General features: G+C 59.5%; 54 protein-coding genes, 5 pseudogenes and 1 riboswitch (1 of these 60 running past the window's edge). Of the genes and pseudogenes, 21 read left to right on the forward strand and 38 right to left on the reverse strand.

Annotated elements, in window-relative coordinates:
- Positions 1 to 89: 89 nt before the first annotated feature.
- Positions 90 to 1,031 (forward strand): CAF17-like 4Fe-4S cluster assembly/insertion protein YgfZ, encoded by a 942-nt coding sequence (ygfZ, locus tag ACYZT3_RS22130; RefSeq protein ID WP_462030765.1) that lies wholly within the window; start codon positions 90 to 92, stop codon positions 1,029 to 1,031.
- A gap of 34 nt (positions 1,032 to 1,065) precedes the next feature.
- Complete coding sequence (locus ACYZT3_RS22135) at positions 1,066 to 1,887, forward strand: HDOD domain-containing protein (RefSeq protein WP_462030766.1); 822 nt, start codon at positions 1,066 to 1,068, stop codon at positions 1,885 to 1,887.
- Positions 1,888 to 1,929: 42 nt separating this feature from the next.
- On the opposite strand, the gene ACYZT3_RS22140 is transcribed toward ACYZT3_RS22135, so the two are convergent.
- Both ACYZT3_RS22140 and ACYZT3_RS22145 read right to left on the reverse strand, forming a co-directional pair.
- Entirely contained in the window at positions 1,930 to 3,318 is a 1,389-nt protein-coding gene (locus ACYZT3_RS22140) for a sensor histidine kinase (protein ID WP_462030767.1), read from the reverse strand.
- On the reverse strand, positions 3,311 to 3,982 hold the full coding sequence (locus tag ACYZT3_RS22145; protein ID WP_449642541.1) for a response regulator: 672 nt from the start codon (positions 3,980 to 3,982) through the stop codon (positions 3,311 to 3,313). Before ACYZT3_RS22145 ends, ACYZT3_RS22140 begins: the two co-directional genes overlap by 8 nt.
- A 221-nt stretch (positions 3,983 to 4,203) precedes the next feature.
- Here ACYZT3_RS22145 and ACYZT3_RS22150 point away from each other — a divergent pair, with 221 nt between their 5' ends.
- From ACYZT3_RS22150 to ACYZT3_RS22170, 5 genes are all read left to right on the forward strand, one after another.
- The gene (locus ACYZT3_RS22150) at positions 4,204 to 5,496 is read left to right on the forward strand and encodes an OprD family porin (RefSeq protein WP_462030768.1); all 1,293 of its coding nucleotides are present in this window, start codon (positions 4,204 to 4,206) and stop codon (positions 5,494 to 5,496) included.
- 84 nt (positions 5,497 to 5,580) lie between these two features.
- The gene (locus ACYZT3_RS22155; protein ID WP_462030769.1) at positions 5,581 to 6,558 is read left to right on the forward strand and encodes a Bug family tripartite tricarboxylate transporter substrate binding protein; all 978 of its coding nucleotides are present in this window, start codon (positions 5,581 to 5,583) and stop codon (positions 6,556 to 6,558) included.
- Between the two features lie 59 nt (positions 6,559 to 6,617).
- A complete protein-coding gene (locus ACYZT3_RS22160; protein WP_462030770.1) occupies positions 6,618 to 7,076 on the forward strand; it encodes a tripartite tricarboxylate transporter TctB family protein in 459 nt (152 codons plus the stop codon).
- Position 7,077: 1 nt separating this feature from the next.
- Positions 7,078 to 8,592 (forward strand): tripartite tricarboxylate transporter permease, encoded by a 1,515-nt coding sequence (locus tag ACYZT3_RS22165; protein WP_462030771.1) that lies wholly within the window; start codon positions 7,078 to 7,080, stop codon positions 8,590 to 8,592.
- Positions 8,585 to 9,625, forward strand: coding sequence for an AbrB family transcriptional regulator (locus tag ACYZT3_RS22170; RefSeq protein ID WP_462030772.1), 1,041 nt, complete (start codon positions 8,585 to 8,587; stop codon positions 9,623 to 9,625). The genes ACYZT3_RS22165 and ACYZT3_RS22170 overlap by 8 nt, the downstream gene beginning before the upstream one ends.
- Before the next feature lie 115 nt (positions 9,626 to 9,740).
- Here the strand turns inward: ACYZT3_RS22170 and ung are convergent, their stop codons facing one another.
- A complete protein-coding gene (gene ung / locus ACYZT3_RS22175; protein ID WP_462030773.1) occupies positions 9,741 to 10,436 on the reverse strand; it encodes a uracil-DNA glycosylase in 696 nt (231 codons plus the stop codon).
- Between the two features lie 132 nt (positions 10,437 to 10,568).
- Here ung and ACYZT3_RS22180 point away from each other — a divergent pair, with 132 nt between their 5' ends.
- Positions 10,569 to 11,672 carry an enoyl-CoA hydratase/isomerase family protein gene (locus tag ACYZT3_RS22180; RefSeq protein ID WP_462030774.1) on the forward strand — a complete coding sequence of 368 codons (1,104 nt, stop codon included), beginning with the start codon at positions 10,569 to 10,571 and terminating at the stop codon, positions 11,670 to 11,672.
- 60 nt (positions 11,673 to 11,732) lie between these two features.
- Here the strand turns inward: ACYZT3_RS22180 and ACYZT3_RS22185 are convergent, their stop codons facing one another.
- Positions 11,733 to 12,182 (reverse strand): hypothetical protein, encoded by a 450-nt coding sequence (locus tag ACYZT3_RS22185; protein WP_282377233.1) that lies wholly within the window; start codon positions 12,180 to 12,182, stop codon positions 11,733 to 11,735.
- 388 nt (positions 12,183 to 12,570) lie between these two features.
- A riboswitch (guanidine-I (ykkC/yxkD leader) is annotated at positions 12,571 to 12,670 on the forward strand.
- A gap of 135 nt (positions 12,671 to 12,805) precedes the next feature.
- Here ACYZT3_RS22185 and ACYZT3_RS22190 point away from each other — a divergent pair.
- Positions 12,806 to 13,387 (forward strand): annotated as a pseudogene (locus tag ACYZT3_RS22190) (amidase family protein); the annotation flags it as partial.
- Here the strand turns inward: ACYZT3_RS22190 and ACYZT3_RS22195 are convergent.
- The 5 genes and pseudogenes from ACYZT3_RS22195 to ACYZT3_RS22215 all read right to left on the reverse strand — a co-directional run.
- Positions 13,375 to 13,527 (reverse strand): annotated as a pseudogene (locus ACYZT3_RS22195) (IS256 family transposase); the annotation flags it as partial. The pseudogenes ACYZT3_RS22190 and ACYZT3_RS22195 sit on opposite strands and share 13 nt — an antisense overlap.
- A gap of 39 nt (positions 13,528 to 13,566) precedes the next feature.
- Complete coding sequence (locus ACYZT3_RS22200; protein ID WP_462030775.1) at positions 13,567 to 14,814, reverse strand: RNA polymerase sigma factor; 1,248 nt, start codon at positions 14,812 to 14,814, stop codon at positions 13,567 to 13,569.
- Complete coding sequence (locus tag ACYZT3_RS22205) at positions 14,814 to 15,197, reverse strand: SRPBCC domain-containing protein (protein WP_462030776.1); 384 nt, start codon at positions 15,195 to 15,197, stop codon at positions 14,814 to 14,816. The genes ACYZT3_RS22200 and ACYZT3_RS22205 overlap by 1 nt, the downstream gene beginning before the upstream one ends.
- Before the next feature lie 27 nt (positions 15,198 to 15,224).
- A complete protein-coding gene (locus tag ACYZT3_RS22210) occupies positions 15,225 to 15,569 on the reverse strand; it encodes a YciI family protein (protein ID WP_282377237.1) in 345 nt (114 codons plus the stop codon).
- Between the two features lie 112 nt (positions 15,570 to 15,681).
- Positions 15,682 to 16,107: a YybH family protein gene (locus ACYZT3_RS22215; protein WP_462030777.1), complete on the reverse strand. Its 426-nt coding sequence runs from the start codon at positions 16,105 to 16,107 to the stop codon at positions 15,682 to 15,684.
- Positions 16,108 to 16,248: 141 nt separating this feature from the next.
- Here ACYZT3_RS22215 and ACYZT3_RS22220 point away from each other — a divergent pair, with 141 nt between their 5' ends.
- Entirely contained in the window at positions 16,249 to 16,734 is a 486-nt protein-coding gene (locus ACYZT3_RS22220; protein WP_462030778.1) for a GNAT family N-acetyltransferase, read from the forward strand.
- 92 nt (positions 16,735 to 16,826) lie between these two features.
- Here ACYZT3_RS22220 and ACYZT3_RS22225 read toward each other — a convergent pair whose 3' ends face one another.
- The 9 genes and pseudogenes from ACYZT3_RS22225 to ACYZT3_RS22265 all read right to left on the reverse strand — a co-directional run.
- On the reverse strand, positions 16,827 to 17,324 hold the full coding sequence (locus ACYZT3_RS22225) for a GNAT family N-acetyltransferase (protein WP_282377241.1): 498 nt from the start codon (positions 17,322 to 17,324) through the stop codon (positions 16,827 to 16,829).
- A 407-nt stretch (positions 17,325 to 17,731) separates the two neighbouring features.
- On the reverse strand, positions 17,732 to 18,424 hold the full coding sequence (locus ACYZT3_RS22230; protein WP_282377242.1) for a response regulator: 693 nt from the start codon (positions 18,422 to 18,424) through the stop codon (positions 17,732 to 17,734).
- Entirely contained in the window at positions 18,421 to 21,114 is a 2,694-nt protein-coding gene (locus ACYZT3_RS22235) for a DUF4118 domain-containing protein (RefSeq protein WP_462030779.1), read from the reverse strand. Before ACYZT3_RS22235 ends, ACYZT3_RS22230 begins: the two co-directional genes overlap by 4 nt.
- A 54-nt stretch (positions 21,115 to 21,168) precedes the next feature.
- Positions 21,169 to 23,238, reverse strand: a complete 2,070-nt coding sequence (gene kdpB, locus ACYZT3_RS22240; RefSeq protein ID WP_282377244.1) for a potassium-transporting ATPase subunit KdpB — start codon at positions 23,236 to 23,238, stop codon at positions 21,169 to 21,171.
- A gap of 11 nt (positions 23,239 to 23,249) precedes the next feature.
- Entirely contained in the window at positions 23,250 to 23,930 is a 681-nt protein-coding gene (kdpC, locus tag ACYZT3_RS22245; protein WP_462030780.1) for a K(+)-transporting ATPase subunit C, read from the reverse strand.
- 10 nt (positions 23,931 to 23,940) lie between these two features.
- Positions 23,941 to 25,647, reverse strand: a complete 1,707-nt coding sequence (gene kdpA / locus ACYZT3_RS22250; protein WP_282377246.1) for a potassium-transporting ATPase subunit KdpA — start codon at positions 25,645 to 25,647, stop codon at positions 23,941 to 23,943.
- Between the two features lie 167 nt (positions 25,648 to 25,814).
- Positions 25,815 to 25,913: a K(+)-transporting ATPase subunit F gene (gene kdpF, locus ACYZT3_RS22255; protein ID WP_282377247.1), complete on the reverse strand. Its 99-nt coding sequence runs from the start codon at positions 25,911 to 25,913 to the stop codon at positions 25,815 to 25,817.
- 260 nt (positions 25,914 to 26,173) lie between these two features.
- Positions 26,174 to 26,662 (reverse strand): GyrI-like domain-containing protein, encoded by a 489-nt coding sequence (locus ACYZT3_RS22260; RefSeq protein WP_282377248.1) that lies wholly within the window; start codon positions 26,660 to 26,662, stop codon positions 26,174 to 26,176.
- Between the two features lie 67 nt (positions 26,663 to 26,729).
- Positions 26,730 to 26,861 (reverse strand): annotated as a pseudogene (locus ACYZT3_RS22265) (LysE family translocator); the annotation flags it as partial.
- 128 nt (positions 26,862 to 26,989) lie between these two features.
- Between ACYZT3_RS22265 and alaC the strand changes: the two are divergent.
- The gene (gene alaC / locus ACYZT3_RS22270) at positions 26,990 to 28,207 is read left to right on the forward strand and encodes an alanine transaminase (protein WP_462030781.1); all 1,218 of its coding nucleotides are present in this window, start codon (positions 26,990 to 26,992) and stop codon (positions 28,205 to 28,207) included.
- A 165-nt stretch (positions 28,208 to 28,372) separates the two neighbouring features.
- Here alaC and ACYZT3_RS22275 read toward each other — a convergent pair whose 3' ends face one another.
- Together ACYZT3_RS22275 and ACYZT3_RS22280 are read right to left on the reverse strand one after the other, a co-directional pair.
- Positions 28,373 to 29,725: a GntP family permease gene (locus tag ACYZT3_RS22275; RefSeq protein ID WP_282377250.1), complete on the reverse strand. Its 1,353-nt coding sequence runs from the start codon at positions 29,723 to 29,725 to the stop codon at positions 28,373 to 28,375.
- 82 nt (positions 29,726 to 29,807) lie between these two features.
- Positions 29,808 to 30,341 carry a gluconokinase gene (locus ACYZT3_RS22280; RefSeq protein WP_282377251.1) on the reverse strand — a complete coding sequence of 178 codons (534 nt, stop codon included), beginning with the start codon at positions 30,339 to 30,341 and terminating at the stop codon, positions 29,808 to 29,810.
- Between the two features lie 214 nt (positions 30,342 to 30,555).
- Here ACYZT3_RS22280 and gntR point away from each other — a divergent pair, with 214 nt between their 5' ends.
- Positions 30,556 to 31,587: an HTH-type transcriptional regulator GntR gene (gntR, locus tag ACYZT3_RS22285; protein ID WP_462030782.1), complete on the forward strand. Its 1,032-nt coding sequence runs from the start codon at positions 30,556 to 30,558 to the stop codon at positions 31,585 to 31,587.
- Between the two features lie 50 nt (positions 31,588 to 31,637).
- On the opposite strand, the gene ACYZT3_RS22290 is transcribed toward gntR, so the two are convergent.
- Positions 31,638 to 32,510: a LysR family transcriptional regulator gene (locus tag ACYZT3_RS22290; protein WP_462030783.1), complete on the reverse strand. Its 873-nt coding sequence runs from the start codon at positions 32,508 to 32,510 to the stop codon at positions 31,638 to 31,640.
- Positions 32,511 to 32,631: 121 nt separating this feature from the next.
- Here ACYZT3_RS22290 and ACYZT3_RS22295 point away from each other — a divergent pair, with 121 nt between their 5' ends.
- Together ACYZT3_RS22295 and ACYZT3_RS22300 are read left to right on the forward strand one after the other, a co-directional pair.
- Positions 32,632 to 33,063 (forward strand): PACE efflux transporter, encoded by a 432-nt coding sequence (locus ACYZT3_RS22295; protein ID WP_282377255.1) that lies wholly within the window; start codon positions 32,632 to 32,634, stop codon positions 33,061 to 33,063.
- Positions 33,064 to 33,119: 56 nt separating this feature from the next.
- Complete coding sequence (locus ACYZT3_RS22300) at positions 33,120 to 33,752, forward strand: glutathione S-transferase family protein (protein ID WP_462030784.1); 633 nt, start codon at positions 33,120 to 33,122, stop codon at positions 33,750 to 33,752.
- Between the two features lie 125 nt (positions 33,753 to 33,877).
- On the opposite strand, the gene ACYZT3_RS22305 is transcribed toward ACYZT3_RS22300, so the two are convergent.
- The 3 genes and pseudogenes from ACYZT3_RS22305 to ACYZT3_RS22315 all read right to left on the reverse strand — a co-directional run.
- Entirely contained in the window at positions 33,878 to 34,417 is a 540-nt protein-coding gene (locus ACYZT3_RS22305; protein WP_462032410.1) for a methyl-accepting chemotaxis protein, read from the reverse strand.
- A 3-nt stretch (positions 34,418 to 34,420) separates the two neighbouring features.
- A pseudogene (locus tag ACYZT3_RS22310) lies at positions 34,421 to 35,197 on the reverse strand (PAS domain-containing protein); the annotation flags it as partial.
- Between the two features lie 417 nt (positions 35,198 to 35,614).
- A pseudogene (locus ACYZT3_RS22315) lies at positions 35,615 to 35,752 on the reverse strand (LysR family transcriptional regulator); the annotation flags it as partial.
- A gap of 372 nt (positions 35,753 to 36,124) precedes the next feature.
- Here ACYZT3_RS22315 and ACYZT3_RS22320 point away from each other — a divergent pair.
- Positions 36,125 to 36,541, forward strand: coding sequence for a GNAT family N-acetyltransferase (locus ACYZT3_RS22320; RefSeq protein ID WP_462030785.1), 417 nt, complete (start codon positions 36,125 to 36,127; stop codon positions 36,539 to 36,541).
- 13 nt (positions 36,542 to 36,554) lie between these two features.
- On the opposite strand, the gene def is transcribed toward ACYZT3_RS22320, so the two are convergent.
- The 3 genes from def to ACYZT3_RS22335 all read right to left on the reverse strand — a co-directional run bounded on the left by def (position 36,555) and on the right by ACYZT3_RS22335 (position 38,403).
- On the reverse strand, positions 36,555 to 37,094 hold the full coding sequence (gene def, locus ACYZT3_RS22325) for a peptide deformylase (RefSeq protein WP_462030786.1): 540 nt from the start codon (positions 37,092 to 37,094) through the stop codon (positions 36,555 to 36,557).
- Positions 37,091 to 38,047, reverse strand: coding sequence for a YihY/virulence factor BrkB family protein (locus tag ACYZT3_RS22330; RefSeq protein ID WP_282377260.1), 957 nt, complete (start codon positions 38,045 to 38,047; stop codon positions 37,091 to 37,093). Before ACYZT3_RS22330 ends, def begins: the two co-directional genes overlap by 4 nt.
- Positions 38,048 to 38,211: 164 nt before the next feature.
- Positions 38,212 to 38,403: a CsbD family protein gene (locus tag ACYZT3_RS22335; protein ID WP_282377261.1), complete on the reverse strand. Its 192-nt coding sequence runs from the start codon at positions 38,401 to 38,403 to the stop codon at positions 38,212 to 38,214.
- A 200-nt stretch (positions 38,404 to 38,603) separates the two neighbouring features.
- On the opposite strand from ACYZT3_RS22335, the gene ACYZT3_RS22340 reads away from it, so the two are divergent.
- Positions 38,604 to 38,981: a hypothetical protein gene (locus tag ACYZT3_RS22340; RefSeq protein WP_282377262.1), complete on the forward strand. Its 378-nt coding sequence runs from the start codon at positions 38,604 to 38,606 to the stop codon at positions 38,979 to 38,981.
- A 75-nt stretch (positions 38,982 to 39,056) separates the two neighbouring features.
- Here ACYZT3_RS22340 and fadD1 read toward each other — a convergent pair whose 3' ends face one another.
- Positions 39,057 to 40,757: a long-chain-fatty-acid--CoA ligase FadD1 gene (fadD1, locus tag ACYZT3_RS22345; protein WP_282377263.1), complete on the reverse strand. Its 1,701-nt coding sequence runs from the start codon at positions 40,755 to 40,757 to the stop codon at positions 39,057 to 39,059.
- Between the two features lie 374 nt (positions 40,758 to 41,131).
- The gene (gene fadD2 / locus ACYZT3_RS22350) at positions 41,132 to 42,820 is read right to left on the reverse strand and encodes a long-chain-fatty-acid--CoA ligase FadD2 (protein WP_462030787.1); all 1,689 of its coding nucleotides are present in this window, start codon (positions 42,818 to 42,820) and stop codon (positions 41,132 to 41,134) included.
- Between the two features lie 258 nt (positions 42,821 to 43,078).
- Here fadD2 and ACYZT3_RS22355 point away from each other — a divergent pair, with 258 nt between their 5' ends.
- Together ACYZT3_RS22355 and ACYZT3_RS22360 are read left to right on the forward strand one after the other, a co-directional pair.
- Positions 43,079 to 44,023 (forward strand): lysophospholipase, encoded by a 945-nt coding sequence (locus ACYZT3_RS22355; RefSeq protein ID WP_462030788.1) that lies wholly within the window; start codon positions 43,079 to 43,081, stop codon positions 44,021 to 44,023.
- Between the two features lie 39 nt (positions 44,024 to 44,062).
- Positions 44,063 to 44,533 (forward strand): MaoC family dehydratase, encoded by a 471-nt coding sequence (locus tag ACYZT3_RS22360; protein WP_282377266.1) that lies wholly within the window; start codon positions 44,063 to 44,065, stop codon positions 44,531 to 44,533.
- Positions 44,534 to 44,653: 120 nt separating this feature from the next.
- On the opposite strand, the gene ACYZT3_RS22365 is transcribed toward ACYZT3_RS22360, so the two are convergent.
- The 4 genes from ACYZT3_RS22365 to ACYZT3_RS22380 form a co-directional block, all read right to left on the reverse strand.
- Positions 44,654 to 45,517 (reverse strand): efflux RND transporter periplasmic adaptor subunit, encoded by an 864-nt coding sequence (locus ACYZT3_RS22365; RefSeq protein WP_462030789.1) that lies wholly within the window; start codon positions 45,515 to 45,517, stop codon positions 44,654 to 44,656.
- A gap of 10 nt (positions 45,518 to 45,527) precedes the next feature.
- The gene (locus tag ACYZT3_RS22370) at positions 45,528 to 45,734 is read right to left on the reverse strand and encodes a DUF1656 domain-containing protein (protein ID WP_008151119.1); all 207 of its coding nucleotides are present in this window, start codon (positions 45,732 to 45,734) and stop codon (positions 45,528 to 45,530) included.
- Positions 45,721 to 47,709 (reverse strand): FUSC family protein, encoded by a 1,989-nt coding sequence (locus tag ACYZT3_RS22375; RefSeq protein ID WP_462030790.1) that lies wholly within the window; start codon positions 47,707 to 47,709, stop codon positions 45,721 to 45,723. The genes ACYZT3_RS22370 and ACYZT3_RS22375 overlap by 14 nt, the downstream gene beginning before the upstream one ends.
- A 157-nt stretch (positions 47,710 to 47,866) precedes the next feature.
- Positions 47,867 to 48,334, reverse strand: coding sequence for a ferritin-like domain-containing protein (locus ACYZT3_RS22380; RefSeq protein ID WP_282377269.1), 468 nt, complete (start codon positions 48,332 to 48,334; stop codon positions 47,867 to 47,869).
- A gap of 203 nt (positions 48,335 to 48,537) precedes the next feature.
- Here ACYZT3_RS22380 and ACYZT3_RS22385 point away from each other — a divergent pair, with 203 nt between their 5' ends.
- On the forward strand, positions 48,538 to 48,774 hold the full coding sequence (locus tag ACYZT3_RS22385; protein WP_128870220.1) for a DUF3820 family protein: 237 nt from the start codon (positions 48,538 to 48,540) through the stop codon (positions 48,772 to 48,774).
- A gap of 40 nt (positions 48,775 to 48,814) precedes the next feature.
- On the forward strand, positions 48,815 to 49,996 hold the full coding sequence (locus ACYZT3_RS22390; protein ID WP_462030791.1) for an aminotransferase class V-fold PLP-dependent enzyme: 1,182 nt from the start codon (positions 48,815 to 48,817) through the stop codon (positions 49,994 to 49,996).
- Between the two features lie 2 nt (positions 49,997 to 49,998).
- On the opposite strand, the gene ACYZT3_RS22395 is transcribed toward ACYZT3_RS22390, so the two are convergent.
- The 4 genes from ACYZT3_RS22395 to zwf all read right to left on the reverse strand — a co-directional run bounded on the left by ACYZT3_RS22395 (position 49,999) and on the right by zwf (position 53,758).
- A complete protein-coding gene (locus ACYZT3_RS22395) occupies positions 49,999 to 50,724 on the reverse strand; it encodes an intradiol ring-cleavage dioxygenase (protein ID WP_462030792.1) in 726 nt (241 codons plus the stop codon).
- A gap of 181 nt (positions 50,725 to 50,905) precedes the next feature.
- On the reverse strand, positions 50,906 to 51,571 hold the full coding sequence (locus ACYZT3_RS22400; RefSeq protein WP_462030793.1) for a bifunctional 4-hydroxy-2-oxoglutarate aldolase/2-dehydro-3-deoxy-phosphogluconate aldolase: 666 nt from the start codon (positions 51,569 to 51,571) through the stop codon (positions 50,906 to 50,908).
- 17 nt (positions 51,572 to 51,588) lie between these two features.
- Positions 51,589 to 52,302: a 6-phosphogluconolactonase gene (pgl, locus tag ACYZT3_RS22405; protein WP_282377273.1), complete on the reverse strand. Its 714-nt coding sequence runs from the start codon at positions 52,300 to 52,302 to the stop codon at positions 51,589 to 51,591.
- A complete protein-coding gene (gene zwf, locus ACYZT3_RS22410) occupies positions 52,289 to 53,758 on the reverse strand; it encodes a glucose-6-phosphate dehydrogenase (protein WP_150657230.1) in 1,470 nt (489 codons plus the stop codon). Before zwf ends, pgl begins: the two co-directional genes overlap by 14 nt.
- A gap of 244 nt (positions 53,759 to 54,002) precedes the next feature.
- Between zwf and ACYZT3_RS22415 the strand changes: the two genes are divergently transcribed.
- Positions 54,003 to 54,863, forward strand: a complete 861-nt coding sequence (locus ACYZT3_RS22415; RefSeq protein ID WP_177318169.1) for a MurR/RpiR family transcriptional regulator — start codon at positions 54,003 to 54,005, stop codon at positions 54,861 to 54,863.
- A 112-nt stretch (positions 54,864 to 54,975) separates the two neighbouring features.
- On the opposite strand, the gene ACYZT3_RS22420 is transcribed toward ACYZT3_RS22415, so the two are convergent.
- Positions 54,976 to 55,006 carry the 3' end of a D-hexose-6-phosphate mutarotase gene (locus ACYZT3_RS22420; RefSeq protein WP_282377275.1) on the reverse strand. Its footprint extends 824 nt past the window's final position, so 31 of the gene's 855 nt are visible here — the last part of the coding sequence; its start codon lies off the right edge, out of view; the stop codon is at positions 54,976 to 54,978.

Here is a 55,006-nt window from a genome sequence, read left to right on the forward strand (position 1 = left end):
TGGTCGGGCACCAACGATCCTTTGTGAACTACCCATTTCGAGAGCGCCCCCTTATGATGTCCCCCAGACTCTTTACCCTGCGATGACCCATGGCCGATTCTGCTTTTTTCTGCACCCTGTCTCATGAAGGCGTTCTCGCAGTACGCGGCGCGGATGCCAGCAAATTCCTGCAAGGCCAATTGACCTGCAACCTCGATTACCTGAGCGAAACCCAGGCCAGCCTGGGCGCTCGCTGCACGCAGAAAGGCCGGATGCAGTCGAGCTTCCGCATCCTGCTGGAAGGTGACGGCGTTCTGATGGCCATGGCCACCGAGTTGCTGGAACCGCAACTGGCGGACCTGAAAAAGTACGCGGTGTTCTCCAAATCCAAACTGACCGACGAAAGCGCTGCCTGGGTCCGCCTCGGCGTCGATCATGGTGAGGCTGCACTGATCAGCCTGGGACTTGAGCTGCCGGCAGAAACCGACAGCGTCGTGCGCAATGAAGGTCTGATCGCCATTCGCGTCTCGCCGGATCGTGCCGAACTCTGGGTCGCCGCCAATCAGGCCGACCTCATCAAGGGCACGCTGTCCGCCCTGTTGGCTGAAGGCGATCTGAATCAATGGCTGCTGGGCCAGATCCGCGCAGGGATCGGTCAGGTCATGCCGAGCACTCGCGAGTTGTTCATCCCGCAGATGCTCAATCTGCAAGCCGTCGGCGGCGTGAGTTTCAAAAAGGGTTGCTACACCGGTCAGGAAATCGTCGCGCGCATGCAGTACCTGGGCAAGCTCAAGCGCCGCTTGTATCGCCTGAACCTGAATGCCATCGAGTTACCTGAACCGGGCACACCACTGTTCTCCCCAACCCACGGCAGTTCTATTGGTGAAGTGGTGCTGGCCGCCCGCGCCGAGAAAAACATTGAACTCCTGGCCGTGCTGCAAGCCGAAGCAGCAGAAGGTGGCGATATCCATCTGGGCGCGCTCGATGGCTCAGCCCTGCACCTGCTCGACCTGCCGTACACACTGGATCGCGATCGCGAAATCCAGCGTTAACAGCAGCACTTGTCGCAACACCTAGAGAAACGAAATGAGCGAGCTGGCGGAAAAGGTCCAACAGGATTTGGTTGAGGCCATCGATAACGATGACCTGGTTCTGCCAACGTTACCGGAAGTGGCCCTGCAGATTCGCAAGGCCGCAGAAGACCCGGAAATCAGTGTCAGCACTTTGAGCAAAGTGATCGGCCGCGACACCGCACTGTCGGCGCGCCTGATCAAAGTGGTCAATAGCCCGTTATTGCGCGCGACTCAGGAAGTCACCGATCTGCACACGGCGATCACTCGACTGGGTGTCAATTACAGCAGCAACCTGGCCATCGGTCTGGTCATGGAGCAGATTTTCAATGCCCGCTCCGAGGTGGTGGAACAGAAAATGCGCGAAGTCTGGCGCAAAAGCCTGGAAATCGCCGGAGTCAGCTACGCCCTGTGCCGCCGCTACACCCAACTAAAACCCGATCAGGCAGCCCTTGGCGGACTGGTGCATCAAATCGGTGTGCTGCCGATCCTGACCTACGCCGAAGATCACTATGAACTGCTGTCTGACGCGGTCAGCCTCAACCATGTGATCGACCAGATTCATCCGTGGATCGGCGACAAATTGCTCAGGGTCTGGGAGTTTCCGGAAATGCTGGTACAGGTGCCGGGGCTTTATCTGGACTTCAAGCGAGAGTCGGAGCGGGTCGATTATGTCGATCTGGTGCAAGTGGCCAGCCTGTATTGCCACAAGGACACCGACCATCCCCTCGCCCGTATCGACGCTTTCAGCGTGCCGGCGTTCAAGAAGCTGGGGATTGATCCGGAAAACGAGGCGATGTGCCGCGATCTGGAAGAGTCGCGGTCGATGTTTTACTGATCGTTGTGGCGAGGGGCTTGCCCCTCGCCACAGGTTTTTTGATCATTCTCCAACAATAAAACTCACCCGCACCTTCAGCCCCGCCTGCTCGCCATCGTGCAGGCTGATCTGCGCCAGGTGTGCGCGGCAGATCTCGCCGACAATCGCCAGCCCCAAACCCGAACCCGCCACCTGCTGGTTGCGCCGGTAAAAGCGCTCGAACACCCGATCGCGCTCTTCAAGAGGAATCCCCGGGCCGTCGTCCTCGACCTCCAACACGGCCGGTGCCGTGACCCGAAGAATGACATTGCCACCCGGCGGTGTATGGGCCAGCGCGTTATCCACCAGATTGCTCAATAGTTCGTTCAACAGCGTCGGCTCGCCGCGCAACCAGACGGGTTCGTCCGCTTCCAGCGCCAGCGCCACACCGCGTGCGTGGGCCAGCGGTGCCATGGCCATGCCGAGTTCGCGAGCCAGCTGACTGAGGTCAAGCAACTGCGCGCCGCCCTCGGCGATGGCCCGGGCGCCATTTTCGACCCGTGCCAGTGAAAGCAATTGATTGGCAAGGTGGGTCAAGCGGTCCGTGCCTTGGGCGGCGGATTCCAGCGTACTGCGCCAGGTTTGGGGTTCGCTCGAACGCAGACCCAGTTCAAGTCGCGCCTTGAGCGCCGCCAGGGGCGTGCGCAATTCATGGGCGGCGTCGGCGATGAACTGCGCCTGACGCTCGAACTGCTCACGCAGGCGCTCGGTAAAGTGATTGAGCGCGCGCACCAGCGGCCACAATTCGTGCTGCACCTCCACCAGCGGCAACGGCCGCAGATCGTCCGACTGCCGCTCCTCCACCGCCGTGCGCAAGCGCTCCAGCGGACGCAGCGCGGCGCTGACCGCAAACCAAACCATCAACAACGCGCCGACCGACAGCATGCCCAGACGCAACAGCGTGTCCGCTGCCAGACTGCGAGCCATGCTGACCCGCGCTTCATCGGTCTCGGCAACACGGATTTCCGCCATGCCGTTCATGTTCGGCTCGCTCACAGGTTTAAGCAGGCTCACTACGCGTACGTTCTGTCCCTGATATTGGGCGTTATAGAAGCGCGCCAGTGCCGGATAGTCATCGGTGCGCGGCGTCCCTGGCGGCGGCGGCGGAAGGTTTTCGTAACCGGAGATCAGTTTCTGATTGATGTCGTTGACCAGGTAAAAAATTCGACCAGCGCTGTCGTACGCGAAGGTATCGAGGGCCACATACGGCACGTCAGCGCTCAGCGTGCCGTCGCGCTGGGAGACACCCGCGGCGATAGTCCGCGCCGACGCCAGCAAGGTCCGGTCATAGGCGGTGTCGGCGGCTTCGCGACCGTTCCAGTACGCGCTCAAACCACTGGCCAGCATCAACACCACCAGCAACAGCGCCAGATTCCACAGCAACCGCCAGCGCAGGCTGCTGGGCTTATGCATCACGGCTTTCCAGCAAGTAACCGAGACCGCGGAAGGTCACGATGACGACCGGTTGACCGTCCAGCTTTTTGCGCAGGCGATGGACATAGATCTCGATGGCGTCGGGGCTGGCCTCTTCGTCCAGGCCGAACACTTGCGCAGCCAGTTGCTCCTTGCTCATCACCCGACCGGGACGGGCGATCAGGGCTTCGAGTACGGCCTGTTCGCGAGAGGTCAGGGTCAGCAGTTCTTCGCCGAGGGTGAAGCGCCGAGTGTCCAGGTCATAGACCAGCACGCCGCAGCGCTGCTGGCGTTCACCGCCGAGCACACTGCGGCGCAGCAAGGCTTTGACCCGGGCTTCGAGTTCGGTCAGTTCGAAAGGTTTGGCCAGGTAATCGTCAGCGCCGAGGTTCAGGCCGTGGACCCGATCCTTGACGTCGCTGCGGGCGGTCAACATCAACACCGGCAGGTTCTTGCCCCGCGCCCGCAGGCGCGCCAGCACTTCGAAACCATCCATGCGCGGCAGGCCGACGTCGAGGATCGCCATGGCGTATTCCTCGCTGCTCAAGGCCAGGTCGGCCGCCACACCGTCATGCAGCACATCCACGGTCAGCCCGGTGCTCTTGAGCGCCTGGGCGACACTTTCGGCGAGCTGCAGATGGTCTTCGACGAGCAGAACACGCATGGATCTTTACCTCATTCAGGGATGGTCGACGCCATTCTTTGGCGCGGAGTTTACAGCCGCATCTGCCGCTGTGAAGCGCAAAAACGCTGAATATCAGCTGAAAGGTTAGCGAAAGGTTAGCCCGTTAGAGTCAGGCCACGGACAGTTTCGACTGCCGTCGCGATACGAAAAACGCCACGAAGCGTTTTCGCCAACAAGAACAATAAACGGAGTACCACACGATGCTGTCCATGCAGCTTCAGGCTCGCCCGCCTGCTCGTTTCCCCCGCCTCAGCCAGACCGCCCTCGCCAGTGCCGCCGCCTTCGCCGGCTTTTCGCCGTTGAGCCAGGCTGCCTTCTTCGAAGACAGTACGGCAACGCTTGAAACCCGCAACATGTACTTCAACCGCGACTTTCGCAGCGGCACCAGCGCCCAACAATCCAAGCGTGACGAATGGGCCCAGGGCTTCATGCTCAATCTGCAATCGGGTTATACCGACGGCACCGTGGGGTTTGGTGTCGATGCGCTGGGCATGCTCGGAGTTAAACTCGATTCGAGTCCCGACCGTACCGGCACCGGCCTGTTGCCAACCCACGATGATGGCCGCGCGGCCGATGAGTACTCCAAACTCGGCCTGACCGGCAAAGTGAAGATTTCGGCGACGGAACTTAAAATCGGCAGCCTGATTCCGGAGCTGCCAATCCTCAAGCCCAACGACGGACGCATCCTGCCGCAGACCTTTGAAGGCGGCCTGCTGACCTCCAAAGAGATCAAGAACCTGACCTTCACCGGCGGCCGTCTGGAGAAAGCCAAGGACCGCGACAGCACCGACTTCGAGGACATTGCCCTCAACAACAAGAACAGCCGTTTTGCCGGCACCGCCGCTGGCAAGCACTTCGATTTTGGCGGCATGGACTACAAGTTCACCGACAAAATCACCGGCAGCTACCACTTCGCGCAACTCGATGAAGTCTATAACCAACACTTCCTCGGCGTCGTCGCCTCGCAGCCGTTCGGCCCTGGCACTTTCGGCACCGACCTGCGACTGGCCATCAGTGATGACCAAGGCGCGGCCCGTGGCGGCAAGATCGACAACAAATCCCTGAGCGGTCTGGTGAGCTACGCCTTGAGCGGGCATAAGTTCAGCGCCGGTTATCAGCACATGTCCGGTGACAGCGCGTTCCCCTATGTTGATGGCGCCGACCCGTACCTGGTCAACTTCGTACAGATCAACGACTTTGCCGCAGCCGAAGAACGTTCCTGGCAAGCGCGCTACGACTATGACTTCGCCAAACTCGGCCTCCCCGGCCTGAGTTTCATGAGCCGTTACCTGAGCGGCGACAACATCAAGCTCAAGAACGGTGACGAAGGTAAAGAGTGGGAACGCAACACCGAGATCAAATATGTCGTACAAAGCGGCGCGCTCAAGGACGTCGCCGTACGCCTGCGTAATGCCACCTACCGTTCAAACTACTCCGCTCGCGATGCCGATGAAGTGCGTCTGCTGGTGAGCTATAGCGTTGCACTTTGGTAATTGATTGAACCGCCGAAGGCTAAAAGATCGCAGCCTTCGGCAGCTCCTACACATCCATACAATAAAAAATCTGTGGAGAACCCAATGAATTTGTCACTGCGTAAAATTGCTCTCACCGCCAGCGCCCTGCTGTTCGCCGGCCAGTTGTTGGCCGAGCCGAAGCGCCCGGAATGCATCGCCCCGGCCTCGCCAGGCGGCGGTTTCGACCTGACCTGCAAACTGGCGCAAACCGCGCTGGTCAACGAGAAGCTGCTGACCAAACCGATGCGCGTGACCTACATGCCCGGCGGTGTCGGCGCAGTGGCGTACAACGCGGTGGTCGCTCAGCGTCCTGCCGACGCCGGTACGCTGGTGGCGTGGTCCAGTGGTTCGCTACTGAATCTGGCCCAAGGCAAGTTCGGTCGTTTCGATGAAAACGCCGTGCGCTGGCTGGCGGCGGTTGGAACAAGCTATGGCGCCATCGCGGTGAAAAGCGATTCGCCTTACAAGACGCTGGACGATCTGGTTCAGGCGTTGAAGAAAGATCCGAGCAAAGTGGTGATCGGCTCCGGCGGCACCGTCGGCAGCCAGGACTGGATGCAAACCGCCCTGATCGCCAAGGCTGCCGGGATCAATCCGCGCGACCTGCGTTACGTCGCCCTCGAAGGCGGCGGTGAAATCGCCACTGCCCTGCTCGGCGGCCACATCCAGGTGGGCAGCACCGACATCTCCGACTCCATGCCGCACATCCAGAGCGGGGACATGCGCTTGCTGGCGGTGTTCTCCGAGAAGCGTCTGGACGAGCCGGAAATGAAAGATATTCCGACCGCTAAAGAGCAAGGCTACGACATCGTCTGGCCAGTGGTTCGCGGCTTCTACCTCGGGCCAAAAGTCAGCGACGAAGACTACGCCTGGTGGAAAGACGCCTTCGACAAACTGCTGGCATCCGACGATTTCGCCAAGCTGCGCGATCAACGTGAGCTCTTCCCGTTCGCCATGACCGGCCCGGAGCTGGACACCTACGTGAAGAAGCAGGTTGCGGACTACAAAGTGCTGGCCAAAGAGTTCGGCCTGATTCAGTGATCGCCTCTGTCTAGCGGCTGTGGCCCCCGTTCTGCGGGGCCGCGGCACAGGAGTTTCCCATGTTCTTACAACGCATTTTTGCTTCGGTGCTGTTGCTGGCCTGTGTTGGCCTGGCACTGATGGCGTGGCCGTATCAAGCGTCTTTTTCCTACGAACCGGTGGGGCCGCGAGCCTTCCCGCTGTTGATGCTCGGCCTGATGGGCCTTGGCCTGCTGTACATGGTGTTTCGCCCGACGCCGATTGTGCACAGTGACGATGACCCGAAACTTGACCGTGAAACCCTGACCAAAATCGGCATCTGCGTCGTGCTGTTGCTGGTGTTCGCCGGGACCTTCGAACCCCTTGGTTTCATTGTCGCCAGCATTCTGATTGGAATTCCTATGGCACGCCTGTATGGCGGCCGCTGGCTGCCCAGCGTGGTGATCATCAGCCTGATGGCGATCGGTCTTTATCTGCTGTTCGACAAGGTGATGGACGTGCCACTGCCGCTGGGCGTGCTCGACGTTCTGGAGAACTGATATGGATACTCTTGGCTATTTGGGTCAGGGCTTCGGCATCGCGCTGAGCCCGTACAATTTGGTGACCGCGCTGTGCGGCACCCTGATCGGCACCGTCGTCGGGCTGTTGCCAGGCCTGGGCCCGATCAACGGCGTGGCGTTGCTGATTCCGATCGCGTTCGCCCTCGGTCTGCCACCGGAGTCGGCGCTGATCCTGCTGGCGGCGGTGTACCTGGGTTGTGAATACGGCGGCCGGATCAGCTCGATCCTGCTGAACATTCCGGGCGAAGCCTCCACCGTCATGACCACCCTCGACGGTTACCCAATGGCCCGCAAAGGTCTGGCCGGTGTAGCGTTGTCGCTGTCGGCGTGGAGTTCGTTCATCGGTGCGTTCATCGCTACGTGCGGCATGGTGCTGTTCGCCCCGCTGCTGGCGAAATGGGCGATTGCCTTTGGACCGGCGGAGTATTTCGTGCTGATGGTGTTCGCGATTGTCTGCCTGGGCGGCATGGCCGGTGATCGACCATTGAAGACGTTTATTGCCGCGCTGATCGGCCTGTTTCTGTCGACCGTCGGGATCGATGCCAACAGCGGCGTGTACCGTTTCACCGGGGACAACATCCATTTGACTGACGGCATTCAGTTCGTTGTGCTGGTGCTGGGCTTGTTCTCCATCAGTGAAATCCTTCTGTTGCTGGAAAAAACCCATCGCGGCCAGGAAGCGGTGAAAGCGACCGGCCGGATGATGTTCAACTTCAAGGAAGCGTCATCAGTGTTCGTGGTGAACATCCGTTGCGGTCTGCTCGGTTTCATCATGGGCGTTCTGCCGGGTGCCGGCGCAACGCTGGCCAGTGCCGTGGCCTACATGACCGAAAAACGTATCGCCGGCGCCAAGGGCACGTTCGGACAAGGCGACATGCGCGGCCTCGCGGCTCCGGAAACCGCCATCGGTGGCGCAGCCTGCGGTGCCCTGGTGCCGATGCTGACCCTCGGTGTTCCGGGCTCCGGCACCACGGCGGTGATGATCGGCGCTCTGTCGCTGTACAACATCACCCCGGGTCCGCTGCTGTTCCAACAGCAACCCGACATCGTCTGGGGCCTGATCGCTTCGTTGTTCGTCGCCAACATCATGCTGGTGATCCTCAACATCCCGATGATCCGCATCTTCACCCGCATCCTTGCCGTGCCGAACTGGGCGCTGGTGCCCGTGATTGCGATCATCACCGGGATCGGCGTCTACGCGGTGCATGCCACCACCTTCGACTTGTTCCTGATGATCGGCATCGGCATCTTCGGTTACATCCTGCGCAAGCTGGACTTCCCGTTGTCGCCGGTCCTGTTGGGCTTCATTCTCGGCGGCCTGATGGAGCAGAACCTGCGTCGCGCCCTGTCGATTTCCAATGGTGCGCTGGAAATCCTCTGGTCGAGCCCGATCACCTTTGGTGTCTGGGTGCTGACCGCAATCATGCTGCTGATGCCGATCCTGCGAATCTGGCGCAAACGTTCGGTAGCCCGACGCGCTATCGCCGATGTCTGATCGAACACCCTTCAAAGCCTGGTGGGGAACCCCGCTGGTCGGTCTGCTGGGCGGTTACCTCGCCAGTCAGATCGGCTGGCCACTGCCGTGGATGGTCGGCTCGTTGCTGGCGATCATCCTGGTGCGCTGCCTGACACCCTGGCAATTGGCGGAAATCCCTGGCGGCCGCAAGTGCGGCCAGTGGATTGTCGGTATCGGCATCGGCCTGCACTTCACCCCGGTGGTGATGGAGCAGGTCCTGAGCCACTTCGGTCTGATCTTCTTCGGTGCGTTGGTCACCAGCCTGTCGGCCGTGGTCGGGGTCTGGTTGATGCGGCGTACCGGTGAAGATCGCGCTACGGCGTTCTTTTCCAGCATGCCGGGCGGTTCCGGGGAGATGGTCAACCTCGGCGCGCGTAACGGCGCGGTGCTCAGCCGTGTTGCGGCGGGGCAAAGTCTGCGGGTGTTGGTGGTGGTGCTGTGTGTGCCGGCGGCGTTCAAGTATTTGCTGGGCGGCGATGCACCGATTTTTCATCCGTCCACCGTCAACGGGTGGTGGCTCGCTCTTCTCTTCCCGGCGGGGGCCTTGGCGGCGTGGCTCTGGGAACGTCTTCGTCAACCCAATCCGTGGCTGTTCGGGCCGTTGTTGGTGAGTGCGGCGGTGAGCATTGGTTGGGACCTGCACATCGGTTTGCCCAACGGCGGCAGCCAGATCGGCCAATGGCTGATTGGCAGCGGGTTGGGGTGTCACTTCAATCGGCAGTTTTTCCGTCGCGCCCCGTCGTTCATGGGCCGGACCTTGATCGGCACGGTGCTGACCATGTTGATCGCCACGCTGGCGGCATTGGGGTTGAGTGCGCTGACCCACCTGGATCTGCGTTCGCTGACCTTGGGCATGATGCCCGGCGGGATTGCGGAGATGAGCCTGACGGCGGAGACCCTGCAATTGTCGGTGCCGCTGGTGACGGCGATGCAGGTGATGCGGCTGTTGTTTGTGCTGTTTCTGGCAGAGCCGTTGTTCAAGTATTGGAATAGGCAGCCCGACTCCCCCTAACCTGATCGTTCCCACGCTCCGCGTGGGAATGCCTCAACGGACGCTCCGCGTTCGGCTCTGGATGGGACGCAGAGCGTCCCGGGCTGCATTCCCACGCAGAGCGGGGGAACGATCATTACGCCACTGGCGGCAACCGCCATTCGATCGGCGTCTCGCCATTCTGCTCAAGATACTTATTGGTTCGGCTGAAGTGCCCGCAGCCGAGGAAGCCGCGATAAGCGGACAACGGTGATGGATGCACTGAGGTCAGCACCAGGTGCTTGGTGGCGTCGATCAGTTTCTGCTTGCTCTGGGCATGCGCGCCCCACAGCAAAAACACCAGATGTGGTTGGTGTTCGCTAACCACTTCGATAATCCGATCGGTAAAGTGCTGCCAGCCTTTACCCGCATGGGCGTTGGCGTTGGCACGTTCCACGGTCATGGTGGTGTTGATCATCAGCACGCCCTGGTCGGCCCAGCTTTGCAGGCAGCCGTGGCCCGGGATGTCGATGTTCAGGTCGCGTTTCAACTCTTTATAGATGTTCACCAATGACGGCGGCGCCGGTACGCCCGGTTGCACCGAGAAGCACAAGCCGTGGGCCTGTCCCGGACCGTGATACGGGTCCTGGCCGAGAATGACGACTTTGACCTTATCCAGCGGCGTCGAATTGAGCGCATTGAAAATCATCGGTCCTGGCGGGTAGATTTCCTTGCCTGCCGCGCGCTCCTCTTGCAGGAAGTTGCGCAACTCTGCCATGTAGGGCTGGTCGAATTCGGCACGCAGTGCCTCCTTCCAGCTCGGTTCGAGTTTGATACGGTCGTCAGCAGTCATGGTTACATCCGGCAAAAACAATGGAGCGAACCCTAGGAAAGCCCATCACGCTTGTCAATTGATCTGACGCAGATCCGGCACTTTCCTGCATAGCGATCATACTGAACGCTCAAATTCCCAATCGAGGTCACGATGAATCTGCACTTCGAAGAACTCACCGGCACCGACGGCGCACGCATCGGCATCGCCAGCCTGGATGCCGAAAATTCCCTCAATGCCCTGTCCTTGCCGATGATCAACGCCTTGCGCGATCAACTGGACGCCTGGGCCAAAGAGCCGCAAATCGTCTGCGTCGTGTTGCGCGGCAACGGTGCCAAGGCCTTTTGCGCCGGCGGTGAAGTCCGCAGCCTGGTGGAAGCCTGTCGCACCCATCCAGGCGAAGTGCCGCCGTTGGCCGCGCACTTTTTTGCGGCGGAATATCGCCTGGACTTCAATCTGCACACGTACCCTAAACCGCTGATCTGCTGGGGGCATGGCTATGTGCTCGGCGGCGGCATGGGGCTGCTGCAAGGGGCGAGCCTCCGGATTGTCACGCCGAGCAGCCGCCTGGCGATGCCGGAAATCAGTATCGGTTTGTACCCGGATGTCGGGGCCAGTTGGTTTCTGTCGCGCCTGCCCGGCAAGCTCGGATTATTCCTCGGCCTGACCGGCGCCCATATGAACGGACGCGATGCGATCGATTTGGACCTTGCCGACCGTTTCCTGCTCGATGAACAGCAAGAAAAGCTGATCGAAGGCCTGCTGCAATTGAACTGGCAGGAACAGACGGCGATGCAGCTCAACAGCCTGCTCAAGGCGTTGCAGCAGGAAGCGCTCGCGCAAATGCCCGATGCCCAGTGGCTGCCACGACGCCAGCAGATTGATGAGCTGCTGGATGTCAGTGACGTGCGCTGCGCCTGGAAGGCGATCAGCCAGTTGCGCGACAACACGGATCTGCTCCTCAGTCGTGCCGCGAAAACCATGAGCGAAGGCTCGCCCCTGACCGCTCATCTGGTGTGGGAACAGATCGCCCGCGCCCGGCACCTGTCGTTGGCTCAAGTCTTTCAGATGGAGTACACCATGAGCCTCAACTGTTGCCGTCATCCAGAGTTCAGCGAAGGCGTGCGTGCGCGGTTGATCGACAAGGATCAGAAACCTCACTGGCACTGGCCGGACATCAACAACGTGCCGGATGCGGTGGTGCAAGCGCATTTCCACAAGGCCTGGGAAGGTCGGCATCCGCTGGCTGATCTGTAGGAGTCCTGACATCCGGGCATAAAAAAGCGGCGCTTCATGCGCCGCATTTTTTATGAGTGTTTAACGGTGGCCGCCTCGGCCATCGTGATCGCCGCGACCGTTGTGATCGCCGCGTCCGCCACGATTGTCCCGTCCACCATGTCCGCGATAGTCGTTGTCCCGACCGCCGCGGTTACGGCCGTCCCAACCGTGGTTCTGATGGGCCCGATAGTCGCCTCGTTGCGACTGGTAATAGCGTGGTGCCGGTTGATACACCCGCGGCTGGTGGTAATACCGCGGTGTTGGCTGGTAATAACGCGCTGGCGGTGCGTAGTACCGGCGTGGTTGCGTGTAATAACCGCCGTCACCTGAATAGTAAGATCCACCGGAATAATAGGCTGGCGCTGGCGAGGTATAGACCTCGGAACTGTAGTAGCTGGCTCCTCCATCGGAATAGGGTACACATGCACCAAGAGACAATCCCAATAAAACAATCAGAAGAATTTGGCCGAGCTTTTTTCGACAGAGCATGGCGGCCTCCTGGACCGCGAGTGAGCCACACCAGCGACGCTGGCAGGCGACAGTCAATTATTCGGTGACAGTCGAAAGATCAGACATCGAATTCCAAATCTGGTGCGTTCCTGAAATAGATTGAAACAAGTCGCCGATGAAAGGTTTTCACCTTCCCCCATAAAAAACGGCGCCTCCATGGACCCTGCGGCGCAACGTAAACCTACGGATTAGCGGCCAGCACGTTCCATTGCGGTGCAGCACGCACCATCAAAAGGCAACACCCCCTCCCCGTCCCAACGCGCCGACCCCGTAATCCCCCGAGCCAGAGCGCTCAAACCAACTTGGCACGGCTCTCGCTTTAGCAAAGACGTGCAGGAGTCATCACAGGTTCGCGGCTCCACAATTTGCAATGGCTGACTAGGGTCCGGCTCGCTAAGGCGAGCGGCTGGTCCGAGAGTTGGCGACCTCCAGTTGAGGTTACACGGAGGGATAAAAGCCCCGGAGACAAGCCACCGTTCACGGTGCCGCGTTGACTCCTGCCCGCCCTTGATCAACTGGAGAACCACCCATGTCCCAGCTTCGTTTACCCGCCCTGCTTGCCGCTGCTTTCGCAGCCTTCGTGAGCGTCTCGTCCCAGGCCGCTCAGAAAGACGCGATTGCTTTATGAAGGCCCGTGGGTGGCCGAACGCTACAGCGTGGCAGGCGAGTTGATGGAGAAAAACCCGGAAGCGGTGCTGCCGGTGATTCGCGCGGTGCTGGCCAAGGCTCCAGCGGTGAACGGCGTGCAAACGTTCCGCGCCCAGTATCGACTGCAAGTGCTGAAGGCTCTTTGCGACAAGGCGCTGGACGGCCTCGATTGCGTGCTCACACCCACCCTCGGCCGCCCCGTCACGCTGGCGGAACTGGACGCCGAACCGGTGCTGCGCAATTCGGAACTGGGCTATTACACCCATTTCATGAACCTGCTCGATTACGCCGCCGTCGCCGTGCCCAGCGGTTTCATGGGTAATGGTTTGCCTTGGGGCATAACGCTGTTTGGCCGGGCATTTACCGATCAATATTTGTTGAGCGTGGCGGACGCCTTGCAACGCCAGCAAGGTTCGGCCGCGCCTGCACTGACAGCTGCCGCGCGTAATGACCGAGCGCGATTGGTGGTGTGTGGCGCGCATCTGGATGGGCTGGCGTTGAACTGGCAGCTCAAGCAGCGCGGGGCTCGCTCGATCAATGCCTTTTTGAACGCCATCGAGGCGTCCTGAATGGCTTCTGCACTCATCGGGCCGTTTACGAACTGATCAATCAGCTCTTTGGGAATGGTTGGAAGGTCTCGCGTGGCCTCACGGGCCGGTTTTTTCTTAGTCGGCATACATGCACCTCTTCAACATGTTATGCCCGAACACAAAATTTATGACACTCCCCGATCCAACGCCTTAATCCGGGCCTCAATAAACCGTCGTTCCGGCACCTGCTGCGTCAACTCCAACGCCCGCTCATAAGCCGCCCTCGCCTCCTCAACCCGCCCCAACTGCCGACAAAACTCGGCCCGTGCCGAGTGCGCCAAGTGGTAATCCAGCAACTCACCCCGCGCCAGAATCCCTTCAACCAACGTCAGCCCCGCCAACGGCCCATCCCGTTTTGAAATCGCCGCCGCACGGTTCAATTCAATCACCGGCGAAGGCACCGCCTGCAACAACACGTCATACAGCCCCACAATCTCCAGCCAGTCCGTTTGCGCCGCCGTGGACGCTTCGGCATGCACCGCCGCAATCGCCGCTTGCAAGCAATATGGCCCGAAACCCCGGGTCGTCAGCGCCCGCTCCACCAGTGCACAGCCTTCAGCAATCATCCCGGCGTCCCACAACGTACGATCCTGCTCATCCAGCACGATCAACTCCCCGCTCGCTGACGTCCGCGCCGGACGTCGGGACTCATGCAGCAGCATCAGTGCCAGCAGCCCCATCACTTCGGATTCGGGCAGCAGTTCCATCAACAAACGACCGAGCCGAATCGCTTCGCGGGTCAAATCCTCACGGGTCAGTTCGGCGCCGACTGACGCGGAATAGCCTTCGTTGAACACCAGGTAAATCACCCGCAGCACGCTGTCCAGGCGCTCGGGCAATTCCGCCAGGGTCGGCACCTGATAAGGAATTTTCGCGTCACGGATTTTGGCCTTGGCGCGCACAATGCGCTGGGCGATGGTCGCAGGCGCCGACAGAAAGGCCCGGGCGATTTCCTCCGTGGTCAGGTCGCAGACTTCCCTCAGCGTCAACGGCACCTGCGCGTCCGCCGCGAGTGCCGGGTGGCAACAGGTGAAGATCAGGCGCAGGCGATCGTCTTCCACGTCTTCGTCACTCCAGTCGGCCTGCTCCAGCGCCTCCAGTTGAGCGATCAACATCGGTTGCGACGCGATGAAGCGTGCGCGTCGACGCAACACATCGATGGCCTTGAAGCGCCCCGTGGACACAAGCCAGGTGCGCGGATTGTCCGGCACCCCGTCACGCTGCCAGCGCTCGACCGCGATGAAAAACGCCTCGTGCAAGGCCTCTTCGGCAAGGTCGAAATCGCCGAGCAACCGGATCAGGGTCGCCAGAATTCGCCGCGAGTCTTTGCGGTAAACCTGCTCGACCTGCGCACGTACCGATTCGCCAGACATCAGTCGGGCATGCCTTCGGTCACCAACGTCACCAACGTCACCAGTCGATCGAGACTTTGTCCCCAACCGTCGTGAAAACCCATGGCCTCGTGTGCCTGGCGATCTTCCTCGCTCCAGTGCAGGGTGCGGGCGGTGTAGAGGGTTTTGCCGTCGCGGTCTTCGAGTGTCACTTCGGCAGACATGAACGGCTTGCCCGAAGGAATCCAGCCGGGGGTGAAAGCGTCAGTGAAGACCAGCCGTTCAGGGGCAACGATTTCCAGAAACACGCCGATGGTCGGGTACTCTGTGCCGTCCGGTGCGCGCATCAGGGTGCGAAACTGGCCGCCGACCCACAGGTCCATTTCGCACTCGGCAGGCTGTTTTTTATAGGGTTGCGGACTCATTAAGATCTCCTGTTTTGTGAATGTTACTCAGGGACTCAACTGGCGAACGGGACGCACCTCGACACAGCCAACCCGGGCCGCCGGGATGTTGCCGGCGACCTGGATGGCTTCATTGAGGTCCTTGGCATCAATCAGGTAGAAGCCGGCCAACTGCTCCTTGGTTTCGGCGAATGGGCCGTCGGTGATCGACATTTTGCCGTTGCGCATGCGCACGGTGGTCGCGGTCTGCACCGACTCCAGCGCCTCGGCGGCGACCATTCGGCCGCTGCCCTGGATCGACTCGGCATAGGCCATGCATTCAGCGTCCTCCGGGCTTTCGGGCAGCGAGTGCAACTCGCGTTCGTTGCTGTAGACCAGGCATAAATACTTCATGGAAAGCTCTCCATTCTTGGGGCTCTGCCCTGATCGAACTGATCAACTATGGCTGCTGATTGAGACTTTAGCGCTGTTTCCCGACGATCAGCCCGACAAATCAGTCCGACGCTCACGGTTCCAGGTTGAACAGCGCCGTGCCGCTCATCATGTCGAACGGGGCGGACCAGTGTTCGTGGACGATGCGCCATTGCCCATCGTCGCGCCGATAGCAGGCGGTCACGCGCATCCAGCAGGCCTGGGTTTCGCCCTTCTCGTTAGTGCCGCCGCAATGGGCCAGCCAATGGGCGAAGGCGATGTGTTCGTCCGCCACGATGTTCATTTGGTCGAAGTCAAACGTGTGCGCGCCCTGGCACATTTCCAAGCACTCCTGCCAATGCGCGCGGTAGGCCGCTTTGCCCCGAAATTGCAGGGCCTTGACCGCGTCGTAGGAGACGATGTCGTCGGCATACAGGGACATGAGTTTCTCGACATCCTTGGCGATGAACGCCTGACGATAGGTGTCGATCAGGGTCTGGATCTCGTGTGTAGCGTTCATGGTGGTTCTCCGTGGTTTTTGTGGTGAAGACACCCCTAGTCGTCTGGCGAAAAGCCAAATCGACAGCCCAAATAAAAATAATCCAGGAACGCAAACTCGTTAGAATCCGAAACACATTTATGTTGGAAAAAGGACACTCCAGTGACAGCCCGACTCGTGCCTTACGAAAGCCTTAACGCGCGCCAGCGCCAGCAGGTCGAGGCCATTGAAGTTCACAAAGAACAAATCAAGTTTTCCGGCGACATCCACGGTGCATTGCACACCTTGCTGTCCAAACCCGGCCCCGGCGTCCAGGGATTTGCGCTGCTGGCCGAGGAAATTCCCGTGGCCTTTCTGCTGCTCAAGCGCCCGCCCGTATTGCCGGCGTGGGCCAATGAACACAGCGCCACCCTGCATGCGCTGCAAGTCGATCATCGGGCTCAGGGCAAAGGCTATGGCAAGGCCTGCCTGCAAGCCTTGCCCGACGTGGCGCGTCAGGCGTTTCCTGAGATCAAAGCGCTGGAGCTATCGGTGGATGCGGACAACGAGGCCGCCATCGCGCTCTATGCGAAATTCGGCTGGGTCGACAGCGGCGAAGCCTACAAGGGCCGTATCGGGTATGAACGGCGCATGAGTCTGACTTTCTGAGGTGGTTAGGGCAGTAACGATCAGGATGGCCAACGCAACAAGGTCTGAATTTAGTCCATTAAAAACTTATCTCAAGAAATCATTTGCTCTTCTCAAAGATCCAACACCATCTCATGCCACGCCATCCCGCCGTGGTCCGAGGCGGAAGGCTTGATGTAGGCAAACCCGAACCCGGCATAGAGCGGAATGTGCCGCTCCTTGCACATCAGGTTGATGCTGGTCTTGCCCAACGCGCGCATCCGCTCGATGAATTCGCCCATCAAGCGTTTCGCCAAACCTTGACCCTGGTAATCCGGGTGCACCACCACCGACATGATCACCACGTGCGGGCCGGCCGGGTCGTGGCCGATCAGTTCCTTTAACGCCTCGTCCGACATTTGCACCTGAAACGCCGCACCGGAATTGATGAAACCGGCGACCATGCCATCGACTTCGGCGACGATGAAACCCTCGGGCCAGGTGGCGATGCGGGTGGCAATCTTTTCGCGCGTAGCGGCTTCGTCGCCTTCGTAGGCCACGGTTTCGATGGCGTAGCAGCGGTCCAGATCAGCAGGCAGGACGTATCGGATAACAGGGTTCGTCGAGTTCATGGCGCTGCGCAGACCTTGGGGCAAAGTGAGATGACAGGATAACGCTCGCCGAGTCTAACAATACTTGCTTGCTCTCGAACGCCCAATACCCACCTCTCGTATGAAGTGCATAGGGTTCAAGGACGGCGCCGTAAAGCTTTCATATAACCGCTACCCAAGGCCCTGGGTTCGTATTATCTATTGAGTCCTCGACGATTGACGACACCCTGTCACGGCAGGTTGAGCGCTCCTCGCCCCACCCCCAGGACTTTGATCATGAGCTCGACTCAAATCGGCCTACTCGTATTGTTCAGCATTACCTCGTTCGGTTTCATCACGCTGTACATCGATTTCCTGCACGAGCGCCGGATCAAAAAAGACAAGTGAGTGACACACGGCCAGGCGCTGCGACCAGCGTCCGCCGTGCTTTACAGCCCCACCAAGCGATATCCCACCTGCAATTCGGTGATGAAATGCTGCGGCTGGGCCGCATCGGCCTCCAGTTTTTGCCGCAAGTGCGCCATGTGCACCCGCAGATAGTGAGCACGATCGACGTAATCCAGGCCCCACACTTCCAGCAGTAGCTGGCGATGGGTCATGACCCGGCTTTGTCCGCGAATCAGCGCGCACAGCAAGCGATACTCGATGGGCGTTAGATGGACCGGTTGGTCCTCGCGCCGGACCTCGTGCGTGGCCATGTCCACCTCGATCATGCCGAATGTCACCTTGCTGGTGACCGCGGTGGTCCCGTTTTGCACATGCCGACGCAACTGGGCGCGGATACGCGCGAGCAACTCGGGCACGCCGAAGGGTTTGACCAGATAGTCGTCCGCCCCCGCATCCAGTGCGGCCACTTTCTCCTCTTCACGATCACGGGCCGACAGCACCAGAATCGGCACCGTCATCCAGCCCCGCAGCTCGCTGATCAATTGTTTGCCGTCACCGTCGGGCAAGCCCAGATCGACAATCACCAGATCCGGTTGACGACTGGCGGCGTGGATCAGGGCGCGTTTGACGTTGTCGGCCTCGAACACCTGAAAACCTTCGTCTTGCAGCGCGATACCGACGAAACGACGGATGTTGGCCTCGTCCTCGACAATGAGGATGCGTGCACTGGTCATAGCGATTCCATGGAAGGCGGGTGACCCGCCGGTAGAGTGATCACAAAGCGGATGCCCGAGGTGGCCTGAGGCTGAGCCTCGATGGTTGCGCCATGGGCCTGGACAATACGTCTTGCCAACGCCAACCCAAGGCCGATGCCGGCAACGGCCGACTCCTGCTGCCCCCGAGTGAACGGTTCGAACAAGCTCTGAGGCGTGATGCCCTGAGGACAACCGGGACCGGCGTCGATCACCTCCAGCACAATGCTGTCCTCCTCTTGCCGGGCCGCAACCTGTACCAGCGTTCCGGCCGGGGTGTACTTGGCAGCGTTGTCCAGCAGGTTGACCAGAACACGCTCGATCAACAGCGCATCGACTTCCACCAACGGCAACCGCGGCGACAGCGCGGTGCGCACCACATGCCGCGCCAACGGCTCGCGCAGTTGACGCAAAGCGCTGCCGACGATTTCCTCCAGTGAGTGCCATTGCCGGTTGAGGCGTACACCGCGTTCCTGCATCCGGGCCATGTCCAACAGGTTTTCGATCAACCGCTGCATGGAGCTGGCCTGATCGCGGATACCGCCCAGCAACTGCGCCAGTGGTCCGGGCGGCGCATGGGGCGCCGCTGCATCTGCCGCGCCGATAATGGTGGTCAGCGGCGTGCGCAGGTCATGAGAGATCGCGGCCAGCAGGGTATTGCGCATGCGCTCACCCTCCATCTGCACCAGAGTGCTTTGCGCCACCTCGACGAAATGCACCCGCTCCAGCGCGATTGCCAGTTGGCTCATGCAGGCCTCAAGCAGGCGCTGCTCTTCCGGCTCGTTCAATCGCTCGGGTTCAGCCAGCTCGAGCACCAACACTCCGCGCACGCGCATTGGCGCCTTCAACGGCAAATAGCGGCCCTGAGCGGCGGCCAGCGTATCGGTGCCCTGACCGGCAGGTTGGCCATGGTCGTAAACCCATTGGGCAATGCTTTCATCGATCGGGAATGCTCCGGCGCCACGAGCGTGGACACTGTCTGTGGCGTCCGGCAGTGTCAGCCCGACCCGCGCTTCAAACACGCCGCTGAAGGTGCGCAGTGCCACCTCCGTGATCTGTTCCACCGTCAGCGCCGCCGACAAGTCGCGCGCCAGCCTGGCCAACGACGTCGCGCGCCGCTCACGACCGGCGGCGGTGCGGGCTTCATGACGCAAGCGTGCCGTGAGCTGCCCGGTGATCAACGCAATACCCAGCATCAGGGCGAAGGTAAAGAAGTACTGGGTGTCGTTGACCGTGAACGACCAGCGTGGCTGGACGAAAAAGAAATCAAAACACAGCACCGCCAGCATCGCTGCCCAGACACCTGGCCCTCTCCCATAACGCAGGGCGACCAGCACCACCGTGAGCAAAAACAGCATGACCACGTTGGCCAGATCAAACACCTGCAACAGCAAGGCAGCCACCGCCGTGGCGGCAAAACAGGCCAGGCTGGCCCACAGATACGCCGGTGCCCTGCTGGGTGGCAGCGCTGCATCAGTATTCACCGCAACCGCAACCACCATGGGCAACGGGCCATGAGCGATGACAATCTGATCGATCTCGGGATGGCGACGGCTGATGCGGTCACTGACCGACGGGTGCCAGAACTGCCAGACCTTGCGCGGGTAATGCCCCAACACCAGGCGGTTGGCGTTGTGCTCACGAGCAAACGCCACCAGCGCCTCGGCCACGTCCATGCCGGACAGCGTGGCGGTGTCGGCACCGAATTCGGCGGCCAGCGCCAAGGCCTTCATGGCGGCGGCATAGCGGCTCGCATCTGCGCCACGGCGCTGCACCGAAGGCACATGGACGACAATCCAGTCCGCCTCAAGCTTTTGTGCCAGACGCGCCGCTTCACGAACCAGACGATCATCCGAAGGGTGCCCTGCCACTCCGACCAGCAAACGCTCGCGCGCGGGCCAGAGGGTGTTGATGGACCGCTCGCGGCGATAGACGCGCATCTGTGCATCGACGCGATCAGCGGTACGCCGCAGCGCCAGCTCGCGCAAGGCCAGCAAGTTGCCCTTGCGGAAGAAATGCCGGGACGCGCGCTCGGCCTGGGGCGGCAGGTAGACCTTGCCTTCCTTGAGGCGGCGCAGCAGGTCATCGGGTGGCAGGTCGATCACCACCACTTCATGAGCATCGTCGAACAGATGATCGGGCACGGTCTCGCGCACCCGGATGCCGATGATCCCGCTGACGATATCGTTGAGACTTTCCAGGTGCTGGACATTGAGGGTGGTCCAGACGTCGATGCCGGCGCGCAGCAGTTCTTCGACATCCTGCCAGCGCTTGGGGTGACGCGAACCGGGAACGTTGCTGTGGGCCAGTTCATCCACCAGCAGCACCGCCGGACGCCGCGCCAACGCAGCATTTAGATCGAACTCGCTGAGGGCGCACTCGCGATGCATCACGTTGTAGCGCGGCAGCAGTTCCAGGCCGGCGAGCAGTTCCGCGGTTTCCCGTCGGCCATGGGTTTCTATCACGCCAGCCACCAGGTCACGGCCCTGGTTCACTTCGCGTTGGGCCGCGGTGAGCATGGCGCAGGTTTTCCCCACCCCTGCGTTGGAACCGAAATAGATGCGCAGTTTCCCGCGCAGGGCGGCCTGTTCGTCCTGTTGCAGCTTCTCCAACAGCGCGTCGGGATCTGGGCGGCCATCACGTGAAGCGATGAACGTATCAATAACGGGCATGGCAATCCTTTTGAACTGCACGGCGCCACACAGGGCGCCGTGCAGTCAGTCCTTTCAAACCAGGCCGAGCCCGGCCAACAGCATGTCGATCACCTTGATCCCCGCGAACGGCACCAGCACGCCACCCAGTCCATAGATCAGCAGGTTGCGATTGAGCAACGCCGCCGCGCCGATGGCTCGATAGGTCACGCCCTTGAGCGCCAGCGGGATCAGAAACACGATGATCAGGGCATTGAAGATCACCGCGCTGAGAATCGCCGAGTTCGGGCTGCTCAGGTGCATCACATTCAGGGCGCCCAGTTGCGGGTAGGTCGCGACGAATGCGGCCGGTACGATAGCAAAATACTTGGCCACATCGTTGGCCACGCTGAAAGTAGTCAACGCGCCGCGAGTCATGAGCATCTGTTTGCCGACCTCCACCACCTCGATCAGCTTGGTCGGGTTGCTGTCCAGATCGACCATGTTGCCCGCTTCCTTGGCGGCCTGAGTACCACTGTTCATAGCCACCGCCACGTCCGCCTGGGCCAGTGCCGGCGCATCGTTGGTGCCGTCTCCGGTCATTGCCACCAGCTTGCCTTGGGTCTGGTAGTCGCGGATCAGTTGCAGCTTGTCTTCCGGCCGAGCCTCGGCAAGAAAGTCGTCGACCCCGGCTTCCACGGCAATCGCTGCCGCCGTCAGGCGGTTATCGCCGGTGATCATGACGGTCTTGATACCCATGCGCCGCAGTTCGGCAAAGCGCTCTTTGATGCCACCCTTGACCACGTCCTTGAGCTCGACTACGCCCAATGCCTGTTGGCCATCGCACACAACCAGCGGTGTACTGCCACGGCGCGAGACTTCATCGACCCTGGCCTGCAACTCGGGCGGGAAGCTGCCGCCCAGCGCCTCGATGTGCAGTCGAATGGCATCTGCCGCACCTTTGCGGATGCTCCGGCCGCCCGCCAGATCGACGCCGCTCATGCGGGTTTGCGCGGTGAAATGCACGAAGCTGGCGCGCAGCGCATTGAGGTCCCGCGCCCGCAGGTCGAACTTCTGCTTGGCGAGCACCACGATGCTGCGCCCTTCCGGCGTTTCGTCGGCCAGCGAGGCCAGTTGCGCGGCGTCGGCCAGTTCCGATTCCTTGACCCCGGGCGCCGGCAGGAAACTGCTGGCCTGGCGGTTACCCAAGGTGATGGTGCCGGTCTTGTCCAACAGCAGGACGTCAATGTCGCCCGCCGCTTCCACTGCTCTCCCGGAGGTGGCAATGACGTTGGCCGCCATCATCCGGCTCATGCCCGCCACACCAATAGCCGACAACAGACCGCCAATGGTCGTGGGGATCAGACAGACCAGCAGCGCCACCAGCACCGTTGCGCTGACCACGTCGCCTCCGCTCATGGCCACCGCGAACATCGAGTACGGGCCCAGCGTCACGATCACCAGCAGAAACAGAAAGGTCAGACCCACCAGCAGAATGGTCAGCGCCACCTCGTTGGGTGTCTTCTGGCGCTTCGCGGATTCGACCATGGAAATCATGCGATCCAGAAACGACTCGCCGGGGTTGACGCTGATGCGCACCACCAGCCAGTCCGACAGCACTTTTGTCCCGCCGGTGACCGATGAAAAGTCGCCGCCCGCTTCGCGAATCACCGGTGCCGATTCGCCGGTAATCGCGCTTTCATCCACCGACGCCACGCCTTCAATCACCACGCCATCGAGGGGCACCAGATCGCCGGCTTCGATCAACACCACCGCGTCCTTGAGCAGTTCGCTGGAAGGCACTGGCATCCAGGCGGAGCCATGCCGAGGCTGTTGCAACAGCTTGGCCATGGTCTGGCGCTTCATCCCGCGCAAGCTGGCCGCCTGGGCCCGGCTGCGGCCCTCGGCCAGGGCTTCGGCGAAGTTGGCGAACAGCACGGTGAACCATAGCCACAACGTGATGCTGAGAATGAAGCCACTGGAGGCTTCACCCTTGCCGACCAGTGATTGAAACCACAACAGCGTGGTGAGAATGCTGCCCAGATACACCACAAACATCACCGGGTTCTTCCACTGCGACTGGGGCAACAACTTCTTGAAGGCATCCAGGCACGCCGTGAACAACAACTTACGGTCGAACAAAGGCAAACGAGCTTGCTTACTCATAGTTGTTTCTCTTACTCACTGGCCGCAAGGGGTGGCTGATGCGCGGGCGCCAGAGCATCCAGCGCGAGGTTGAGTTGCAGCACATTGACCCGGGGCTCGCCGAGCAGGCCGAAGGTGCGTTGCTCGGTGTGGGTATTCACCAGCTTCAACAGATCGGCTTCCGGCAGGTGGCGCAGGCGTGCGACGCGCGCCGCCTGAATCTGTGCGTTGGCCACCGAAATATGCGGGTCCAGGCCTGAAGCCGACGAGGTGACCGCATCCACCGGCACCTGCGCATCTGCCGCCAGGCCGTTCTGCCGGCGGTAGGCTTCGACCCGCATGGCCACGGCGTCGATCAACTTCTGGCTGGTAGGGCCAAGGTTGCTGGCGCCACTGGAACCTGCGTTGTACGGCTGCGCCACGCTCTTGCTCGGGTCCAGTGGATCTGCGCCGAGGGTCATGCTCGCACGGCCCTGAAAATATTCGGGGCGGGTGAAATGCTGGCCGATCACCGCCGAACCGATCACCAGCCCGTCCCGTTCAACCAGGCTGCCCTGGGCCTGAAACGGGAACAGCACGTTGGCCACCAGCGTGGTGAACAACGGATACGCCACCCCGGTCAGCAGCATGAAGAACGCCGCCGAAATCAGCACCGGGCGCAACAGCCCGGTAAACAGAAATTGCACCTTGGTTTTTGTTTGTACTTGAGTCATCACAGCGCCCTCACTTGTAGGTCTGGCCGGTCAGCAACTGCAGTTGCTCGACCAGCGGGCCGAGCGCGAGCGCCGGCAGGAACGTCAGGCCGCCCACCACCAGCACCACGAACACCACCAGGAACATGAACAGCGGTGTGGCGGTCGGGATGGTGCCGGCACCGGCCGGGATGTTCTTTTTCATCGCCAGAGAACCTGCGACCGCGAGCATCGGCAGCATGGTGAAGAAACGTCCGAGCAACATGGCAAGACCGATTGTGGTGTTGAAGAACGGCGTATTGGCATTCAATCCGGCGAACGCCGAACCGTTGTTGGCAGTGCCCGAGGTGTAGGCATAAAGCACCTCGCTGAAGCCATGGGGCCCCTGGTTGTTGAGGCTGTTCAGGGTGTCCGGCCAGAGTGCCGCCAGGGCGGTGAAGCCGAGAATGCAGATGGGGTGCGCCAGTACCGAGAGCATGACCAGCTTGATCTCCCGTGCCTCGATCTTCTTGCCGAGGAATTCGGGACTGCGGCCGATCATCATGCCCACCAGAAACACCGTCAGCAGCGCGTACTGGATCAGGTTGATAAAGCCCACGCCGTCACCACCGAACACGCAATTGAGCATCATCTGCGCCAGCGGTACGAAGCCGCCCATGGGTGTCAGCGAGTCATGCATGGCGTTCACCGAGCCGGTGGTGGCGCCGGTGGTGGTGGTCACGAACAGGCTGGTGTCGGCAATCCCGAAGCGCAGCTCCTTGCCTTCCATGTTGCCGCCACTCTGGGTTGCCGACAGCACCTGGTCCGCGCCCACCCGGGTCAGCAGCGGGTTGCCACTTTGTTCAGCCGTGTAAACGATGCTCAGAAAGCCGACGAACATCACCAGGAACGTGCCAAAGAATACCCAGCCCTGACGCCGACGCATCAGCATGCTGCCAAAGGTGTACGTCAGCGCCGACGGGATCAGCAGCATGCTGAGGATATGCAGCATGTTTGTCAGCGGAGTCGGGTTCTCAAACGGATGTGCGGCGTTCATGCTGAAGAAACCGCCGCCGTTGGTGCCGATGTGCTTGATTGACTCAAAGCTCGCCACCGCGCCGACGATCAATTGCTGCTGCGCACCTTCCAGTGTGGTGGCCAGGGCCTGGGAATTCAGGGTCTGCGGCATGCCTTGCCAGACATAAACCAGCGCCATGCCAAAACACAGTGGCAACATCACCCGGTACAGCGTGCGAGTGAAGTCCACCCAGTAGTTTCCGATATCAGCGGAATTCGACCGACTGAGGCCGCGAATGAAACCCGCCGCCGCCACAACGCCCGCTGTTGCGCCGACGAACATCAGGAAGGTGATGACAGCCATCTGGCTGAAATTGGACAGGCTGGTTTCACCTGAATAAGCCTGCCAGTTGGTGTTGGTGATAAAGGACGCAGCGGTATTGAACGCCAGATCAGGAGTTTGCGCGTTCAGCCCCAAGGGGTTAAGCGGCATGAAACCTTGCAAGCGCAACACGATGTAACCCAGCAACATCATCGCCGCGTTCGACAGCAGCAGGGCCGAGCCATAACGTGCCCAGCCCATGGTTTCGGCCGTATCGATCCCCAGCAGACGATAAGTAGCGCGCTCCGCCAAGGCATGGTTGCGCCCGGTAAATACCAGGGTCAGCCACTTGCCCATCAACACGGCGAGTCCGGTCATCAACCCGAGAATCACCGCAAATTCCAGCATAGTGCTCAACATGTCGATGCTCCGTTCAAATCTTGCCCATGGCGACGATGACCATGGCTGTCGCAGCAAAAAACACCACGCTAACCCCCATAAAGATCAGGTCGTACATTGCCGATTTCCTTTCTCAAGACCGCCCTGGCGGGCTGATAAAAAAGCCTGTGCCGCAATGACTGCGGCCATCAGAACTTCTCTGCACGGATAAGGGCGTAACCCAGGTAGACAAACAACAGGGCGGCACACAGGCCGCTGGCGATGTAAATGAACTCGAGTGTTAACAAGACAGCTCCCCCTGACAAAACGAAAGGACACCCGCAATCGGGTACCGGCAGAGCGCGTCAGTGCAAAAAAACGCCCTGAATTCGCGCTCTCATCGGCGCCTTGCAGGTTAAGTGAGGGGGCATCAAGGACGGACACTGATTGGGGGCAACGGTATTAAGACGGCGTATAGATCGAGCGAAACGGACGGTGTGCGGGGGTGTTGCGAGGAGTCAACGACAGTCACGAACGGGCACAGTGAAGTGCCCGTCCGGGGCTTGGGTCAATCCGATTTGAGCGGCAGCCAGATTTCCAGCACACCGGTGTTGAGTTTCGGATTGAAGTCGTCGCTGTAGCGTTCGAATTCCGGGGCGTCCGCCGCTTCTTTACCGGACTGCGGCAACCAGGTTTTCCAGATGTATTGAAAAGTCTGCGGCAAGGTATCCAGCGAGCCCTTGTGCTCGAACACCGCGTAGTGCTGAGGCTGGACCTCAATCCAGCGGTACTTCTCAGGCAGGTCGTCGAGTTTGCTGATTTCAACGCCGGCGATGTATTCGAAACCACCCTTGCCATCCGGATTGCAGCAGACGCCGTAGGTCACTTCGTTCTTTTGACCGGGAATTTTGCCAATTTCGGGAATGAATTTCTCCCAGAGATCGGGGATGCCACTGGTCGTATCCGCGGTAAATCGTCCGCCAAGCCCGGCAATGAGCAGAAAATGCCCGCTCTCGAAGCGTGGCTCGGCCAGTTTGACGTCTGCTTGCTCATCCATGACTCAACTCCTGGAACAAAAAAGTGGGTTCGGCTGGAAGTATAGAAGCCAAACCCGATTCGCCCAATTACAGTGCGTGCAACTGCTCGACGGCGCCTGCGTCGACGAACTCGTTATAACCCGATAGGATCACGTAGACCGCGAAATAGCAGAAGATCGCCGCCGATGCCATATAGGAATAACGCAGCAGTTTGTCACCCTTCGGGCAAATTTGTTTACATAGTCGCTGGACAGTTTGCCACATCAGCCCTTACATTCCGCCACAGGTCACCGCAGTGACCAGCGTCGCTCGGACGGTTCCGGGCGCTCACGTTACCCGAGGCAACAATGGCCAACCCAGGTTCGCCGCGCCGCTTTGCGCGCATAGATCGACTCCCCCCTTACGTATTCAACATCACTGCCGAGCTGAAGATGGCCGCCCGTCGTCGTGGCGAAGACATCATCGACTTCAGCATGGGCAATCCTGACGGCCCGACACCGCCGCACATCGTCGAAAAACTCGTCACCGTCGCCCAGCGCGAAGACACTCACGGCTACTCGACGTCCAAGGGCATTCCGCGTCTGCGCCGGGCGATTTCCAATTGGTACAAGGATCGCTACGAGGTCGACATCGACCCGGAAAGCGAAGCCATCGTGACCATCGGTTCCAAGGAAGGCCTGGCGCATTTGATGCTGGCCACCCTAGACCAGGGCGACACCGTTCTGGTGCCGAACCCGAGCTACCCGATTCACATCTACGGCGCGGTGATTGCCGGCGCCCAGGTGCGTTCGGTGCCGTTGATTCCGGGCGTGGACTTCTTCGCCGAGTTGGAAAGCGCCATACGCGGCTCGATTCCGAAACCGAAAATGATGATCCTCGGCTTCCCGTCGAATCCCACTGCTCAATGCGTGGAGCTGGACTTCTTCGAGCGAGTGATCGCCCTCGCCAAACAGTACGACGTGTTGGTGGTGCACGACCTGGCTTACGCCGACATCGTCTACGACGGCTGGAAAGCACCGTCGATCATGCAAGTGCCGGGCGCCAAGGACATTGCGGTGGAATTTTTCACTCTGTCCAAGAGCTACAACATGGCGGGCTGGCGCATTGGTTTCATGGTCGGTAATGCCGAACTGGTCAACGCCCTGGCGCGGATCAAGAGCTACCACGACTACGGCACGTTCACCCCGCTGCAAGTCGCGGCCATTGCGGCGCTGGAAGGCGATCAGCAGTGCGTCAAAGACATCGCCGAGCAGTATCGGCAGCGTCGCAACGTGCTGGTCAAAGGCCTGCATGAACTGGGCTGGATGGTCGAAAATCCGAAAGCGTCGATGTATGTCTGGGCTAAGATTCCCGAGGTTTATGCGCACTTGGGCTCCCTGGAGTTCGCCAAAAAACTGCTGGCCGAGGCCAAGGTTTGCGTCTCGCCGGGCGTAGGGTTTGGGGAGTATGGGGATGATCACGTGCGCTTCGCGCTGATCGAAAACCAGGACCGAATTCGTCAGGCAGTACGCGGGATTCGCGGGATGTTTCGGGCGGATGGGTTGGTCACCAAGACCAACGCCTGACACATTGATCGTTCCCACGCTCCGCGTGGAAATGCATTCCGTGACGCTCTGCGTCACAGTGGACGCGGAGCGTCCATGGCGGCATTCCCACGCAGAGCGTGGGAACGATCATCACCCACAAAAAAACCGCATGGCTGCGGTTTTTTCGTGTCTGCCGAATGTGCTTTAAACGAACAGCGACAACAGCAGGATAAAGCCCAGCGCAACGATGGACAGGATGGTTTCCATCGCGGTCCAGGTCTTGAAGGTTTCCGCCACGGTCATGTTGAAGTACTGCTTCACCAGCCAGAAACCTGCGTCGTTGACGTGAGACAGGATCAACGAACCGGCACCGGTCGCCAGTACCAGCAGCTCACGATTCACACCCGGAATCATCCCCACCACCGGCACCACAATGCCGGCGCCGGTAATGGTCGCCACGGTCGCCGAACCGGTGGCGATACGGATCACCGCCGCCACCAGCCACGCCAGAAGGATTGGCGAGATCTGCGCTTCCACCGCCATGTTGCCGATGACATTACCAACGCCGCTGGTCACCAGCATCTGCTTGAAGCCACCACCGGCGCCAATGATCAGGATGATCGCGGCGGTCGGCGCGAGGCTCGCGTCCAGCCATTTGAGAATCTGGCTGGAACCTACGCCCTGCTTGTAGCCGAAGGTGTACAGCGACAACAGCAACGCCAGCAGGAGTGCCGAAATCGGGTGACCGATCAGGTCCATGAAGGTGCGGAAAAAGTTGCCGTCCGGCAGCACCACATCGGCAAAGGTCTTGAGCAACATCAGGAAAACCGGCGACAGCACGGTGATCAGGGTGATGGCGAAGCTCGGGAGATCGGCAGAATCGTTATCACGCGCCAGTTGATCCACCAGTTCCTGATTCGGATGGCCGGGGATGTATTTGGCAATGAAAGTGCCGTAGATCGGTCCGGCAATGATCGCCGTTGGCAGCGCAACGATCAGGCCGTAGAGAATGGTTTTACCGATGTCGGCACCGAACACGCCGATGGCCAGCAACGGACCCGGATGTGGCGGAACCAGACCGTGCACGGCCGAAAGACCGGCCAGCAGCGGGATACCGATCTTGATGATCGACACACCGGTACGCCGGGCAACGATGAACACCAGCGGAATCAGCAGCACGAAGCCGATTTCGAAGAACAGCGGAATGCCGACCAGGAAGGCCGCGAACATCATGGCCCACTGCACCTTGTCCTTACCGAACGCGCGAATCAGCGTTTGGGCGATCTGATCCGCCCCGCCCGACTCGGCCATCATTTTGCCGAGCATGGTGCCCAGCGCCAGAATGATCCCGACGAAACCGAGCACCCCACCGAAGCCGTCCTGGAACGCCTTGATGATGGTGCCAATTGGCATGCCGGAAGTCAGCCCGAGAAAGGCTGCGGCGATGATCAGGGCGATGAAGGGGTGAAACTTGAATTTGGTGATCAGGACGATGAGTCCGATTACCGTGACCACTGCGTCTAGCAGCAGGAACGTCTCGTGGGACATGCCAAACATTAGGGGTGTCTCCTGGTTGTTGTTGTTATTAAAGTGAGTAATTCGCAAGCCATCAAGACAGCGCTGTCTCTTCGAGAAAAACTCATACGGCGAGTTTCAGGCCGTGTTCAAGCCACCAGCGGTGTGCTTGAGCGGCCAGTTCGTCGACGCTGTGGTTCGACGCGTCGAGGGCCAGGGTCAGCGGTTCGCCAACGGGTGATTCGAGGGTGGCGAACTGGCTGTCGATCAGTGTTGACGGCATGAAGTGCCCCGGCCGATGAGACACACGATCGGCGGCGACTTCGGGGGTCAGCTCAAGAAAAACGAAGCCCAGGCCAGGCAAGGCGCTGCGCAGACGTTCACGGTAAATGTGTTTGAGCGCCGAGCAGGTCAGCACCGGGCGCTGGCCCTTTGCGTCAATGCGGCGCAGTTCATCGCACAGGCTATCGAGCCAACCAGCACGGTCTTCGTCGTTCAGGGGGATACCCGCGCTCATCTTTTTGATATTGGCGGCAGGGTGAAAAGTGTCGCCTTCAATGGCGGTCGCGCCGCTGAGTTGGCACAAGGCCTCGCTGACGCAAGTCTTGCCGCAACCGGCAACGCCCATGATGACCAGGGCGGTGATGGGATGATTCATGTAACACCTCAGCGCGCAGACAGCGCTACCTTTGCCAGTTATGCACTAGAGCAAAAGCAGAAGTTGCCGACGCCTTCTTGTCATTTTTGTGGGTTGCAGCATGTTCGTTCCTGACGCCAAAAAACGGGGATCAGGCAAACCCCGTTCACGCATTTGCAGCTGCGTCGAGACAGCGCTACCTTAGTGCCTCGAATTTTGTTTGGCAAGCCGTCCGATGATCTCTCCTAAAAACGATAAAAATACGCGCACCACTGGCCGCCCCACCTTGAACGAAGTCGCGCGCCTGGCCGGTGTCAGCCCGATCACCGCCTCTCGCGCCCTGCGCGGGGTCAGTACCGTGGCCACCGAACTGGTGGAAAAAGTCCAGAAAGCCGCCCTCGACCTCAACTACGTGGTCAACCCTGCCGCCCGCGCGTTAGCCTCGGCCCAGAGCCATTCGGTGGTGGTGTTGGTGCCGTCACTGTCCAATTTACTGTTCATCGACACGCTGGAAGCCATTCATCAGGTTTTGCGCCCCAAAGGCTTCGAAGTGCTGATCGGCAACTTCCACTACTCCCGCGACGAAGAAGAAAACCTGCTGCGCAATTACATGGCGTATCAGCCGCGCGGTTTGCTGCTGACCGGTTTCGACCGCACCGAAAGTTCGCGCCGGATGATCGAGGCGAGCAACATTCCCTGCGTGTACATGATGGAACTGGACAGCGCAGCCGGCCTCAATTGCGTGGGTTTTTCACAACTCGCTGCCGGCGAGACAGCGGCCGAGCATTTGCTGTCACGCGGTCGTAAACGCTTGGCCTACATCGGCGCGCAACTGGATCAACGCACGTTGCTGCGCGGCGAAGGTTTTCGCAAAGCCCTGCAAAAGGCCGGTTTGTATGACCCTGATCTGGAAGTGCTGACACCTCGCGCCTCCTCCGTCGGCCTCGGTGGCGAACTGTTCCTGCAGCTGATCGCCAGTCATCCCGATGTCGATGCCATCTTCTTCGGCAACGACGACCTGGCCCAGGGCGCACTGCTCGAAGCCATGCGCTACGGGATCAAAATCCCCGAACAAGTGGCGATCCTCGGCTTCAACGACCTGCCGGCCTCGGCCCACATGGTCCCGCGTCTGAGCAGCATCAGCACCCCGCGCGAGGCGATTGGCCGGCGCGCAGCGGAGCAGATGCTGACCTTGATGGCCGGCAACACGGTGGCGAAACCGGTGCAGGACATGGGGTTTGAGTTGAAGGTGCGTGAAAGTACCTGACACTGTTTGATCGTTCCCACGCAGAACGTGGGAATGATCGGTGTGCAGCGTCAACGCCCCATCAACTCCACAAACGCCAACGCCCCTTTCTGCAACGGCTGGCTCTTGAGCCACACCGCATGCACCGGCAGCACCAACCCGTTCTCGATGTTGCGGAAGCTCAGGCGCTTGAGCCTTCCAGCATCGAGCCACGGCTGGACCACCGACAGCGGAAAATTGCCCCAGCCCAATCCGGCTTCGACCATTTCCAGCGCCATCGTCAACGTGTCGGTGCGCCAGTAAGACTCGGCCACCAGTGGCCGGATTTCGCTGATCGGCAGGTCGCGGCTGGCGACGATGATTTGCCGTACGCGGACCAAATCTTCGAGATACAAATCCTGGCCTTGAAGCAACGGATTGTCCGCCGCCAGCGTGGCGATCATCCGTTCGGTGCCGACGAACTGGAACCGCTCCAGCACGTTCATGCTCAGCCCGGCGAACGCCAGGCAAACGCTGACCCGGCCGCTGTGGAGCATCGCCAGCACATCATCCTGCGGCGCGCTGAGCACTTCGATTTCCAGTAGAGGATGACGCTCGGCGATGACCTTGATCGCCGCCATCACGCGGCCCTTGTCGATGTCCGCCACCACCCCGATCGACAACTTGCTTTCCAGCCCCAGCGACAGCTCGACCGCATGCACTTGCAGCTGTTTGAGCTGCTCGGCAATCAGTCGCGCATGCGGCACCAATGCGCAGGCCATCGCCGTCGGCACCGGCTCGCGATGGCTGCGATCAAACAGTGGATAACCGAGTTCGGCTTCCAGGTTGGCGATGCCCATGCTCACCGCCGACGGCACTTTACCTAGCGCCCGGGCGGCAGCGGAAAACGAGCCGCGTTCGATCACCGCGAGGAACAACTCGATGCTGTCGCTGTTGAAATTCATCCGTCGTCCTATCAATAAAACTGAAAGCTAATGACTTTTTCTGTCAGCCCTATTGAAGCTATCTTTCGTCGCCTTCGCCAGTGCTCCTGGCTTCAAGTTGGCAAGAAAGAGGCAACCCCCCATGCAAGGCGTTAAACGAAAACTGCTCTACGTGTCCCTTTACGAGGTCATCGGCATGACATTCTCGGCCTTGGGGCTGGCATTGTTGTCCGGCACCTCGCCAGGCAGCACTGGCCCGTTGGCAGTGATCATCACCACCATTGCGGTGACCTGGAACTTCATCTACACCACGCTGTTCGAGCGCTGGGAAAGTCGTCAGCCTTCGCGAACCCGCACCGTTAAACGGCGCATCGCCCATGCCGTGGGTTTTCAACTAACCTTGATAGTGTTCCTCATCCCGTTGATCGCCTGGTGGATGAACATCAGCCTGGTGCAAGCCTTCCTGTTGGACGCGGCGCTGATCATTTTCATCCCGTGCTACACCTTCGCCTTCAACTGGTTGTTTGATCGCACGTTTGGTTTGCCAATGTCGGCGCTGCCGGATCCGGTTTGAAAACGCTGAATGTCTGTTAGATTCCTGAAGCGTCGAATCGCTAACGGAGTAGCTCAATGGAACACGCACTGAAGATTCTGGGAAAAGCCTCGTCTATCAACGTCCGAAAAGTCCTGTGGACCTGTGAGGAACTGGGTGTTGCCTGTGAACGTGAGGACTGGGGCGGCGGTTATGCGTCGACCCACACGCCGGAGTTTCTCAGGTTCAATCCCAATGCTCAGGTGCCGGTGATCATCGACGATGCGGGCGTGTTGTGGGAGTCCAACACCATCTGCCGCTATCTGGCCGGCAAACACCACAACACCGATCTGTTACCGCACGAACCGGCGGCGCGCGCTCGGGTAGAGCAGTGGATGGATTGGCAAGCGACCGAACTCAATGCCTCCTGGAGCTACGCGTTCACAGCGTTGGTGCGCAAAGATCCGGAGTTCCAGGACCCGCATCACATTACCGCTGGCGTACGCAGCTGGAATCAGAAGATGGGCATCCTCGAGCATCAGCTCGCGACCACCAAAGCGTATGTCGCCGGGCCACACTTCACGCTGGCGGACATCGTCATCGGGCTGTCGGTCAACCGCTGGTTGATGACACCGATGGAGCGCCCCGACTACCCCGCCATCGACGAGTATTTTCAACGATTGGCACAACGCCCGGGATTCCTCAAACACGGCTGCAATGGCCTGGCTTGAGCGGCTTCCGCGCTACCCGACCCACATCCATGCGGGTGTGGTCGGCAAGTTTCTCGCTTCGCTTTAAAAAGTGCGGAAATCAATAAAAAAGGTCCCTTCGAGGAACCCTTTTCAATTTGCCGCGATCAACTTATCTGCAAGGTCGAGTTGAACTGACTGATCGCATCCACCACATGCCGCGATCCTTGTTGAATCTCCAGAATCACTGCTCCCGCCTCGTTCGCCAGTTCCACCCCAAGACCGGTTCGACTCAAACTCGACTGCATGCTCGACACCGCACTCAATGACAAATCATGGTTCTTGCGTACCACTTCAACGATCTCCAGCGTTGCCTGGCTCGTTCGTGCCGCAAGGCTGCGAACTTCATCGGCAACTACCGCGAACCCGCGCCCGTGCTCCCCGGCGCGGGCTGCTTCAATCGCCGCGTTGAGCGCCAGCAGGTTGGTCTGATCGGCAATTCCGCGAATGGTCTGAACGATGGTGCCGATGATGTCGGACTGTTTGCTGACGGCATCAATGCTCAGCGCCGCTTCATTCAAGTCTTTGGAAATGTCCTGGATGATCTGCACCGTTTGCTGTACCACCAGAGAACCTTTCTGCGCACAGGCGTCGTTTTGAACCGAGGTACTGTGGGCCGACTCCGCGGCGGTTTGCAGGGTGGTCACCTGATCGGTGATGTCGCTGGCGAACTTGACCACTTTGTACAATCGACCCTTGGTGTCAAACAGCGGGTTGTAGGAGGCCTCCAGGAAAACCGTATGACCCTGCTTATCTTTGCGCTCGAAACGGTGCGAGTGATATTCGCCGCGATTGAGTGAAGCCCAGAACGCTTTATAGGCCTGCGATTCGGCTTCACCACGATGGCAAAACAGACTGTGGTGTTGTCCAACCACTTCGTTGAGCGAGTAATGCATCGTCTTCAAGAAGTTTTCGTTGGCCGAGATGACGTTGCCATCCGGGGTGAATTCGACCACGGCCATGGAACGACCGATCGCCGCGAGCATGCTCTCGCTTTCGTGTTCCTTGTCGGCCCTGGCTGAGATATCAGTGGCGACCTTGATCACACTCCGGACCTGACGATCAGCGCCGAACACTGGCATATAGCTGGCTTCAAGCCACATCTCCTTGCCGCTCTTGTTCAAGCGCAAGAAGGTCCCGCTCACCGGTTCGCCACGGGCAAGGTCACGCCACAACTTGGCATAGGCATCGCTTCGATAAAACGCTTCTTCGCAGAATATCCGGTGATGTTTTCCGCGCACGTCTTCGGCGCTATAACCCATGGCACTGCAAAAGTTGTCGTTGGCATCGAGCACGATGCCTTCGGGGGTGAACTCAATCATCGCCATCGAGCGGCTGACCGCGGCCAACTTCGCGTTAGCCTCGGTCAGCGCGCAACTGAATCGTTCGATTTCCAGCAGGTCAGTCTTGTGACGTCGATTAAACATGGTCGTATCACCTTCAGCGCGGTCTTTTGTTTGATGAAAGTTCTTTGGTCTTTCAACGACTCCACCACTACGTTCCAAGGAACAGGCACACGCATCCCTCCACCGGAAGGACTGGGTCAGGTGATCAATGATGTTTAATTGGAGAGTCCATGCAGCGACGCTCTTATCAAGACATCCTTCTCTTGATAGCCCGGGATCGAGCCAGCCTTAACGTTCTGATAAATCGCTCCATTGACCGGACAGCTCCATGTTGTTCAGTGTCGGCGCCTTGGGTTGCGCACGCTCTTAACGTGTATGACGGCCTTCACATGGTGGTCGACATAGTTAGTCACGAGTCAGCATAGACAGGCGAGGCAGGTATGCAAGGCCACTAGTCGGCCAGTATTGAGGACAAAATCGGTTCAGCGTCGGTATGAGTCATTTCTCGGCAAGCAGACTCATCAGCGCCTGCACCGCCGCCGAGGGTGGCTTGTTCGCAGCGACCACCAAGGCAAATTCGCGATCGATACGCGGCGTCACGGGCACTATGCGCAGGCCTTGGCGCAAGGTGTCGATTTCTTCTCGGTGGGCAATATCGAAGTAATGGGGCATGGCGTTGCTCAGATCGGGGGCCAGTCCCCTTCTGTGCAATGGCGCAGGGTTTTCTTGCAGATTATTTGGTTATTTCGTTAGAAGCAGCGGGAGCCCGAGGGCCGGGCTCCCTTGTCACGGGATCAATGACCGAACACATCCACCTTCTTGGCCTTCTTGTCGGCGCGTTTTTCATCGGCGGTTTTTGCCGGCTTCTTCTTTGCTGCTTTTTTTGAATCCATGCCTTTGGCCATGATACGTACTCCACTCATACGGGATGTGAGATCAGGTATACACCTATCGCTGCGTGCGCGTTCTTTTATAATCGCCCGCTTTGTGCACCGACAGTCGAAGACCATGCCCAATACCCAATACACCTTGCTCGCCGAGCCTTTATGGCCCTTGATGAACAAGTTTTATCGCGCTCACCAATCGTCGATGAAAGCGGTCCGGGACGCTCAACTCTGGGTGGCCAGGCGCAACGAGATCATTGGGGCACTGTGTTTGCGACCGGTGGCGGACGGGCATTGGCTGACGGGTTTGTTTGTCGATCCAGCCTGCCGTGAACAGGGAATCGCTGCGGCGTTGATCGCCGAGGCGCTCAAGGACCTCGAAGGCCCGGTGTGGCTGTTTTGTCATCCGGACCTGCGCGGGTTTTATGAACGTCGTGGTTTTACCTTCGACCCGCCACTGCCCTACTCCATGGCCGAACGCTTGAGCCGTTACGCACGCAGCAAGCCGATGATCGCCATGGGTATGAAACCGTCTGGATGATTCACGGAGTGTGTCAGTCGTCTGCTGCAGGATCGAGATCCGGAAACATCACGTCGGTAAACCCGAACTTGCTGAAGTCACCGATGCGCGACGGGTACAACCGCCCGATCAGGTGATCGCATTCATGCTGCACAACCCGCGCATGAAACCCCGAGGCGATGCGCATGATCGGCTGCCCCTTGGGATCAAAACCTTCGTAACGAATGTGCTGATAGCGATCCACCGCGCCGCGCAGGCCGGGCACCGAGAGGCAGCCTTCGAAACCCTCTTCCAGTGTCGGGGTCAAGGGCGTAATCAGCGGGTTGATCAGAATCGTCTGCGGCACGGCCTCGGCATCCGGATAACGCTCGCTGTGCTCGAAACCGAAGATCACCAGTTGCAGATCGACGCCGATCTGCGGTGCAGCCAGGCCAACGCCACCGACGCTTTCCATGGTCTGGAACATGTCGTCGATCAGTTGCCACAGCTCGGGGCTGTCGAACATTTCGGCGGGCACCGGCGGGGCAATGCGCAGTAGGCGCTCGTCGCCCATTTTCAGAATTTCACGGATCATTTGATGACTTCGTCAGTGGTCGGCTTGATCGAGTGATCCCGACCCAGTCCCGACACGTGGTGTTTGGGTTCGTGGTCGTGCTCACCGGGGACTTTTTCGCCATCATTCTTGCCCTCGGTCGACATGTGTTCGATCACGGCATTCATCTCGGCGCCGAGCAACAGCACCGCGGCGGAAATATAGAAATACAGCAACAGCACGATGATCGCGCCGATACTGCCATACATGGCGTTGTAGTTGGCGAACGCCTTGACGTACAGACCGAAACCCAGTGACGCGATGATCCACACCACCACCGCCAGCACCGAACCCGGCGTGATGAAACGAAACTCTTGTTTGACGTCGGGCATGACGTAATAAATCAGCGCCACCGCCATCATCAACAGAATCACGACCACCGGCCAGCGCACGATGGTCCAGAGCGTCACGATGAAGTCTTCGAGGCCGACTTGCGCGGCGATCCAGCCCATCACCTGCGGTCCGAGCACCATCAGCGCGGCAGCGACCAGCAGCATACCGGCGATGCCGACGGTGTAGATAATCGACAGCGGAAAACGCTTCCACGCCGGACGGCCCTCGACCACGTCGTAGGCAGCATTCATCGCGCTCATCATCAGCCGCACACCGGCAGACGCGGTCCACAGGGCAATCACGATACCGACCGACAGCAAGCCACCTTTGGATTGCTGGAGCTGGTCAATGACCGGGTTGACCTGTTCCAGCGCCTGGGGCGGCAGCACCAGTTCTGACTGCAGGCGCAGCCAGGAGAAGAAGTCCGGCAGGTGCAGGAAACCGATCAGGGCGATGAGGAACAGAATGAAGGGAAATAGCGAGAACAGCATCTGATAGGCCAGCGCCGAGGCATAGGTCGACATCTCGTCGGCGACGAACTCAGTGACCGTGCGAACCATGACACGGTGCAGGCGTAAACCTTTCATGTGTGGGAAAAACATTAGCGTCTCCTTTCGCCGCAAAATTTGGTCGAAGTCGTGGCGACTCAGGGGCCGTTTTCTACATCAAAGTAGCCTACTTGGCGATTTTGATCTTGCTCATGCTCAGACTGACACAAAAACGGCCATCCGCGGATGGCCGTTTCTGACACGCTTTAAAGGCCGGATCACGCCTTGTCGATGCCTTTCTTGATCGCATCCTTGGCTTTACCGACCGCTTGCTGGGCTTCGCCTTTCTTTTCCTGCACGACGCCTTCGGCGCGCATTTTGTCGCTACCGGTGGCCTTGCCGACGCCTTGCTTGACGTTGCCGGCGGCTTCGTTGGCCATGCCTTTTACTTTATCGCCAGTGCTGCTCATGGTGTTTCTCCTGTGAACAATTCAACGGGGAAAGTTGTTACACAAAGATTGACCGGAGGCGTTTGTGCCGAGTTTCATTTATTTTCACCGCGATATTTCATCGTTCAGTGCAGGTTGGGCTTTATGTTTGTCGACCAACCCCCGAGAATGCGCAACGTATTCAGGCCATGGCGCTGAAGATCCAATCCTGTAGGAATGTTATGAAACTCGATAAAAAGCAGGCCATTGCCCGCAGAAACCAGGAACTTGGCGGTGCTGTGCTTGGCGTCAATAACTGCCATTTCACCGAATTGAACCGCAACCGCAACATTTGGTGGTTCGATATTCCGGTCGCGCGCCTGGCCGTTGGTCAGTACGAATGGGTTCACCTGCTGATGCACACGCCGGACACCGACGAACTGCTGCACCTGAAAGTGCCGACGGTGTTCCTGCGCGAGAAGCTCGAAGGACTGGTGGTGCGCAACGAAGGCAAGCGTAAAGCCGCTTTGAGCCTGGAACTGAGCGCCGACAAGGACTCGTACCTCCAGGACATGCGCCCGGCGGGTACCAACGTGAACTTCGCGCAGTTTCGCCTGTAAAGAGATCGTTCCCACGCTCTGCGTGGTAACGATCAGCTATAAACAAGAAGCCCCGCATCTGCGGGGCTTCTTGTGTTACGCGCCTACCTTCTTGACGCCGAGCTTCTTCAATTCTTCGTCGCGCAACTCGCGGCGCAGGATCTTGCCGACGTTGGTGGTCGGCAGCGCATCGCGGAACTCCACGGAGCGCGGAACCTTGTAACCGGTGACGTTGGCGCGCATGTGCTCCATCACCTGTTCCTTGGTCAGCGTCACGCCCGGTTTGGCGACGATGAAGAGCTTGATCGCCTCGCCCGACTTCTCGTCCGGCACGCCGATGGCTGCGCATTGCAGCACGCCTGGCAGGGTCGCAAGCACGTCTTCCAGTTCATTCGGGTACACGTTGAAACCGGAGACCAGGATCATGTCTTTCTTGCGATCGACGATGCGCATGTAACCATCAGGCTGGATCAGCGCAATGTCACCGGTCTTCAACCAGCCTTCGCTGTCGAGGATTTCATCGGTGGCGTCCTGACGCTGCCAGTAGCCCTTCATGACTTGCGGACCTTTCACACACAGCTCGCCGATTGCGCCCAACGGCTGCTCAACGCCGGCATCGTCGATGATTTTGCACAGGGTCGACGGAACCGGAATACCGATGGTGCCGATCTGGATGTTCTGGATCGGATTGACGGTGGCCACCGGGCTGGTTTCGGTCATGCCGTAACCTTCGCAGACGGCGCACCCGGTGACCGCTTTCCAGCGTTCGGCGGCAGCCAGTTGCAGGGCCATGCCACCGGACAGGGTGACTTTCAACGCCGAGAAGTCCAGCTTGCGGAAGTCTTCGTTGTTGCACAAGGCGACGAACAGCGTGTTGAGCCCGACGAAACCGCTGAACTTCCACTTCGACAGTTCCTTGATCATCGCCGTCAAATCGCGCGGGTTGCTGATCAGCACGTTGTGGTTACCGATCAGCATCATCGCCATGCAATGAAAGGTGAAGGCATAGATGTGGTACAGCGGCAGCGGCGTGATCAGGATCTCGCAGCCTTCATGAAGGTTGGAACCCATCAGCGCCTTGCACTGCAGCATGTTCGCCACCAGGTTGCGGTGGGTGAGCATCGCTCCCTTGGCCACGCCGGTGGTGCCGCCGGTGTATTGCAGCACGGCAACGTCGCTGCTGGCCGGGTTGGCTTCAGCCACTGGCTGGCCATGCCCCTTGCTCAGCACGTCGTTGAACTTGATGGCCTTGGGCAAGTGATACGCCGGGACCATCTTCTTCACATACTTGATGACGCTGTTGACCAGCAAACGCTTGAGCGGCGGCAGCAGGTCGGCCACTTCGGTGACGATCACGTGCTTGACGCCGGTTTTCGGCACGACGGTCTGGGCCAGGTGCGCCATGTTGGCCAGGCAGACCAGGGCTTTGGCACCGGAGTCGTTGAATTGGTGTTCCATTTCCCGCGCGGTGTACAACGGGTTGGTGTTGACCACGATCAGCCCGGCGCGGATGGCACCGAAGACGGCGACCGGGTACTGCAACACGTTGGGCAGCTGCACGGCGATTCGATCGCCTGGCTGCAAGTCGGTATGCTGTTGCAGGTAAGCGGCAAAGGCACCGGACAATTCGTACAGTTCACCGTAGGTGATTGTCTTGCCCAGGTTGCTGAATGCCGGTTTGTCGGCAAAGCGCTGGCAGGACTGCTTCAACACCGCCTGAATATTCGGATACTCGTCCGGATTGATGTCGGCAGCAATCCCGGCAGGGTACTTATCCTTCCAAAAGTCTTCGATCATGGAAGCCCACTCCTCAGCAACGCGAGTTCATCACCGCATTTGATTCGATTATTATTGGTGTGTGTTTTTTATTGGTGTCGATTGCTGGTGAGTCTGGCTTTTTAGTTAGGCCGAGAAGTCACAAAGCGCGCCGAGAGTAGCAGCTTTGCCAAGGGCCTACTAGAGCCAAAAACCGGCCCTACAGTCACTTTAATGACTAAAGACTAACAGGCAGTCATTTTAGAGCAAAAATTCTATAGCACCCTGAAAGCCTTTGGATTCGGGCCTTCTGCCCCACAAAAAGCATCGCGAGCAAGCTCGCTCCCACAAGGTCATCGGTGATCCTGTGGGAGCGGGCTTGCCCGCGATCCGCGCAAAGCGCGGCCATTCAACACTCAGGCGATATCACGCAACTCCCGCCGCAAGATCTTGCCCACCGGCGTCATCGGCAACGACTCACGCAAGACGATGTGCTTGGGTACTTTGTACGCCGTGAAGTTCTCCTTGCAGTACGCCTTCAGTTCTTCAAGGCTGACACCCGATTCACGGGCCACCACAAACAGCTTCACCGCCTCCCCCGAACGCTCATCCGGCACACCGATCACCGCGCAGCTGGCGACTTTTGGGTGAGCCATCACCACGTCTTCGATCTCGTTCGGGTACACGTTGAAACCCGAGACGATGATCATGTCTTTTTTGCGATCGACGATGCGCACAAAACCGTCCGGGTCGATCACCGCGATGTCACCGGACTTGAACCAGCCTTCTGCATCCAGCACTTCGTCGGTGGCTTCGGGCTTCTGCCAATAACCTTTCATGATCTGCGGGCCTTTGATGCACAGTTCGCCGCGCTCGCCCAAGGGTTGCTCGACGCCCTCATCGTTGATGACCTTCAGCGTGGTGCCCGGCACCGGCAGGCCGACTGTGCCGATGCGCGACTGGTCGCCGTAAGGGTTGGTGCAGGCCACGGGTGAGGTTTCGGTCAGGCCGTAGCCTTCGGTAATGCGACAACCGGTGAGCTGTTCCCAGCGCTCGGCGGTGACCTTGACCAACGCGGTGCCGCCGGAGTTGGTGAGTTTGAGGCTGGAGAAATCCAGAGTCTTGAAGTCCGGATGGTCCATCAACGCGACGAACAGCGTGTTGAGCCCCAGCAACGCCGAGAAACGCCAGTTCTTCAGTTCCTTGATGAAACCCTTGATGTCCCGCGGATTGGTGATCAGTACGTTGTGGTTACCGGTCACCATCATGCACATGCAGTTCGCCGTGAAGGCATAGATGTGGTACAGCGGCAGCGGCGCGATCATCACCTCCTGCCCTTCGCGCAGCAGTGGCTGACCGTCGGTGCCGAACTGACCCAGGCACGCGCGCGCCTGCTGCATGTTCGCCACCAGGTTGCCGTGAGTCAGCATCGCCCCCTTGGCCAGCCCGGTGGTGCCGCCAGTGTATTGCAGCACGGCGATGTCGCCGAGGCCGGCATTCAGCGGCTTGATCCCCAGGCCTCGACCCAGACTCAGCGCGCTCTTGAAGGAAATCGCCTGCGGCAAGGAATACGCCGGGACCATCTTCTTGACCTTGCTCACCAGGGTATTGACCAGCCAGCCCTTGGCGGCGGGCATCAGGTCACCCATCTTCGCTTCGATCAGGTACTGGATGTCGGTGTCGGGCAGCACCTCCTGGACTTTCTGCCCGAACATGTTCAGGTACACCAGCGCCCGGGCCCCGGAGTCCTTGAACTGATGACGCATCTCCCGCGCGGTGTACAACGGGTTGGTGTTGACCACGATCAGCCCGGCGCGCAGGGCACCGAACACGGCAATCGGGTAATGCAGGACGTTGGGCATCTGCACCGCAATGCGATCCCCCGGCACCAGGTCGGTGTGGGCTTGCAAGTAACCGGCGAAGGCTGCGCTGTAGCGCTCCAGTTCGGCGTAGGTCAGGGTTATGCCCATGTTGCTGAATGCCGGGCGGTCAGCAAATTTCTTGCAGGAACGCTCGAACACCTCGATCACCGACTTATAGGCCCCTTGGTCGATGTCCAGGGGCACGCCGGCGGGGCGTTTGTCATTCCAGAAATCAGGTTGCATTGTTTTTGTCCTCTTTACCTGAACCTATCCGGGGCCGCTTTTCTGTCCTTCCTCTCTCATCCCTCAAAAAGCAGAAAGCGAAAAGCGGGGCTTCACGGACACTAGCAGCTATGGCGAATCAGGCAAATATGCGCACGGGCCTCATTGACCGTGTGAATCTTGGTGCCGTGGCGTGGCCTGATCAGACGGCACGCTATGGATGCGCTATACAATGCAACGACGTCCATGCCACATGCAGCCCTATGCAAAGGAATCGCCATGATCCACGACACTTTTTGGCTGACCGCGAGTGACCGCAGCCGCCTCTTCGTTAACCAGTGGCTGCCAACAGCTCCACTCAAGGCAGTGATCCTGTTGGCCCACGGCATGGCGGAACACAGTGGTCGCTACGCCCGTCTGGCGGAAAAACTCTGCGATCAGGGTTACGGCGTCTATGCACCGGATCAGCGTGGACATGGCAAAACTGCCGAAAACGGGACACTCGGCCATTTCGCCGACAACGATGGCTGGGGCAAAGTGGTGGGTGACCTGGCTTGCCTCAATCAGCACATCGGCCAACAACATTCCGGCGTGCCGATCGTGCTGCTCGGCCACAGCATGGGCAGCTACATCGCCCAGGCCTATCTGCTGCATCACAGCGCCAGTCTGCACGGAGCCGTCCTCAGCGGTTCGAACTTCCAACCGGTGGCGCTCTATCGCGCGGCGCGGCAGATTGCGCGGTTAGAACGTTTGCGCCAAGGCCCGAAAGGTCGCAGCGCGCTGATTGAATGGCTGTCGTTCGGCTCGTTCAACAAAAAATTCAAACCGGTGCGCACGCGGTTCGACTGGCTCAGTCGCGATCAGGCGGAAGTCGATCTGTACGCCAACGACCCACTCTGCGGCTTTCGCTGCACCAATCAGCTATGGATCGATTTGCTCGGTGGGTTGCAGCAAATCAGCAAAGCGTCCAATCTCGCTCAGATTGATCCGGGTCTGCCGTTGCTGGTCATTGGCGGTGAATGTGATCCGGTGAGCGAAGGCAAACGTCTGAAAGTTCTGGCCCATGCGCTACGCGCGGCTGGCAGCCAGAGCCTGCAACTGACAATTTACCCGCAGGCACGGCATGAACTGTTCAACGAGAGCAACCGCGATGAAGTGATCAATGACGTGTTGAACTGGATCGCCCAAGCGCTGAGCCATCGCCGGCCACCCAGATCGGAATAGTTTTTTTGTGGATTTTTTTTCGTCACAGGATTGAAACAGATGACCCAGGTTACCAACACCCCTTACGAAGCCCTTGAAGTCGGCCAGACCGCCAGCTACAGCAAGACGGTCGAAGAGCGCGACATTCAGTTGTTCGCTGCGATGTCCGGCGATCACAACCCGGTGCACCTGGACGCTGAGTTCGCCGCCGGTACCATGTTCAAGGAGCGCATCGCTCACGGCATGTTCAGCGGTGCGCTGATCAGCGCTGCCGTTGCCTGCGAATTGCCTGGGCCGGGGACTATTTATATCGGTCAGCAGATGAGCTTTCAGAAGCCGGTGAAGATTGGCGACACGCTGACCGTGCGTCTGGAGATTCTCGAGAAGCTGCCGAAGTTTCGTGTGCGGATTGCCACTCGCGTGTTTAACCAGCGTGATGAGTTGGTGGTGGATGGTGAGGCGGAGATTCTGGCGCCGCGCAAGCAGCAGACTGTGTCGTTGCCTAAGCTGCCGGCAATCAGCATCGGCTGATACCTGACACTGATCGTTCCCACGCGCAGCAAAGGAATGCCTCAACGGACGCTCCGCGTTCGGCTGTTGATGGGACGCGGAGCGTCCCGGGCTGCATTCCCACGCGGAGCGTGGGAACGATCACTTTGAACCCTCCTGCACCTGCACACTCGCCGTCATCCCCGAACTCAAATTAATCCCCTCCGGCAACTTATCAATCTTGATTTTTACCGGAATTCGCTGCGCCAGCCTAACCCAGTTAAACGTCGGTTCCACCTCCGCCAACAACTGCCCATCCGGCGTGGTGTTGCGATCAGTAATCCCTCGACTGATGCTTTCGACATGCCCCTGCAACCCTTCCCCCGCGCTCATCAACCAAACCTTCACCGGATCGCCGACGCGGATCCGCGGCAGTTTGGTTTCTTCGAAATACGCCTGCACATAAAAAGTCGAATCGTCGATCAACGCCATCACCGGTTGCCCGGCATTTACGTAGTTGCCTTCAGCGAGGCGCAGGTTGGTGATGTGGCCGCTGCGGGGCGCGTGAACCTGGCTGCGGGAGAGGTTGAGTTCGGCGACCTTGGCTTCGGCCTGAGCTTCGCGCAGTTCGCCGCGGGCGATGCCGGCGTTGATCTGTGCGTTCTCGCGCAGCTCGGCACTGATCGCTTGCGGCCCGAGGCTGGCACGGCGGCTGGCTTCGCGTTCACGCAGGTTGAGTTGTTGTTGCCGGGTCTGAACCACCGCGTGGGCTTTCTCCAGCGCGGCGTCGAAACGATCGCGGTCGATGCTCAGCAATAAATCGCCAGCCTTGACCTGCTGGTTATCAAAAGCCTTGAGTTCACGCACCCAACCCGAGACGTCCGGGGCGATCACCACCACGTCGGCACGGATCCGCGCGTCCCGGGTCCATGGGGTAAGCATGTAGTACTGCCACAAATGGAAGCCGGCAAAGATCGCCGCTACCACCAGGCCCAGGGTCACCGCGACACGTAGGGGTGTACGCATTTTCAACTCCTTATAAAGGTCCGAGGACGACGGTGATCAGGGTCAATACACAGACGTACAAGGCGCAATCAAACAATGCTTCGTGCCAGATCCAACGGCCCACCGGCGTCAGGCGCAAGAGCATGCGCAAGGCCCCGGTCACGAGCAGCGCCAGCAACACATAAATCAGAAATGGACTGAGCAGCACGCCGCCCACCGACCACTCACGCAAGCCCATGGCTTTGCTCCTGTTGACGGCACCAGGCGCGCCAGCTGCTTTGCAATTGCAGCACCGCGCCTTGGGCCAGTTTCACCGCATCGCTGGGGGGCAACGCATACAAGGTCTTCAAGAATTCTTCACTCGGGGGAGCCAACGCTTCGGCGCGATTGCCGGCCGGGCCTTTTATGAGGATTTTTTCCAGCTGTTCGAGATAACGCCGCTGAGGCGCACTGACCGGCAACTGCGCCACCGCCAGGCTCAAACGTAAATGCAGCAACTCGTCGCCGATATCCAGGCCGAGCAAGCCATCGTCCCAGCGGCTGCGCGCCGGTTCCGGCAACTCGGGATAGTGCCGCGCCAGTTGCAGCAGGCGGTCGGCCATGCGCCCGCCAAACCAGCTCTCGGCACCGCGCAGATTGCGCCGGGTCAGGCGCACCAGATCGTGGAGGGTCGCCGCCAGCAAACGTCGGCCGTGCCATGCCGGGTTGCGCAGGATCAACAAATGAAACGCCAGCACGGCGGCGCCAACACCGATCACGATGGATTGGGCACTGTTGAGGAACGTCGCGACATCGAATTTCATCGCGTTGAGCGGCGAGACCAGCACGATGAAGTGCAGACAAAATGAGGTAGCTGTCGCACCGATCTGCGGTTTGGCCATGCCCAGTGCGCCGAGGAACAACGGCACGCCCATGCCCATGCAAAGCAATGCAAAACCACTCCATTGCGGCAGCAGAATCTGCCCGACGATAAACGCGGCCGGAATTGCCAGGAAGATCCCGCGCATAAAACTCATGCCGATCTGAGCGCCGTTCTCGCGGCTGGCAAACAGGCTACACACCACGCACGTCAACAGCAGCGCGCCGGAGGCAGCGGGCCAGGCGGTCGCCAACCAGAAGCACGAGACCACCAGAAACGCCAATGCACTGCGGGCACCAAACACCAGCGCCAATGACAGGTCGCGGTGCGGTGTCAGGGTTCGTGGCGGGTCGACCGTTTCCTTGCCCTCCTCGACGGCGTTCAACGCGGCGCCGGCCGCCATGGCGGTATCGAGCAACAAGGTGAAACGAGCCAGGCAGTAACTCTGTGCGGAGCTGATGTGCCGGGCGTGGGAAGCGTCGAGCAAGCTCGGACGCAGCGCTTGCAGGGTCGCGGTATCCGGGTTGTTGAGCGCCTCTTGGACCTTGGTTATCCAAGGCAACAGTTGCTCGGCTTCCTGGGGTTCCAATTGCTTCCATTGACGGCGCGCCGAACGGGCGATGCGCAGCAGCATCAACAGCTTTTGGCTCAAGCTGCTGATCGCGCGTGCTCGTTGCCGCCCCAGGCTTCCTTCAAACCAGGCATGCTCGCGCTGGGCATCGACGGCGACGATTTTCCCGAGGATTTCCAGCAAGCCTTTACGCGCCTGACCGTCACCGGTCAGCGTCGCACGCGCAGCGCTCATGCCGCTTTGCCAGGCTGCCCGCGCCTGATCCGCCAGTTGCCGTTCGACCCGCATCGGCCAGAGCAACGCACTGGCGGCGGTGGCGCAAAGTATGCCCAGGCAGATTTCCGTGCAGCGAGCCACGGCTTGATCGAACACGGTCAGCGGATGGGTGATGGCCGGCAACGCGATGATCGCCACCGTATAACCCGCCAGCACGAATGAATAAGACCAGGCGCTGCGCAGCAAGGTCGAACTCGCCGTACACAGCCCCAACCACAACGCCAATGCCAACAAAAACAGCCAAGGCGTCTGGGCGAACAACCCCATGAACACCACTGACATGATCGTCCCGACCAACGTACCCAGCAATCGCGCCAAGCCCTTCTGTACCACCATCCCGGACAAGGGCTGGGCGACGATGAACGCCGTCATCAACGCCCATGCCGGTTGCTCCAGGCCCCAGCGCAATGCCAGCCACAGTGCCAGGCCTCCACCGATCAAGGTCTTGATCGCGAACTGTAAGGCGCGGCGGTCAGGCGCTAACAAAGCCTGCAAAGTGATAGGCACGTAATGGACTCTTGGAAAGACGATTTAACGATAGTCGGGTTCAGTTCAGTCACTTCAAAAACAAATTATTAGCTAGCTAACTATCATCCGTCCAGTGCTAATTCCCGGACACAAAAAAACGCCAGACTGGCTGGCGTTTTTGACAGGCAACGAACGCTTACGAGCGAGCGCGAGCCTGGTTACGCAGGGCTTTCACCTGATCGTGGTTGCGTTGGACGCCGTGGTACTGACGCTCAACCAGGTCACGAATGCCCACCAGGTTGTGTTTGTTGATTTTTTCGATGGCTTCTTTATAAGCCTTCAGTGCATGGTCTTCACCACGTTCGGCTTCGTTCAGCACGGCTTCTTCATCCTTGCCGGTGAACATCGCTTTCACGTCGACCCAGCGACGATGCAAGTCACCACTGACACTGGTGGACGTTTCCGGATCACCGCCCATCGAACGCACGGCGGCCTGCAACTCAGAAGCAGCGGTTGCACAGTCAGCCGAGCGTTGCACGAACACGTTTTTGAGTTCAGGGTGTTTGATGTCTTCAGCGCACGTCTTGAACCCTTCCTGACCGTCTTTACTGGTTTCAATCAGGTCGTTGAGTACAGAGATGGCTTCTTTATTCATGTCGGTCATTTTCAATTCCTCACGGGTTGATGGAAGATGCAATAGCTATTGCACCCTGCATGCCAGCTTTGAATTGATAATCAATTGCTTATATTTCAATCACTTATCGTTCAACGCGAAATCTGTATCCGCTTTATTTGCATGATCTGTCATTTGGCCTGCATGCAAAATGCCTGTATTTTCCAGACTGTTTGAATCAAGACGACTGATTGATGAACCCTGAAAAGCTCGAACTGCTAGTCACTCGTGAAATGCCCTTCGGCAAGTACAAGGGCCGGATCATTGCCGACCTCCCCGGCCAATACCTGAACTGGTTCGCTCGTGAAGGTTTCCCCCATGGCGAACTCGGCGGCTTGCTGGCCCTGATGCAGGAAATCGATCACAACGGCCTGTCGGAGTTGCTCGAGCCGCTACGCGCCAAACATGGCAAACCTGCCCCGCGCCACTGAAATTGCAAAACCGAAACCAGGCCCCTGATTGAGTAGACCCATGCCCGATAACACCCGCCGCGCCCGTGATGAAGCCTTCTGGCACACCTTTGCCGACCGATACTCGGTTGAACCCGGCCCGGTTAACCTGGAAAACGGTTACTTCGGGCGTATGTCCCGAACGGTGGTCGAGGAGTATCAGCGCAACATCGAACTCATCAACCGCAGCAATTCGGTGCACGTGCGCCAACGCTTCGAACAGGGCGAAAGCCTGCAGATCCGCGCGCAGCTTGCCGAGCTGGTTGGCGTTCCAGCCGAAACCATCGCCCTCACCCGCAATGCTTCCGACGGTTTGCAATCGCTGATCCGCAACTACAACCGTCTGACACCGGGCGATCAAGTGCTGATGTGTGATCTGGAATACGACACGGTCAAAGGGGCCATGCGCTGGCTGGCGCGTAATCGCGGCGTCGAGGTGATCGAGATCGAGCACCCGCACCCCGTCAGTTTCGACAGTTTGCTGGCCACTTACCGCGAAGCCTTCGTGCGTTATCCGCGACTCAAACTGATGGCCCTGACCCACGTTACCCATCGCACCGGGTTGGTCATGCCAGTCCTGGCGATCGCTGCGGCCGCCAAAGAGTTCGGCATCGACGTGATCCTCGACGGTGCCCATGCACTCGGCCAGTTCGAATTCAATCTCGATAAATTGGGCATCGCCTTTGCTGGCTACAACCTGCACAAATGGATCGGTGCGCCGCTGACCCTGGGCTTCATTTACATCGCCCCCGAGCGCCTGACCGACATCGACCCGGACATGGGCGAGATGCATTTCCCGATCACAGATATTCGCGCCCGCACGCCGTACAGCACACCCAACATCCCGGCGTTGCTGACCCTGCCGCTGGTGTTCGAGGAACATCGGGCCATGGGCGGTTCCGCCGCCAAAGGCGCTCGACTCAATTACCTGCGCAACCGGTGGGTGAGCGCGGTGCGCGAACTGCCGGGGATCGAAGTCATGACCCCGGACGACCCGCGACTGTATTGCGGCATCACTTCGATGCGCTTTACCCGGCATGCCGATCAACAGTCGATGGTCGAGCGACTGCTCAAGGACTACAACCTGTTTACCGTGGCGCGAAGTGGTGCCGCGAGTGGTCCGTGCATTCGCATAACGCCGGGGCTCACCACCACCGCCGCGGATATCGACGTGCTGAGCAAGGCGCTGAACGAGCTGCGCTGACGTCACACGGTGTACCTGTCGAAGTCCTCCGCTTTGATCTGCGATGAAACCGTAAACGTGTCGACAGCGATGGTCATGTGCCCGAAAAAGCCGTCTTCATTCGAGTCTCGACCGAGGGTATGGATGTTTAAGGTTGAGGCCTCGCCTCCACGGTTTTTATAGTGAAAGTCTTCATCGTTGGTCAGCGCCGAAACTGTCCGGCCACTGTACTCCCTGGCGTTGAGCACCGACCTCGACGCGACCTCCGGGAAGTAAAGCTGACCAACCCAGGCGACATGGCGCTCTTCCAGATAGTTGTTACCGGCCGTGATGCGCACCGCGACATGAATGTGCAGGGCCCGGCCGGCATAAAATCCGGGATAGATCGTGGTAAACCGCACGATGCCCTTCTTGTCCGTGAATTGCCCGCCGCGCAGATAGGTATCGTCGTCAGTGCGCGGGATCGCGCCAATGGCTCCGACATCGACTTTCTTGTCCGGATCAATCTTGCTCCAGCCCGAATAAGCGCCTCGCGCATTGCAATGCCAGATATCGACCACCGCGCCCGTGACCGGCTGACCGGTCATCGCATCGATAATCGTCAGTCGCAGCACCAAAGGGATGCCATCCAAGCCTTCGCTGATGTTTCGCCTGATCAATTTCGGATTTCGAAAATACGGGCCGGCTATCTGTTCAGGTGTCAGTTGGTAAACCGGTGTCGAGGGTGTAACCGAGGTGTTGTCGTCCATGACGTTCTCTCTTCCATAAGATGAACGCAGGTTAGGACGGGGCCAGGCTCGACGTGCGGTAACTATGTATCGCATGATCTTTTTGTAGGAGCGAGGTTTTCATCAGGCAAAAAAAAACGGTGCACCGACCAAGCGCACCGTAAAGCCGTAGAACACACAACGAAGTGTTTGGTAAAGCTGATCAGTCCAGCAGCGCCAGTGCCTCGGCGGTGCATTCCTGAATGCGGGCCCAGTCGCCGTTTTTGATCCACTCAGGATCAAGCATCCAGCTACCGCCCACGCACATCACGTTTTTCAACGCCATGTAGCTCTTGATGTTGGCCGGGCTGACGCCGCCAGTCGGGCAGAATCTCACTTCGCCGAACGGGCCGCCCAAGGCTTTGATAGCCGCGACACCGCCGCTGACTTCCGCCGGGAACAGTTTGAAGCGGCGATACCCCAGGCCATAACCTTCCATGATGCCGGAGGCGTTGCTGATGCCCGGCAACAGCGGAATCGGACTGTTGACGCTGGCTTCCAGCAGGTCACGGGTGATGCCCGGCGTGACGATGAACTGCGAACCGGCCGCTTCGGCAGCCGCCAGCATGTTGCGATCCAGCACAGTACCGGCACCGGTCACCAGTTCCGGGCGTTGCTCGCGCAGAATCTGGATAGCCTTGAGGCCGAACTGTGAACGCAGGGTCACTTCCAGGGCTGTCAGGCCACCGGCCGCGAGGGCGTCGGCCAGCGGCAGGATGTCCTGCTCGCGAGCAATAGTGATCACCGGCAGAATCCGCGCCCTGGCGCACAGGCTGTCGATCAGGGCAACTTTGTCCGCCATGGAAACGGTCGGGGATGTGATTGTCATAGCGGCTGATCCTTGGCTCATGGGCACCAGTAAATCTCTAACGTAGGTTGCAAAAACGCGCGAATCGGCATGGCGGCGACATCGTCACCGGCCAATGCGGCACTCAAGGTGGTCAGCTTGGACTGACCGGAAATCGATAGAACGGTGAACTGGGCAGAGGCCAGCAGCGCGCGGCTCATGGTCAGGCGCTGATGCGGCACGGTCGGCGCCAGCATCGGCCAGCAGCGACGGCTGCCGTCGACTTTCAAGGCATCGGCCAGGTTCGGGCTGTTGGGGAACAGCGAGGCGGTGTGACCGTCGTCGCCCATGCCGAGTATCAGCACGTCGATCGGCGGCAACTCGGCGAGCAAACGATCGGCCTGCTCGGCTGCCAGCTCAAGGTTCGCGGTGGCGCTGTACAGGCTCAGAAACTGAGCCTTGGCCGCCGGGCCTTGCAGCAGATAACGTTTGAGCAGACCGGCATTGCTGTCGGCGTGCTCTACCGGCACCCAGCGCTCGTCGGCCAGGGTCACGACGACCTTGGACCAGTCCAGTTTCTGCTTGGCCAGGTTTTGGAAAAACGCCACCGGGCTGCGTCCACCGGACACCACCAGCGTCGCGGTACCGCGCGCGTCGATCGCGTCACTCAGCTGCTTGGCCACATTCAGCGCTAAACCATCGGCCAGCAGCACCGGGCTCTTGAACTCATGGGCGCTGACGCCCTGAGGCAGTTGCAAATTAGATATCGCCATACCACGACCTCCCATCCCGCGTGATCAGTGCAATGGAGCTCATCGGTCCCCAGGACCCGGCCGCGTACGGCTTGGGCGCATCACCGGATTTTTTCCACCCGGCGATCAACTGGTCACACCACTTCCACGCGGCTTCGATTTCATCTTTACGGACAAACAGGTTCTGATTGCCGCGCATCACTTCCAGCAACAACCGCTCGTAGGCATCGGGAATCCGTGCGCTGCGATAAGTGTCGGAAAAATTCAGCTGCAACGGACCGCTGCGCAGCTGCATGCCCTTGTCCAGGCCTTGTTCTTTGGTCATCACGCGCAAGGAAATGCCTTCGTCCGGTTGCAGGCGGATAATCAGCTTGTTGCTGATTTGCAGGCGCTGCTCGGGAGCGAAGATGTAGTGGGACGGTTCCTTGAAGTGGATGACGATCTGCGACAGCTTCTGCGGCATGCGCTTGCCGGTACGCAGGTAAAACGGCACGCCGGCCCAACGCCAGTTGCGGATATCGGCACGCAGCGCAACGAAGGTTTCGGTGTCGCTCTGGGTGTTGGAGTTAGGTTCCTCCAAATAGCCCGGCACCGATTTGCCTTCGCTATAACCAGCGATGTACTGACCGCGCACGACCTGAGTGGTCAGGCCTTCCGGGCTGATCGGCGCCAGCGCCTTGAGCACTTTGACTTTCTCGTCACGGATGCTGTCGGCGGACAGGTCGGCCGGCGGGTCCATGGCGATCAGGCAGAGCAGTTGCAGGAGGTGATTCTGGATCATGTCCCGCAGCTGACCGGCCTTGTCGAAGTAACCCCAGCGACCTTCGATCCCGACCTTCTCGGCCACGGTGATTTCCACGTGGGATATATAATTCTGGTTCCACTGGGTTTCGAACAGGCTGTTGGCGAAACGCAGGGCGATCAGGTTCTGGACGGTTTCTTTGCCCAGGTAGTGGTCGATGCGGTAGGTGCGGTTCTCCGGGAAGAACTGCGCCACGGCGTCGTTAACCTTGCGCGAGGATTCCAGGTCCGAACCAATGGGTTTTTCCAGCACCACGCGGGTGTTTTCGGTCAAACCGACCTTCGACAGGTTCTCGCAGATCGCGCCGTAAACGGCGGCCGGTGTCGCGAAGTAGGCAATCATTCGCTGGGCGCTGCCAGCCATTTCGGCCAGGGCGACGTAATCGTCAGCCTTGAGGAAGTCGACGTGCAGGTAACTCAGGCGGGCCAGAAAGCGTTCGACCACGGCTTCGTCCAGCTCTTTGGCGACGACGTAGCGGCGCAGCTCGGAGGCGATGAATGCCAAATGCTGCTGCTCGCTGCCAGGCTCACGGGCCAGCGCAATAATTCGCGTGTCCTCGTGCAAGAGGCCTGCGCCATCGAGTTGATAAAGGGCAGGAAACAGCTTGCGCAGGGCCAGATCGCCGAGGGCGCCGAACAAGGCAAAGGTGCACGGTTCAACCGTAATCGAAGGCATGATGTTTGTTCTTTTATCAAGTTAAGCTACAAATACCTTTTTTCAAGGCATCACTCAAGGGAAAATGTAGTAATAACCACAACATTTTCGCAAAATACAGATTCCGAGTGGTGGACGGTCGGAGCCATCAGTAGGATAGGCCACCGTTTGGGACCGCATCAAAGGCCCAATTTGCATAGCCGAACGCTTATTTGCATAGCAGAGCTCCTTTTCGTAGGTGAACCAAGGAAACCATATGGACCGCGTGCGAAATTTACTGGAACAGATCCAGAATCGCCTTGAAGACCTGAACAAGGCAGAACGCAAAGTCGCCGAGGTGATCCTGCTCAACCCACAGCAGGCCACCCGATTCAGCATCGCCGCCCTCGCCCAGGCCTCAAAGGTCAGCGAGCCGACGGTCAACCGTTTCTGCCGTTCGTTCGGTGTCAGCGGCTACCCGGAGCTCAAGCTTCAGTTGGCCCAGAGCCTGGCCAGCGGCGCGGCGTATGTCAGCCGGGCGGTTGAGGCCGACGACAATCCGGAAGCGTATACCAAAAAGATTTTCGGCAGCGCCATCGCCTCGTTGGACAGTGCGTTGCAGGCGCTTGACCCGAACCTGATCAGCCGCGCCGTCGACCTGTTGATCCAGGCCCGGCAGATCCACTTCTTCGGCCTCGGCGCCTCGGCCCCGGTGGCCCTGGACGCTCAGCACAAGTTCTTCCGCTTCAATTTGGCCGTCACCGCCCATGCCGATGTGCTGATGCAGCGCATGATTGCGTCGGTGGCACATACCGGCGAGTTGTTCGTGATCATTTCCTACACCGGCCGTACCCGCGAACTGGTGGAAGTGGCGCGTATCGCCCGGGAGAACGGTGCTTCGGTGCTGGGTCTGACGGCCGAGGGTTCACCACTGGCCAAGGCCAGCACCTTGAGCCTGAACATTCCGCTGCCGGAAGACACCGACATTTATATGCCGATGACGTCGCGGATCATTCAGCTGACGGTGCTGGATGTGCTGGCGACCGGCATGACCTTGCGTCGGGGCGTGGATTTCCAGCCGCATTTGCGCAAGATCAAGGAAAGCTTGAATGCCAGTCGGTATCCGATTGGGGATGAGTTCAACTGACCCCACGCCGATCGTTCCCACGCTCCGCGTGGTAATGCCTCTAGGGACGCTCCGCGTCCAGTGACGCGGAGCGTCACGGGCTGCATTCTCACGCAGAGCGTGGGAACGATCATCACGCCCCAACCCGAGCCTGCAAACTCAAA

This window comes from Pseudomonas sp. MDT1-16 (assembly GCF_054898115.1).

What these genes read in the sequence shown, in the direction of transcription:
- ygfZ (WP_462030765.1), top strand. Translation starts at nt 90, where the DNA reads ATGGCCGATTCTGCTTTTTTCTGCACCCTGTCTCATGAAGGCGTTCTC.
- ACYZT3_RS22135 (WP_462030766.1), top strand. Translation starts at nt 1,066, where the DNA reads ATGAGCGAGCTGGCGGAAAAGGTCCAACAGGATTTGGTTGAGGCCATC.
- ACYZT3_RS22140 (WP_462030767.1), bottom strand. Translation starts at nt 3,318, where the DNA reads ATGCATAAGCCCAGCAGCCTGCGCTGGCGGTTGCTGTGGAATCTGGCG.
- ACYZT3_RS22145 (WP_449642541.1), bottom strand. Translation starts at nt 3,982, where the DNA reads ATGCGTGTTCTGCTCGTCGAAGACCATCTGCAGCTCGCCGAAAGTGTC.
- ACYZT3_RS22150 (WP_462030768.1), top strand. Translation starts at nt 4,204, where the DNA reads ATGCTGTCCATGCAGCTTCAGGCTCGCCCGCCTGCTCGTTTCCCCCGC.
- ACYZT3_RS22155 (WP_462030769.1), top strand. Translation starts at nt 5,581, where the DNA reads ATGAATTTGTCACTGCGTAAAATTGCTCTCACCGCCAGCGCCCTGCTG.
- ACYZT3_RS22160 (WP_462030770.1), top strand. Translation starts at nt 6,618, where the DNA reads ATGTTCTTACAACGCATTTTTGCTTCGGTGCTGTTGCTGGCCTGTGTT.
- ACYZT3_RS22165 (WP_462030771.1), top strand. Translation starts at nt 7,078, where the DNA reads ATGGATACTCTTGGCTATTTGGGTCAGGGCTTCGGCATCGCGCTGAGC.
- ACYZT3_RS22170 (WP_462030772.1), top strand. Translation starts at nt 8,585, where the DNA reads ATGTCTGATCGAACACCCTTCAAAGCCTGGTGGGGAACCCCGCTGGTC.
- ung (WP_462030773.1), bottom strand. Translation starts at nt 10,436, where the DNA reads ATGACTGCTGACGACCGTATCAAACTCGAACCGAGCTGGAAGGAGGCA.
- ACYZT3_RS22180 (WP_462030774.1), top strand. Translation starts at nt 10,569, where the DNA reads ATGAATCTGCACTTCGAAGAACTCACCGGCACCGACGGCGCACGCATC.
- ACYZT3_RS22185 (WP_282377233.1), bottom strand. Translation starts at nt 12,182, where the DNA reads ATGCTCTGTCGAAAAAAGCTCGGCCAAATTCTTCTGATTGTTTTATTG.
- ACYZT3_RS22200 (WP_462030775.1), bottom strand. Translation starts at nt 14,814, where the DNA reads ATGTCTGGCGAATCGGTACGTGCGCAGGTCGAGCAGGTTTACCGCAAA.
- ACYZT3_RS22205 (WP_462030776.1), bottom strand. Translation starts at nt 15,197, where the DNA reads ATGAGTCCGCAACCCTATAAAAAACAGCCTGCCGAGTGCGAAATGGAC.
- ACYZT3_RS22210 (WP_282377237.1), bottom strand. Translation starts at nt 15,569, where the DNA reads ATGAAGTATTTATGCCTGGTCTACAGCAACGAACGCGAGTTGCACTCG.
- ACYZT3_RS22215 (WP_462030777.1), bottom strand. Translation starts at nt 16,107, where the DNA reads ATGAACGCTACACACGAGATCCAGACCCTGATCGACACCTATCGTCAG.
- ACYZT3_RS22225 (WP_282377241.1), bottom strand. Translation starts at nt 17,324, where the DNA reads ATGAACTCGACGAACCCTGTTATCCGATACGTCCTGCCTGCTGATCTG.
- ACYZT3_RS22230 (WP_282377242.1), bottom strand. Translation starts at nt 18,424, where the DNA reads ATGACCAGTGCACGCATCCTCATTGTCGAGGACGAGGCCAACATCCGT.
- ACYZT3_RS22235 (WP_462030779.1), bottom strand. Translation starts at nt 21,114, where the DNA reads ATGCCCGTTATTGATACGTTCATCGCTTCACGTGATGGCCGCCCAGAT.
- kdpB (WP_282377244.1), bottom strand. Translation starts at nt 23,238, where the DNA reads ATGAGTAAGCAAGCTCGTTTGCCTTTGTTCGACCGTAAGTTGTTGTTC.
- kdpC (WP_462030780.1), bottom strand. Translation starts at nt 23,930, where the DNA reads ATGACTCAAGTACAAACAAAAACCAAGGTGCAATTTCTGTTTACCGGG.
- kdpA (WP_282377246.1), bottom strand. Translation starts at nt 25,647, where the DNA reads ATGTTGAGCACTATGCTGGAATTTGCGGTGATTCTCGGGTTGATGACC.
- ACYZT3_RS22260 (WP_282377248.1), bottom strand. Translation starts at nt 26,662, where the DNA reads ATGGATGAGCAAGCAGACGTCAAACTGGCCGAGCCACGCTTCGAGAGC.
- alaC (WP_462030781.1), top strand. Translation starts at nt 26,990, where the DNA reads ATGGCCAACCCAGGTTCGCCGCGCCGCTTTGCGCGCATAGATCGACTC.
- ACYZT3_RS22275 (WP_282377250.1), bottom strand. Translation starts at nt 29,725, where the DNA reads ATGTTTGGCATGTCCCACGAGACGTTCCTGCTGCTAGACGCAGTGGTC.
- ACYZT3_RS22280 (WP_282377251.1), bottom strand. Translation starts at nt 30,341, where the DNA reads ATGAATCATCCCATCACCGCCCTGGTCATCATGGGCGTTGCCGGTTGC.
- gntR (WP_462030782.1), top strand. Translation starts at nt 30,556, where the DNA reads ATGATCTCTCCTAAAAACGATAAAAATACGCGCACCACTGGCCGCCCC.
- ACYZT3_RS22290 (WP_462030783.1), bottom strand. Translation starts at nt 32,510, where the DNA reads ATGAATTTCAACAGCGACAGCATCGAGTTGTTCCTCGCGGTGATCGAA.
- ACYZT3_RS22295 (WP_282377255.1), top strand. Translation starts at nt 32,632, where the DNA reads ATGCAAGGCGTTAAACGAAAACTGCTCTACGTGTCCCTTTACGAGGTC.
- ACYZT3_RS22300 (WP_462030784.1), top strand. Translation starts at nt 33,120, where the DNA reads ATGGAACACGCACTGAAGATTCTGGGAAAAGCCTCGTCTATCAACGTC.
- ACYZT3_RS22320 (WP_462030785.1), top strand. Translation starts at nt 36,125, where the DNA reads ATGCCCAATACCCAATACACCTTGCTCGCCGAGCCTTTATGGCCCTTG.
- def (WP_462030786.1), bottom strand. Translation starts at nt 37,094, where the DNA reads ATGATCCGTGAAATTCTGAAAATGGGCGACGAGCGCCTACTGCGCATT.
- ACYZT3_RS22330 (WP_282377260.1), bottom strand. Translation starts at nt 38,047, where the DNA reads ATGTTTTTCCCACACATGAAAGGTTTACGCCTGCACCGTGTCATGGTT.
- ACYZT3_RS22335 (WP_282377261.1), bottom strand. Translation starts at nt 38,403, where the DNA reads ATGAGCAGCACTGGCGATAAAGTAAAAGGCATGGCCAACGAAGCCGCC.
- ACYZT3_RS22340 (WP_282377262.1), top strand. Translation starts at nt 38,604, where the DNA reads ATGAAACTCGATAAAAAGCAGGCCATTGCCCGCAGAAACCAGGAACTT.
- fadD1 (WP_282377263.1), bottom strand. Translation starts at nt 40,757, where the DNA reads ATGATCGAAGACTTTTGGAAGGATAAGTACCCTGCCGGGATTGCTGCC.
- fadD2 (WP_462030787.1), bottom strand. Translation starts at nt 42,820, where the DNA reads ATGCAACCTGATTTCTGGAATGACAAACGCCCCGCCGGCGTGCCCCTG.
- ACYZT3_RS22355 (WP_462030788.1), top strand. Translation starts at nt 43,079, where the DNA reads ATGATCCACGACACTTTTTGGCTGACCGCGAGTGACCGCAGCCGCCTC.
- ACYZT3_RS22360 (WP_282377266.1), top strand. Translation starts at nt 44,063, where the DNA reads ATGACCCAGGTTACCAACACCCCTTACGAAGCCCTTGAAGTCGGCCAG.
- ACYZT3_RS22365 (WP_462030789.1), bottom strand. Translation starts at nt 45,517, where the DNA reads ATGCGTACACCCCTACGTGTCGCGGTGACCCTGGGCCTGGTGGTAGCG.
- ACYZT3_RS22370 (WP_008151119.1), bottom strand. Translation starts at nt 45,734, where the DNA reads ATGGGCTTGCGTGAGTGGTCGGTGGGCGGCGTGCTGCTCAGTCCATTT.
- ACYZT3_RS22380 (WP_282377269.1), bottom strand. Translation starts at nt 48,334, where the DNA reads ATGACCGACATGAATAAAGAAGCCATCTCTGTACTCAACGACCTGATT.
- ACYZT3_RS22385 (WP_128870220.1), top strand. Translation starts at nt 48,538, where the DNA reads ATGAACCCTGAAAAGCTCGAACTGCTAGTCACTCGTGAAATGCCCTTC.
- ACYZT3_RS22390 (WP_462030791.1), top strand. Translation starts at nt 48,815, where the DNA reads ATGCCCGATAACACCCGCCGCGCCCGTGATGAAGCCTTCTGGCACACC.
- ACYZT3_RS22395 (WP_462030792.1), bottom strand. Translation starts at nt 50,724, where the DNA reads ATGGACGACAACACCTCGGTTACACCCTCGACACCGGTTTACCAACTG.
- ACYZT3_RS22400 (WP_462030793.1), bottom strand. Translation starts at nt 51,571, where the DNA reads ATGACAATCACATCCCCGACCGTTTCCATGGCGGACAAAGTTGCCCTG.
- pgl (WP_282377273.1), bottom strand. Translation starts at nt 52,302, where the DNA reads ATGGCGATATCTAATTTGCAACTGCCTCAGGGCGTCAGCGCCCATGAG.
- zwf (WP_150657230.1), bottom strand. Translation starts at nt 53,758, where the DNA reads ATGCCTTCGATTACGGTTGAACCGTGCACCTTTGCCTTGTTCGGCGCC.